Here is a 57671-nt window from a genome sequence, read left to right on the forward strand (position 1 = left end):
CGGATCACAAAGCGTATCAGTGACTGCAAACAGTACATGCGGTGCAATGCCCTGCGGTTATTGCACCCTACGGCAGGTTGTCGTGGCTGCGGTTGCGGTTCGTCGTTTTCGGCGTAATCGTTTTCGGATTTTTGAGCGGACCGGACAGACCGATCAATCGTAGGGTGCAATAACCGAAGGGCATTGCACCTGCTGCAAGGACGAGTGCCAAGAGCAGTTCATCGCGGATCACAAAGCGTATCAGTGACTGCAAACAGTACATGCGGTGCAATGCCCTGCGGTTATTGCACCCTACGGCAGGCTGTCGTGGCTGCGGTTGCGGTTCGTCGTTTTCGGCGTAATCGTTTTCGGATTCACGAGCGGACCGGACCGCCCGATCAATCGTAAGTTGTCGTGGCAGCGGCCTGCCTGCCGTTACAACTTCAAGCTCTGCGCCCAGATCAGCGCCGCCATATGCGCTTCATTGACCTGACTGGCGCTGATGAACAGCGCCTCGGCCAGCGGACCGGCCGACCCGTTATCTTTCTCGCAGGCCTCGGCCAACGCCAGAAAAGGTCCGAAGATCCCTTCGCGCGTCAACAGCGCCTGCGTGACTGCCTCGGAAAGCTGAATGCTATCGAGGACGTCCTCCATCGGGACACCGAGCAGCAGATCGAGCAACGAGAACATGCCGGCAACAAAGAGATTCTCAGCTTCGGCACGTGGCAGAAAACTCTGCCCGAGCAATTCGGCAAACCGGCCGCGCACGATGGCAGTCTGCATCAGGACCGGCGATTGGTTGCTGCTGCCAGCGGTCGCCAGCAACACGGACAGCCAGCGGTACAGCGGCGAATAACCCAGCATTGTCACTGCATGACGCAACGACTGGATTTCGGTGCCCAATCCGAAACCGGCCGAGTTAATGTAGCGCAGCAGTTTGTATGACAAGCCGGCGTCGCGCTTGAGCACGCCCTCAAGCAGGCGCACGTCGGCGTTCTTGCGCACCATGTCCATCAATTGCAGAATCATCGCCTGGGCAGGGTTGAGCTTGCCGACGATCGCACCGGGACGCGGACTCAAAAAGAGGTTGCCGACGAAAGCATCCATGCCCAGCGATGAGCTCGCCTGAAAATCCGGCCAGGTGCGAACGCCGCGCGCCACCATGTGGTTTGACGACTCTTTGAGCGACGCATACAGCCGTGTGTGTGCCAGAAAATCCGCGCTGTCAAAACAGATTTCAATATGGCTCGCTAACGGCAGCAAGGCCTTGTCCTGGCCACCCAGATCCGCATCGCACAACATGATGCCGAAGCCCGCGCTGCGCGCAAACTTGATGTCGTCGAGTGCCGACTCCTCATCAAGAAAAGCCCGGTCGATGGACAGCACGGTATTGTCTGGTGATAGCGACGCCAGCACACCGGAGCGCAAGGTCTCCGGTGTGGCAGTGAGGAACAACATCGAGCCCGCCATCAGATAACCGCGCTCCGGATGCGTGAATCGCTCACCGGCGAATGCCGCCAGCGCCTGCAGGTCCATCTCGCTTACCGGGAACGACGCGCCATCGGCTCCCTGCCAGCTCAATGCATAGCCAAGCACCTTGAGCGTCGGATCAAGCAATGGTTCACGAACGATGAAATTGACGTCTTGCATGGAGAGACTTTATACGAAAGGAATAAAAATCCGCTTCTTGCGGACCACCCGGACTACCCGGATCATCCGTCAGAAGCCCAGACTGTCGAGCAAATCATCGACCTGACTCTGGTCGGCGACGACATCGTTATTACCGACAGGGTTGATCTGCGGGCCATTGAGCAGGCTGTTGTCGATCTCGCGTTTGACCTCGGCCGGCGAATAATCCACCAGCAGTTGCACCAGTTGCTGTTCCAGTCCGTGCGCCAGTTCGGTCACTTTCTTGATCACCTGGCCAGTCAGATCCTGAAAATCCTGCGCCATCATGATCTCTAACAAGTGCGCATGCGTCGCAGCAGTGGCCAGCTGCGTGGTCGCCAGATACGCCATCGTGCGCGCGGCATCTTCGCGATAGCGCGCTTCGGAAAACGGCGCGTCGAGCGTGGCTTGCCACTGCGCGGTCAAGCCCTTTGCGCCGACACCAATCTGGTCCTGCAACGGATTGGCGGCATCGGTGGCGTTGAGCACTTTCTGGGCGGCCTGCTCGGTCATTTTTGCGACGTAGTCAAGCCGGTCGCGGGCATCCGGGATGTCATGCGTGGCGCGCTCCATCAGCTTGTCGAAGCCGAGTCCGCGCAGGCTGTCATGCAGGCTGCGCGTCATCTGGCCGACGCGCACCAGTACTTCATCGTGCTTGATGATGGTCGACGATTCCTCTGCCAAAGAGCTGGAGGTAGTCACTTCAGGCTCCGACTTTTTCAAGCTTTTCAAAAATTTTCTTTAACTTTTCATCGAGCGTGGCGGCAGTAAATGGCTTGACGACGTAACCGTTGGCACCCGCCTGCGCTGCGGCAATGATGTTTTCTTTTTTAGCTTCGGCCGTCACCATCAGGACAGGCAACTTCGCCAGCGCCGGGTCGGCACGTATGTGTTGCAGCATCGTCAGGCCATCCATGACTGGCATGTTCCAGTCGGAGACCACGAAATCGAACTGTCCGGCACGCAGCTTGGCCAATCCCATCGCGCCATCTTCGGCTTCGTCGACATTGGTATAGCCCAGTTCCTTGAGCAGGTTACGAACGATGCGACGCATCGTGGAAAAATCGTCAACGACGAGAAATCGGGTATTTGGACCGGCCATAAGTTACTCCATCAATTCTTGTTTATATTGGGATCCGAGTCTGACCCTAAGTTGCATTATGCACGGATCCATCTTGGCTTTCACCTGCGAACTGCGTATCAGACCCGTAATGCACGACTACTGTGGGCTGCAAGATAACCGAGTACTTTCCCCGGCAAGTCCAGCAACGGAGCAACTTCATCGGCAGCCCCGACAGCGATGGCTTCGCGTGGCATGCCGAAGACCACGCAACTGGCTTCGTCCTGCGCAAAATTGTACGCGCCTGCCTGTTTCATTTCGAGCATGCCAAGTGCGCCATCCTTGCCCATCCCGGTCAGGATCACCCCGACAGCGTTCTTGCCAGCATTAACGGCCACCGAGCGGAACAGCACATCGACCGATGGCCGATGGCGATTGACTGGCGGGCCCTGATCGAGCCTGGTCATGTAGTTGGCCCCACTGCGTGCCAGCGACAGATGCGAGTGACCCGGCGCGATGTACGCATGGCCCGGCAGGATGCGCTCGCCACCGGCCGATTCGACTACCGATATCTTGCACAGGCCATCAAGACGCTGCGCGAACGAGCGCGTAAATCCCTCGGGCATGTGCTGCGTGATCAGGATTCCGGGACAGTCAGAGGGCATGCGCAACAGGAATTCCTTGATCGCTTCGGTGCCGCCGGTGGAGGCACCGATGATGATCAGTTTTTCGCTACTGATGAAGGTATTGCCGACCTGCGGCAATGGTCGTCCGGCCTGCGCCACGGTACCGGGTGCCGGCAACACGCGCGCCTTGATGTGCGCCTTCGATGCGGTGCGGATCTTCTCGCTGATCATCTCGGTGTAATCGCGCATGCCGTCCAGAATCGCCAGCTTGGGCTTGGTGACAAAATCGATTGCACCCAATTCAAGTGCACGCATGGTAATTTCGGAACCGCGCTCGGTGAGCGACGACACCATCAGCACCGGCATCGGTCGCAGCCGCATCAACTTTTCCAGAAAGTCGAGGCCATCCATGCGCGGCATCTCGACGTCGAGCGTGAGCACGTCCGGATTGGTCTGCTTGATGAGCTCGCGCGCGACGATCGGGTCCGGTGCCACGCCGACGACTTCCATGTCCGGCTGGCTGTTGATGATCTCTTTCATCACGCTGCGGATCAACGCCGAATCATCGACGATCAGTACCTTGATTTTCATGTTGTTCCTTTCACCTAAAACAGATCGACGTCACCAGAGATAGGAGCCGATTGCAACCGGCTGGCATAGTCCTGCTCGCGATTGACCAAGGTATTGTTGTTGAGTTGCTTGAGTTTTTTGACCAGTACCTTGCCGCTGCGCGGAAAGTAGTAGACCTTGCGCGGATGGATGTCGTTGAGGTCTTCCGCGACGACGCGGATGCCTTCCATTTTCAGATACTCGCGCACGAATTGCGCATTGCGCTCGCCGACATTGATCGCAATGAAACCGCGCAGGACGTTGCCGCCACCGAACACCTTGGCTTCGAGATTTTCACGCCGTGCGCCAGCTTTCAGCAATTCATTGATCAGCACTTCCATCGCGTAGGTGCCGTACCGCATCGAGGCCGAGACCGGACTATCGATGTCGGTGCCGCCATAGGGCAGCATGAAATGATTCATGCCGCCGATGCCGCTGACCCGATCGCGAATGCAGGCCGACACGCACGAGCCGAGCACCGTGACGATCAGCATATCCTTGGGTGTAAAAAAATACTCACCCGGCAGAATCTTGGCCGCATCACAGTCGAAGGTGCGGTCGAAATAGACATTGGTCGCAAATTGCTCTTGATTGACTTTTTCCATGTTGGTCACGCGTGGCGCACTGCGCTGCGCCCTTTCAATCCGGGTTGGTCATCGAGTTCGTAGACAGTCTTTCCACGCAGCTTGAATGCATCCGACACATACAAAAAGTTCTCGGAATGGCCGGCAAACAGCAACCCATCGGGCTTCATCAGCGGGGCGAAACGCGTCAGTATTTTGCCTTGCGTCGGTTTGTCGAAATAGATCATCACGTTGCGGCAAAAAATCGCATCGAACGGACCCGGCAGCGGCCAGTCCGCTCCCAGCAAATTGAGCTTCTTGAAGGTCACCAGCTGCCGCAATTCCTGACGCACCCGCACCATGCCGTCCTGCTCGCCCTTGCCGCGCTGGAAAAAACGCCGGGCGCGTTCGGGCGACATCTTGTCGAGCCGGTCGGCGGTGTAGACACCGTTGGCGGCCGTGTTGAGGACATTCGTGTCGATATCGGTGGCGACGATGCGCACCGGCGGCGTGAGCGTATTGAACACTTCGCACGCCGTCATCGCCATCGAATACGGCTCCTCGCCGGTCGAACTGGCCGAGCACCACAGATCGATCTGGCCACTGCGCCCTTTCAGGTGATCGGCCAGGATCGGGAAGTGATGCGCTTCGCGGAAGAACGACGTCAGGTTGGTTGTCAGCGCGTTGGTGAAGGCTTCCCATTCGTCGGCATCACGACCGGCTTCGAGATCGTCGAGATAGGTGACAAACGACGTGATGCCGGTTGCGCGCAAGCGGCGCGCCAAACGGCTGTAGACCATTTCCTGCTTGCTCTCGGCCAGCGCAATGCCGGCCTTCTGATAGATCAGCGAGCGCACGCGCTCAAAATCACGTGTGGTGAAATCGAATTCCTTGCTGGAGTCTTGCCTGGTAGCCGGGATGGTTTTCAATTTTTCTTCCGGTAATTTTTAATGATTCTGGGCTGACCGGTAACCAATCCGGAAGCCCCCCCAATGCTTGCCACCGACGAGGATGGGTGCCGACAAGTCGTGCATGACTTCACCGGTGTCGCGCTTGTACGTCTGCAGCAGAAACGCACTGGTACTGCCACCGCAACGCTTGCCGGTGCGATCCGTAAAAATGCGTTTGGTACGGTTGTTGATCAGGTCAACGTCGTAATCACCGGTGAGCACCTGTGAAAATTTCTTGTTGTGGGTCGGAAAATAGCCATTGCTATCGACCGCCCCGGCGTAGGCCAGTTGCGGCATCGCTTGCAACAGCGCTTCCTGAATGGGCGGAAAAGCGCGGTCGGTATAGGCATCGAACTGACTGCTGTGCTTGGGCGGATTGGTGCGTGGAATGGCCACGTAATGGCGATCAAACAGCGCTTCGCGCGTAATCTGTCCCTGTGCAATGGCCTTGTCCATGAGCGCGCCGATCTCGCTGGCCGCAAGCTGTGCGGCAATGCGGATCGCATCATGTTGCGTCACCGCCTGCGATTGCGAGAGCGCGTCAAAAATGGTTTCACCCCGTTCCGACAAGCGCATCGCTGCCGTGATCGCCCCCGGCAAATCGGCCTCGGTTGAAATCATGCTGTCACGGATGTCAGCGATCGCGCTACTGACCTCACGACTGGTACCGACCTGTTCGCGCGACGCCGCTGCAATCTGGCGCACTTCCTCTTCGGCGCTGGTAGCCGCACGCTCGATATTGACCAGCGACAGATTGACCACCCCCACTTCGACGGCAGCACCGCTGACCCGCCGGTTCAGGGCCGTCATGCCGTTGGCTGCGAGCAGCGCCTGCTGGTTAATTTCGCGCACCATCGTGCCGATTTCACCGGTCGCCAGATGCGTGCGCTGCGCCAGTTGTCTTACCTCGCCGGCCACCACCGCGAAGCCACGTCCGTGTTCGCCGGCACGGGCGGCTTCGATGGCCGCATTGAGCGCCAGCAAATTGGTTTGTGCCGCAATCTGGTTAATCACTTCCGTGATGGTAGAAATCTGGCCGGATTTTTTTTGCAGGATGGCCATCAGTTCGGAGGCGGACAGCGCATCGGCTTCGGCCCGGTGGATTTCCAGCAGCACTTTTTCGGTTGCGGCGCGCGCGAGAACGCTTTCCTGGTGCACCTCGCCGGTCACTTCAAAAGCCCGCTCGGCATTGGCAGCAATCTGCTCGGTGGCACTGGCGCTTTGTCCGGCACTGACCGCAATCGCATCGGTGCTGGTGACATCGGCATCAATTTTTTTCTTGATGGATTCAATGAAAAACGCCGCCTCGGCAGCCCCGATCATGATGTGGTCGATCTCGTCGCCGATGCGCTGCGCAAAGACGGCACTGCCGTCGCGCCGCAGGTTAATGGCCGCTGCCACGCTCACGCCGGCAACCGAAGACAGGACGGCGATGAACACCGGCCCCAGCGCGGAACCGACCAGTTCTTGCAGCATCCAGGCTGACGCAAGAGCGACTCCCGCAGCAGCGGACAACCCTGTCAGGAAAGTGCGCACTGGCGCTCGGTTGGTCATCGTGATTCCTTGTAGGTGAATGACTGCTTCAAAACTGTTCCCATTCGTCAGCAGGTTGAACATTGCGTCGTGCTGGCTTCGCGGCGACGCTGACGAGGCGTGGCGACACGCGAGGTGAAACCCGAGGCGGCACCAGCGATGACACAGGCACTGCACCCTGTCGCAACTGGAACAACGCGACGGCCTGCATCAGTTCAACCGCCTGCTGCTGCATGCTTTCAGCGGCAGCCGAGGCCTGCTCGACCAGTGCCGAATTCTGCTGCGTCATTGCATCCATCTGGGTAATGGCCTGATTGACTTCAGCGATCCCCGCACTCTGTTCCTGGCTGGCCGCGGTGATCTCGCTCATGATGTCGGCGACCTGACGGACCGAGCCGACAATGTGCTGCATCGATTGACCGGCTTCATCGACCAGACGACTACCCGCCTCGACTTTATCGACCGAGTCGCCGATGAGGCTCTTGATTTCTTTTGCTGCGGCCGCCGAGCGTTGCGCCAGGCTGCGCACTTCCGAAGCCACCACGGCAAAACCACGCCCCTGTTCACCGGCACGGGCGGCTTCGACGGCGGCGTTCAGGGCGAGGATATTGGTCTGGAAGGCGATGCCGTCAATGACGCCGATGATGTCGACGATCTTGCGCGAGCTATCGGTTATCGATCCCATCGTCGCCACCACCTGACCCACCACCGCCCCGCCCTTGACCGCAAAGTCCGAGGCCGTCATCACGAGCTGGTTGGCCTGACGCGCGTTGTCGGCGTTTTGCCGTACCGTCGCAGTGAGCGTCTCCATGGAGGCCGCTGTCTGCTCAAGCGAACTGGCCTGTGACTCGGTGCGCGACGACAGGTCGGCATTGCCCGAGGCAATTTCACGCGACGCGGTCGTGATGGTATCGGTGCCCTGCTTGATGCGGCTGACGGTATCAATCAGGCGCGCTTGCATCGATCGCAGTGAATTGACCAGCTGGCCGGCTTCGTCGGGACCACCGACGTCGATATCGGCGCTCAGGTCGCCCGCCGCAATGGTGTCGGCGATCTGCGTGGCACGTTGCATGGGTTGCGTGATGCTGCGTGTAATCAGCAATGCGATCCCTACACCCAGCAACAACGTGACGATGCCGATGCCAAACATGCCCATTCGGGCACGGCTGTAATTATCCTGCGACGCGGCTATCGAATGACGCAGGTCAGCCTGTTCGGCCTCGACCAGCGTTGTCAACCCCGCATTCCATTTGGCATACAGCGGCATCAGGTCGGTTTTAAGTAGCGCTGATCCGTCGTAATAGTTTCCTTCGCCGATCAGTTTGCGGGCTCTGTCAATGAGCGGCAGGATCGGTGTTTTCAACAACGCGACCTGCTCTTGCGCTGCCTTGCTGACGGTACTGGAAGAGACTTCGGCAAGCACCTTTTCGGTGGCCGCATAGCGCGTCAGGATGTCGGTAGCGCGCTGGCTTTCGCGTTCGCCTTCGGCTCTGTCGGTCGGAGTTGCGACCTTGCGCAAGGCCAGTTCCAGACTGGCGCTGGCTTCACGCATGCCGATCGCGCTGGTCAGACTGACCACCTTGGTATCAACGAGCGCAACGGCTTCGGCACGCAGTTCGGTCATGCGCCACAAACCCAGCACCAGCAATGCCAGCGCTCCCAGTAAAACCAGTCCGAATCCCAGCGCCAGCCGGGTCCCTATCCGCACATTCGACAGGACTACCATCCGTTGTTTCCCCTTTTCGTGATCTTCAAAATTCTTCCCATTCACCGCCGCCAGCAGCCGCCTTGCGCACTGGCACAGAACGCGCCGCAGCAGGTAATGCCTTGCGCAGCGCGGGCGCGACGGCAACCGCGCGGGCCTGACCAGGTTGATCGAGCTTGAATAACGCGACGGCCTGCATCAGCACAACCGCTTGCTGCTGCAGGCTTTCGGCAGCTGCCGAGGCTTGTTCGACCAATGCCGAATTCTGCTGCGTCATTTCGTCCATCTGCGTAATGACCTGATTGACTTCGGCAATGCCCGCACTCTGTTCCTGACTCGCCGCCGTGATCTCGCTCATGATGCTGGCGACGTGCTGCACCGAGCTGACTATTTCCTGCATGGTCCGGCCGGCTTCTTCGGCCAGACGGCTGCCAGTGTCAACTTTGCCGACCGAGTCGCCGATGAGACTCTTGATTTCTTTTGCAGCAGCCGCCGAACGCTGCGCAAGGCTGCGTACTTCCGACGCCACCACGGCGAAACCACGCCCCTGCTCGCCGGCGCGTGCCGCCTCGACCGCCGCGTTCAAGGCGAGGATATTGGTCTGGAACGCAATGCCATCAATGACGCCGATGATGTCGACGATCTTGCGCGAGCTGTCGGTAATCGAACTCATCGTACTGACCACTTGTCCGACCACCGTACCGCCACGCAGCGCCACGCTCGCCGCCGAGATCACCAGCTGATTGGCCTGCTGCGCATTGCCGGCATTCTGGCGCACGGTTTCGGTCAGTTCTTCCATCGACGAGGCGGTCTGTTCCAGCGAACTGGCCTGCGACTCGGTGCGCGACGACAGATCGGCATTGCCGGACGCGATTTCACGCGAGGCGACTTCGATGGTTTCGGTACCGCTGCGCACCTGCGTGACGATGCGCAGCAAGTTGCCGCTCATTGCCTGCAATGCCTTGAGCAGATCAGTGATTTCGTCACGTCCGGTGACGTCGGCAGTGTGGGAATCGAGCTCGCCATCAGCGACCCGGCGGGCAATTGTGACGGCCTGCTGCAACGGCGTGGTGATGCTGCGTGTGATGACCCATGCCAGCAGTGCACCGATGGCTAATGCCACGACACCACTGAACAACTGCCATTGCATCAGACGCAGATCACCCGCGGAGGCCTCTGCCATGACCTGATGCGTCGCGCTTTGCTGAAGCTCGACGAGCTTGTTGATCTCGACGAGTGTCTTGCGATTCATCGGATCGATACTGCCGTTGATGATCTTGATCGCTTCTTCGCTATTGAACGCCATGGCCTGCCGCAAGACGTTTTTCAGCGGTGCGGCGAGTTCGTCATCGATGCGCGCGATGTCGGCGACGAGTTTCTTTTCGACGTCCGTCAGACCCAGCGCAGTCAATCCGTCACGTGCCTGCGCATACCGCTGGCGTTCGGCTTTGACGGTCTGATCATCTTTTTGCATCGCCGCCAGGTCGGACTGCAAACCGATATCGCGCATCGCGATGCCGCCCTCAAGCAGCGCATTTTTCATTGCGCCGGCCAGTTCGAGTTTGTGGTTGGCGGTCGCCAGACCGTCAACCAGTTGTCGCTTGTTACTCGCGTTGAAGACACTGCCCAACACGAGGGCGAGCACTAGAATGACCAGAATACTGCCGAAGCCAAGGGCTAACCGGCTTCCGATCCGCACGTTGCGCAAGTTCATTTCACGACTCCGGTTTAAAGGCACGACGCGGCAACGGGACCGCCGCAATACTCCGGCAGGGACTTGCTCAGGCAGCGATTTTCTCGATCAGGCCCATTTCAGACGACGACATCAGCTTGTCGATATCGATCAGGATCAGCATCCGTTCATCGAGCGTGCCAAGACCAATCAGGTAGTCGGTATTGAACGCCGTGCCCATCTCGGGAGCCGGTTTGATCTGCTCGGCCGACAAGGTGATCACATCGGACACGCTGTCAACTACCATGCCCATGACCCGGCCACCGATATTGAGAATGATGACGACGGTGAACTGGTCGTAGGTCGGCTCGCCAAGATTGAACTTGATGCGCATGTCGACGATCGGCACGATGATGCCGCGCAGGTTGACGACACCCTTGACGAATTCAGGTGCGTTGGCGATGCGGGTGACGGCTTCGTAGCCGCGGATTTCCTGCACTTTCAGGATGTCGATGCCGTACTCTTCCTTGCCCAGCGTGAAGGCGAGAAATTCGTTACCGGCGATGTCGGCGGTGGATTTTGCACCCAGGATCTGGGCGTTGATTTGTGCGGATTCTGACATGATGTTGTCCTTTAAGAAAAGATGGGTTCGTCGGTGTTATGACGACTGGAACGTAACAGGGCGGCGACATCAACGATCAGCGAAACACCGCCGTCGCCCAGGATGGTGGCACCAGAAATACCGGCCACCTTGCGGTAATTCGATTCGAGATTCTTGACCACGACTTGTTGCTGACCGACCAGGTCGTCGACAAACAGGCCAGCCTTGCGTCCTTCCGATTCGAGGATGACGACAATCCCTTCGGACGGATTGGTATAACGCGGTGCAATGCCGAACATCTGGTGCAACGGGATGAGTGGCAAGTATTCGCCACGCACCTTGATGACCTGGCCCTGTCCGCTGATTTCCTTGACGTCAACCGCACGCGGTTGCAACGATTCGACCACATAGCCGAGCGGCAGAATGTAGACCTCGTCGCCGACACGGATCGACATGCCATCGAGGATGGCCAGTGTCAGCGGCAGCGCGATCGAAATCGTCGTCCCAAAACCCTTGGCCGAACGGATGTCGACGACACCGCCCATCGCGGTGATGTTGCGCTTGACGACATCCATGCCGACACCGCGACCCGATACATCGGTGACGATGTCGGCCGTTGAAAACCCGGGTGCAAAAATCAGTTGCCAGACTTCCGGATCGGTCATGTCATCGGACACGGGCAGACCGTTTTCGGCCGCCTTCCGGAGAATGCGTTCACGGTTGAGTCCGCCGCCATCATCGCTGACTTCGATGACGATATTGCCGCCCTGGTGACCTGCCGATAACGACAGGCGACCGGTCTCGCTTTTGCCACCAGCGAGCCGGATCGCAGGCGTTTCGATGCCGTGGTCAATGCTGTTGCGAACCAGGTGCGTCAGCGGATCGACAATGCGTTCGATCAGGCCCTTGTCCAGTTCGGTGGCCGCGCCGACGGTGACGAAGTCGACCTTCTTGCCCAGCTTGGTGGCGAGGTCGCGCACCATGCGCGGAAAGCGCGCGAAGACGTAGTCCATCTGCATCATGCGAATCGACATCACGGCTTCTTGCAGGTCGCGGGTATTGCGGGTCAATTGCGACACGCTGTCGAGCAGACGTTCATGTTTCATCGGGTCGAGCGTGTCGGTACGCTGCTCGATCATGGCCTGGGTAATGACCAGCTCTCCCACCAGGTTGATCAGCTGATCGACCTTTTCGATACTCACGCGTATCGAGCTGGCTTCGGCCGAGGCCGTCTTTTCATTTTCGCGCCGCTGATGGGCGCGTTTGTCGGAGTCGCCCGTGCTCTGACCGGCCAGCGCATCGTGCTGCGATTCGGTCAATGCCAACGGTGCGGGCTCATGCTCGATGGCGGCTTCCGCCGGCGCGTCGGTTTTGCCCTGCGGTACAAACGGCGCAAAGAAACCGTAGCCCTGCCTGGCTTCCTGTTCCTGCAGTGTGCTGGGCACAGCGGGTATCAAGTTACCAAAACGGCTGTCGATCGGCTCGAAAAAACCATAGCCGAGTTCGGCATCGCTGGCACTGGCTGGTGCCGGCAGCAAGGTGATTTTCAAGGCATCGGGATCGAGCACGAACGAGCACAGCGCAATGATGTCGTCAACTGATTCGTTGGTTGCCAGTTCGAAGACGGCGCGCTGATCGGGCAAGTGCGAACGCACGATGAAACCGAGCAAACCGAGTTCGGCAGCCAGCGCGTCGGTGTCACGTTCGCTGATGACAGGCAGCTCGATATGAAAGCGATGAGCGTAGTCACCGTCCGGCTTGACGGCTATGGCGAGTGGCACCACCTGAACGGGTATCGGCCTATGCACTTCCGATAGCGACTGCAACAGCATGCGGATATCGCCGACTGCCTCGAGATCGACAACCGAACCGAGCCGGTGCCCGTCGAGCTGCATCTTGAGGATGTCCTTGGCGGCCAGAAAGGCTTCGACATGCTCTGCTGTCAGCAAGGTTTCGCCTTTGCGGATACGGTCCAGCAGCGTTTCGAGTACGTGCGTGACTTCACCGAGATCGGTGATGCCGAATGTCGAGGCACCGCCCTTGATCGAATGCGCTGCCCGAAAAATCGCGTTCAAGTCTTCCGGATCAGGATTGCTGACGTCGACCGCGAGCAGCAGTTTTTCCATTTCCGCTAGCAGTTCTTCCGTTTCTTCGAAGAACACCTGAAAAAATTGCCCCATGTCGATCGTCATTGCAGCGCTCCGTAAAACCGTGATGTTTGCGCGAGCGAGGCAACTGCACTCCCGCGCCACTGTGAAGGAAACGGCATGGTCAGCCAATCACCTTCTTGACCACTTCGGTGAGACGCTGCGGATCGAACGGCTTGACCAACCAGCCGTTGGCACCCGCTGCCCGGCCCTTGGCCTTCATTTCGTCGCTAGCTTCGGTCGTCAGCATCAGGATGGGAACGCGCTGATAACTCGGCAGTGCACGCAACGAGCGAATCAGCGTCAGGCCATCCATACGCGGCATGTTCTGATCGGTCAGCACCAGATCGAAGGCCTGCGTGCGGGCCTTGTCGAGCCCATCCTGGCCATCGACGGCCTCGGTCACCAGATATCCGGCGGCCTTAAGACTGAACACCACCATTTGCCTGAGTGAACCTGAGTCGTCCACTGCGAGTATCGATTTTGCCATTTGTGCTCCGCTATGCTGTTGCTGCGTTCGTTGTGAGGAATGTCGCGGCACCACCGTTACCCGGTGGATCGCCACGCTTTAAAATAATTCGATATCGCCTGATTCCATGTGGGTCTGTCTGACCGCCTTGCGCAATTGCGCATCCTCCAGCAAAACGCGGCAAGTGGCCACCTCATTGCTGGCGATGGTCAGTTGCGTGGTCACCTCATCGGCAGACGCGTCCGGGCCAATCGCCGTAGCCGTCTCGCCAAGCACGTCGATCATGCCCCGCAAGCTGCTCACATGGCCGAGTGTGCGTTGAAGCAGCTGGCTGGTCATGTCCTGAAACTGCAATCCGGTGACAGCGGCATTGACGTGCCGGTCAATCTCGTTCTGCAGCCCTTGCAGATGTTCCCGTTGCTCGTAACCAATCGCCCCGTGATGCACCAGGTGCACAATGGCATCCTGCTGAACGCTGATGACAGCATGAATAGACATGAAACTCGCGCCCAGTTTGTCGATCGCCTCGGTCAGCAACAATGCGGTTTGCGCCAGATCGGTCTCGACTTCAGCAAGGTGACCGGCGCCTTGACGGGACACCGCATCGAGCAATTGTCGGATCTGCTGCCCCAACGGACTATCCTGCCTCATCACGATGTTCTCCCGGGACTCAAACTGACTCATCGCGGCACAGTTGCAGCGGGGGATGGCGCACGGGCCGGTGCCGGAGCCGGGGAACCCGTTAGATCAGACGGACCGGTTGTTACTTCGGCACCGTCTTCGTCGCCACTGACCACATTGACCGCACGCGCACCTTCACGCGAAGCGGCATCTTCTGCCTTCTTGTTCATGACGATAATGCTGATGCGGCGATTGATCGGGTTGAATGGATTTTCCTTGTCGTACAACACTGCGGAGGAAAGCCCAACCACCCGCAGCACCTTGCTTTCGTTCATGCCACCAAAGATCAACTCTTTGCGTGAAGCATTGGCGCGGTCTGCCGACAGCTCCCAATTGCTGTAGCCCTTTTCACCACTCGAATAAGTCGATGCGTCAGTGTGGCCTGACAGGCTGATCCTGTTGGGTACGTCATTGAGCGCGAAACCGATTTCGTGCAGGATTTCTTTCGTATAGGGCTGCAATTCAGCCTTGGCGGAAGCAAACATCGGCCTGTTCTGTTCATCGATAATCTGGATGCGCAGACCTTCACTGGTGATGTCGAGTAGCAGTTGATTCTTGAATTTGTTGAGCATCGGGTTCGACTCGATCAAGGCTTCTATTTTTACTTTCAAGGCTTTTAGCTGACCGGCTTCGGCTTTCTCCAGCGCTTTTTCGAGATCTGACTGAGAAGCCTTGATGTTGTAGGTTTTTTTCGGGGCGACGGTTTCGCCCCGCTTGACCTGACCATCCTTGCGCGTCAGGTCCTGGCCACCACCTTGAATAACGCTGGAACTGTCTCCCGAACCCGAACCGCCACCCATTGCCACCGTCAGAGGCGTCTGGAAATACTGGGCAATACCACTCAAGCTACCTTTGGCGGTCGATCCAAGCAGCCACATCAACAGGAAAAACGCCATCATCGCTGTGACGAAGTCCGCATAAGCAATTTTCCACGCGCCACCGTGATGCCCGCCAGCAACTTTCTTGATGCGTTTGACGATGATGGGTCGCGTACCTTCGTCAGCCATGATGTGCCTCGCCGCGTGATGTCATTACTCGCCCGATTACTTGGATTTCGATTGCTTGATGTGCTCTTCTAGCTCACCGAAGGTTGGCCGCTCAGTCGAAAACAAGACTTTGCGTCCGAACTCGATAGCCAGGGCCGGTGCATAACCGTTAAGACTTGCCAGCAATGTCACTTTGATGCACTGATAAATTTTGGTGGACTCGTCCAGCTTTTGCTCAAGCAAACTGGCCAGCGGACCAACGAAACCATATGCGAGCAAGATACCGAGAAACGTTCCGACCAACGCATGGGCAATCAGCATGCCAAGTTCGGCCGGCGGCAAGCTGACTGATTCCATTGTGTGCACTACGCCCATCACCGCAGCAACAATACCGAACGCCGGCAGACCGTCACCGAGTTTGGCAATGCAGTGCGCAGGCACGGCACCTTCGTGATGATGCGTTTCGATTTCGTTATCCATCAGATTCTCGATCTGGAATGCATCCATGTTGCCAGACACCATGAGGCGCAAATAATCGGTGATGAATTCGACCACGTGATGGTCATGCAAGATGCTCGGATACTTGCTGAAAATTGGACTTTCTTCCGGTTTCTCGACATCACCTTCAATCGACATCAAACCTTCTTTACGTACTTTTGTCAGTATCTCGAACATCAGCGACATCAAATCCATATACAAGGATTTGGTGAACTTCGATCCTTTAAAAAGGGTCGGCAGTGCTTGCGCTGTCGCTTTCATGGCCTTGACATTATTGCCCACAAAAAAGGCACCGAGCGCACCGCCGCCAATCATCAATAGCTCCAGCGGTTGCCACAATGCGGCAAGATGACCGCCGGCCAAGGCGAACCCGCCAAACACCGACAGCATGACAACGACATATCCAATGATAACTAACAAGCAGTTACTCCAGTCGACACCGACGACGACATCCGTCCGGCTGTTTAAAATTCATGTTTTGAAATCGACGCTACCAGTGACAGCGACAGAAAATCAAAAAAAATGATCGGGAATTAGCGCCTTTTACTAAAACCAAAACTACGAGTCAAACTCGCTGAGAATTTATCACAGGTAACAGTTCAACTGAGAGAAGCTGCACGATTTTAAGGTCAAAAGAGCAGAAACAAAATGGAACGTTAATGGAATGTTATTTAAGTGGGGTTATCAAGACACAATTTATGCTGTCTTTCCCACAACAAAATCACTGCTTGCGCCAGACATACAAATAAGGTCCATCTTTGATCGGTTGATACATCTCGTCTGCGGTCTGACCCTCGATCGCAAATTCGTAACTAATTAGCAATGAACCGACTGGCATTTCTGCCTGGAACTTAAGCCATAGCGGCGACATCGCTACAGGCGACAGGTAAGCAAACACAACATCGAAGCGTGATAAGTCAAGTAATTGATAGTCGCCGCGCAAGAAGTGTGCAGGATTGCTGCGCAGGCGCGCGCGCAGCAGGCTAAGTAACCACGGAAGAGGTGCCAGTTCGATGCCATAAAATTCACTCTCCGGGTGACGCTTGGCGAGGTTAAGCACCAGTCCGCCAAGCCCGCTACCGATATCGATGCCGCGTAGCGGACGTGCCGGCAGCAACTCACTCACCGCTTTCCAGACGCGCGGGCCTGACAGATACAAAGGGACTTGCGTGCGATAGGTGCTCCAGTAAAGGCTCAACATGAGTAAGAAAGCCAGCAAAAAAATCCATGGAGGCAATTGCCATCCAAGAACGATCACGAGCGCCGGCGCAAACAGCAACTGTATAAGCAACCACCATGACGCCAGATCACACCGGCGTGACAACAACGCTGCAACCAATCCTTGCAATATCGCCAGTAGCAATATGGGCAGCACCCACCCGATCGTTTTCCAAAGAATGGTCGCACCGAAAACGATGATGAAGAAAGAAAGAAATTGCAGACAAAGCGCCTGGACTGCAGGCGCCTTCAACGAGAGGGAGAGAGAATGAGACCTGAGTGGCAACACGAGTGTTCTTCGACGAGAAATACAGACCTGATCATCATGCCCACTAGGTTATACCGTGGCAACTGCGGCTTGCGCGGCTTCCTTGGCCTTGCGGGTTTTACCTGCCCGCGACGGCATGTGGCACAGCCCGCAGGTGTAGTCTGCGTTGAGATCGAGTTGGTGTACGACGAAGTGGCCACTACATTGGGTGCAGCACGCAGTGCTCAGCATTTTGCTGTCAAAAAAACGCACCAGCGTCCATGCACGGGTCAATGACAGTACTGGCTCCTCACCGCTTTCCGGGCCCATTTGCTCCAGGTACAGTTTGTACGCTTTGACGACGGCAACAATGCCCGTGATGTGGGCATGTTCTTGCAAAAATTTGTAGATATTGATGAACAACGACGAGTGAACGTTGGGTTGCCACGTAATAAACCAGTCTGTCGAAAATGGCAGCATGCCTTTCGGTGGCGAAACGCCCTTGAGCTCTTTGTAAAGTTTCAGCAACCGCTCGCGTGATAACGAGGTTTCGGATTCCAGCAACTGCAAACGCGCTCCGAGTCTGATCAGCTCGATCGCCAATTGGATTTCATGGGATTCTGTAACAACGCTTTTTTTTGCCATGATTTCACCTCGACAGATTGCTTGTTTGACCGACTATCCGAACAACGCGTTGATATCGTCAGGCGATCTCTTCAACGCCCTGGCTGGCCATCAGGATTGCGGCATGCGATTGAGACAACGCACGGTCCTTGTTGTAATTAGTCAGCATGCCGAGGATGGCACCATCTTCAAATCGGAAACGCGCCAGCATCATACTGCTACCGGATAATTTGAGAATTTGGGCATTGTTGAGACCGGCGATCAGGTCAGCAATTTCGCTACTGACGCCAAGGCGGTAAATCGCTGCCGCCTTGTCGGCTCGGATCATTTGTTGCGCCAACATCAGATAACCAAGATTTGCATCACGAATTTCAGCCATCATCACGTTCGTATCCATTGTTTTGCCCCTCAGCATTTTGTCCGGAGAGCATTTTGCTCAATCGGTGACTGCATTCTGATCGGGCGAACAGAGGGGGGGAATAGGTAGTTGTCGGTATTTCTTGACGGAAACAAGGCAGGGGGAAGTGACAGATTTTGTCCTACAAGCACCAAGCGTGTATGGCACTCGCCACAGGGTGGCAGTGAGAAGTGGCTCTAGGCCTCATGTTTCCGTCAGTCACCACAATTTCCTGAGACCAACTTTTAAATACGATTGATGCTTTTTTTGATTATGTTGCTCAAGGTTATCCCTAAAAAAAAGAGACTATTTACATGAATAAAATCATGTTGTTGCTCAAGAACATCAGTTGCTTATTTTTAACGGCAACAAGTTCACAAACTTTAGGGCTGAGGAGCAAATTAGTTTGGAATTTATTGTCATTCTGATTTTTAGTTATCGGCCTCAGAGCGACCGACTTTAGGCTAGATGAAGAATTTATTTTTCATCGCCTAAAAAATTGTCCGCAATGAGGATCATGACTTTGAAAACAAGGCCGGAAACTCACGGAAATCGAACGGGGGAAAGTATGCAGAAAAGACCAACGTCGCAAGAATGAAAAATTGATTGATGCCTGATAAAAAGTTCGTGTGCTCCGACTTTTCACCTGCGCGCTGCGCGGACAAAACGGTCATCTCAGGGTGACGATGCTTCAAGCATTTTTCTCGAATACTGCCGGCGACGTGCTTCGACTGCTACCTTGATACGGAGTTGTGCCCGCGACAAGAGCAAAAACCAACTTGGCCGCTACCTTCAGCACCGGTCAAAACATGAATTGCAGAAATATCACCATATTGTTATCTTGACGCCCTGACTACCTAGGATCGACCATGGCCACTCTCATCGTGCATCACACCATCCACATTCTTACGCTGGCATCAGGAGAAACGATAACGGAACAAGGTAAGGAAAACGATATCGTGCTCCAGGAACTGGCAGATGGTTGGTGGGTACATTTCATCGGCGAAAGCGGGACGGTCGATAGTTACGACACGCCATTTTCCAGCTACGGCAGCGCGCTTGGCACAGCCAAGGCAGCGGCCGAATTTGCCTCTGAGTAGCCTGGTCAGGATTGCGCTTCGGACAAGCGTCTCTGCCGCTCTTCTTCTTCCTCGCGTGCAAGCGCTATTTCACGGATCACTGCGCCGACATCAGCCTCGTGCACAGGTGTGGCAACTACGCCAGTCAATGGTGTATCCGGCGTGAGCAATCCAGCCTTGTATAGGCTCCAAATTTCCTTACCGTACTGAGTAGTGAGCAGTTCAGGCACGACGATACCAAAAAAATTGGCAAGGTTGCTTACGTCACGATCAAGCATGTCGGCAGCAACACTACTGCCTGCGGCATCAATGGCTTGCGGCAGGTCGATGATGACCGGCCCTTGAGCATCGACAAGAATATTGTATTCAGACAGATCGCCATGGATCACACCAGCACACAGCATGAGCACGACCTGATGTAACAGGTCGGCATGATATGCCAATGCCAGTTCACGAGTCAGCTCTACATCGTTGAGGCGCGGCGCGGCATTCCCGTCGGCTGCAGTGATCAACTCCATCAACAGCACGCCCTCGAAACAGATATAGGGAACAGGTACCCGCACACCGGCAGCAGCGAGCTTGTAAAGCGCGTCAACTTCCGCGTTCTGCCAAACCTCTTCAGCCATTTTGCGACCGTATCGTGTGCCTTTTTCCATCGCGCGAGCTTGCCTGCTGTTTTTGACACGCCGACCTTCCTGATAAGCTACCGCCTGATGAAAGCTACGTTCATTGGCTTCCTTGTAGACCTTCGCACAGCGCACATCGTCGCCACAACGCACCACGTACACAGTGGCTTCCTTGCCACTCATGAGCTGACGCATCACTTCATCGATCAGGCCTTCTTCGATCAGGGGCTGGATTCTTTTTGGGGTTTTCATGGGTATTGCCGAATTGGGTATTGGTCCGCGCACGACTTCGCGCAGACAGAAAAATCGACTGACCGCGACGGCAAACAACGGTTACTGCGACACGACGAACAGGGGTGGTGTGCTGATCCGCTCTGCGCTTCGTCAAGCAACAATATGCCAAACGAAGGGCGAAGTGTAACCTGCCGACCCATGACAGCGGGCTTTTGGACAAGGAAATAGTACTGATGCTAAAACTCAGCGCCGTCCATGGTGCCCCCGATACCGCTACTCACCTCAAAAATCTTTCAAAGTGGCACCAGCTCGATTGACCCGCATCACAGCCAGCTTTCTCAGGACAGCCAGCTTGGCGAATTGGTCTGACGCCTCCTCGACCAGCGCTGAACTTTGTTGCGTCACACTATCAATATGGAAAGTGGCCTGGTTGATCTGCTCCATGACGACAATCTGCTCACGACTGAAAGCCATGATGTCAGTCGCATGCCGCGCGCTGCGGACAGCCTCATCCAACGTAGTCTCGGCCTCCCCGGCCAAACGTGGCCCGGCATCAACTTTTTCAGCCAAATCATTGATCAAGCCCTTGATCTCTTTTGCCGCTCCCGCCAAACGCTCCACCAGATTACGCACTTCAGTGGCCAGCACTGCAAAACCCCTTCCTTGTGCGTCAGCACTGGCGGCTCTCACCGTCGCGTTGAGCGCAAGAATCAGAAGAGATAAGTCATTCGCCAGACAGACTCACCCTCAATACAAAATCAACGCACAATCCATTACCATTTAACTTAAGAAATCAATGCATGCAAAGAACACGGCACGCAAAAAAAAGCCCTTGTTTCCAAGGGCTTTTTCTTTTCAATCTGGCGGAGACGGTGAGATTCGAACTCACGATACAGGTATAAGCCGTATGCATCCTTAGCAGGGATGTGCCTTCGGCCACTCGGCCACGTCTCCACGCGTCAACAGGTCGTTAAACTCATTTCCGCAAGCATCGAATCATAACTATTCAGGCCAGCTTGGTCAATCAAACATTTCAGGCGCTTTCCAGTTCAAAGGCCTTGTGCAGCGCACGCACGGCGAGCTCCATGTATTTTTCGTCGATCAGTACCGATATCTTGATTTCGGAAGTCGAGATCATCAGGATATTGATGCCCTCTTCCGACAAGGTCCGGAACATTTGCGAAGCAATGCCGACGTGGCTGCGCATGCCGACACCAACGACCGACACCTTCGAGACTTTGGCATCGCCAGCAATACTGCCAGCACCAATATGCTCCTTGACGCTGGCATTGAGCACCTCCATCGAACGCTGGTACTCGCCGCGCGCGACGGTGAATGTGAAGTCTGTCTTGCCGGCGACTGACTGGTTCTGGATGATCATGTCGACTTCAATGTTCGCGTCGGCAACCGGACCCAGAATCTGATAAGCGATACCCGGACGATCCGGCACGCCCAGCACGGTGATCTTGGCTTCGTCACGATTGAAGGCGATACCAGTGATGGCGGCTTGTTCCATATTTGTGTCTTCCTCAAACGAAATCAGGGTCCCGGAGCGGGCTTCTATTTCCAGCGGCAACATCGGGTCGGTCATCGAAGACAGCACCCGGGTTGGCATCTTGTAATTACCGGCGAACTCCACCGAGCGGATCTGCAATATTTTTGACCCGAGCGAAGCCATTTCCAGCATCTCTTCAAAGGTCACGGTATTGAGGCGACGAGCGTCGGTCACCACACGTGGATCGGTAGTGTAGACGCCGTCGACATCAGTGAAAATCAGGCACTCTTCGGCTTTCATTGCCACCGCGATCGCCACTGCGGAGGTGTCGGAACCACCGCGACCGAGCGTGGAGATATTACCGTCAGGATCAACACCTTGAAAACCGGTGATGATCACGATGCGACCGGCGTCGAGGTCATTGCGCACCTTGGCATCGTCGATCGATTGGATACGCGCTTTGGTGAAAGCAGAATCCGTCTTGATCGCCACCTGCCAGCCGGCATACGACACGGCATCCTTGCCGATTGCTTTTAACGCCATTGCCAGCAATGCCACCGAAACCTGCTCTCCGGTCGACGCCAGCATGTCCATTTCACGCGGATCGGGTTGCGACATCAGCTCTTTGGCCATGCCCAGCAAACGGTTGGTTTCACCGGACATTGCCGACGGCACCACCACGACCTGAAAACCAGCGTCATGCCACTTGGCAACTCGCAAGGCAACATTCTTGATACGCTCGGTCGAGCCCATCGATGTGCCACCATATTTGTGAACGATTAATGCCATAGGAGTGAGGGTAGATACTGCTTGCGTTAAAAAAGACATCAAAAAAAGAGTCGTCGACTGTACCCGCTGCGAGACGAAATGACAAGCACCCTGGCAATATCAATCCGCCGCAAAAACCCATCGCAGGGCAATACGCGGCTCGTCCACCGTGCTGAAATGATGGCAATCCATGCCTACGCCCGCAGCAAACAGCAGCTTCTTTCCGACCCGAACGACCGGCAATCGCTCACGCTCCCATGCCGGGACATTGCCTGCCTGATAGTGATATTTCAGGGCTCGGGTCGAACGGTTGGGCGCAGGCTTGAGACGTTCACCGCCGCTACGCAAACTGATTGCCAGCGCTTGCTCGTTCAACCAGCTCGCCGCAACACCCTGCTCCGCGCCTTCAAACAGAAGTGATCCATTCAAATCAGGAAAATCCAGCCGGGCTTCCCCACGCCAGTGAAAGTCGATGACCGGCAACTCCTCGGGATCAAACTCGATCCGGTGCGGCGTGATGAACACGTGGTCACGATGGCGGCGGATGTGGCAATCGACATGCGTGACGCAAAGTTGGGCGTCCGGCTTGGCCTCGAACAATTGCGTGCGCATTTCATGCAGCCATGATGTCGATGGCATACGTACGCCGCGTGAACCAAACCAGTAACGCAGCAGGTTATCCGCACGATCGGCGCTGAGTGTGCGCAAACAGCTAATGTCAAGTGCTTCGCCGACAGCGCATAACGCGAGGTCTTGCGTGGCCAGTTCGATCAGCAGACGCTGCGCCGCCTGGGCGTGACTGGCGGTGCGTGCAAGGCGATGCTGGAAGCCGGGAAAAAATCGCGCTAGCGCTGGCATGACTTCATGACGCAGTGCATTGCGGGCATAGCGTGTATCGAGGTTGGACGCATCATCGACATGGACAATCCCCTCCCTCGCGACAAATCCGGCCAACTGCTCGCGCGACAGCGACAACAACGGACGCGCCATCACCAATGTGGAATCGCCCAGCAGATCAGGCGCGCAATTGGCCGTGTCCATGCCTGACAATCCGGCCACGCCAGAACCACGCAACAGTTGCAGCAACACTGTTTCGGCCTGGTCATCCTGATGATGCGCGGTCAGCAGCAAGGGCACATTGTGGTCACGACACAGTGCACCAAGTGCCGCATAACGGCTGCAACGTGCAGCGGCCTCGATGCCACTGGCACCGGCATCGGCAAGCTGCACCCGCTGCGCAGCAAAAGTGATACCCAGCCGGGCGCACTCGGTGGCGCAATGCTGTACCCAGGCGTCGGCGTCCACACTGAGCCCGTGATGAACATGGAAGGCGAACAGTCGCGTGCCGCTTTTTTGAGCATGCCGATGCGCCAGATGCAGCAGCGCCGATGAATCGAGACCGCCGCTGTAAGCGATCGCCACGACGTCAGCGCGAGCCGGAGCAGAAAGGACAACGCGCGCCCGGATTATTGCGAGTGCGCGTTCAAAGACATCATCGATGCCAAGTATTTGCTGATTTTTCAAGACGAATTACCACCTCATTCCGGCGCAGCGATTTCCTTGAATTTGCCATAGCTCAGCAACTTCTCATGGCGTGCCGTAATCAAGTCCTTGGTCTTGATCCCGATAAACTGGCGCAAGGTATCGGCCAGTGCACGCTTGAGCATCGAGGCCATCAACTTCGGGTCGCGGTGCGCGCCACCGAGCGGTTCATTGACAATCTTGTCGATCAGGTTAATGGCTTTCAACCGATGCGCGGTCAACCCGAGTGCTTCGGCAGCATCCGATGCACGCTCTGCCGTCTTCCACAAAATCGATGCGCAACCTTCGGGGGAAATCACCGAGTAAGTCGCGTATTGCAGCATCAGCACCGCATCACCCACCGCAATGGCCAACGCACCACCGGAGCCGCCTTCGCCAATGATGGTCGCAATCAGCGGTACTTTCAGCTCTGCCATCGCATACAGGTTGTGACCGATCGCTTCGGATTGGCCACGCTCTTCGGCATCGATACCGGGAAATGCACCGGGCGTATCGACAAAGGTAAAGATTGGCAGGCCGAATTTTTCGGCGACTTTCATCAGGCGCAATGCCTTGCGATAACCTTCAGGCTTGGGCATGCCGAAGTTGCGCAACGCACGCTCCTTGGTGTCACGGCCTTTTTGATGTCCGATCACCATGCAGGCCTGACCATTGAAACGAGCCAGGCCACCGATGATCGACAGGTCGTCGGCGTAACTGCGATCGCCATGTAGCTCATGGAAATCGGAGAAGATTTCATTGACGTAATCCATCGTGTACGGTCGCTGCGGATGGCGCGCGATCTGCGACACTTGCCATGGCGTGAGCTTGGCATAGATATCCTTGGTCAACTGCTGGCTTTTCTTGGCCAGCCTGTCGATTTCTTCCGAAATATCAACAGCAGAATCATCCTGCACAAAACGCAATTCTTCGATCTTCGAATCCAGTTCGGCGATCGGCGTTTCAAATGACAGGAAAGTTGTTTTTGTCATCGTGTTCCCTTTTTGTTTCAACACATGGTGAGTCTGAAAACCCGGAAAAATCAATAAATGACCGGCACGGGTTCAAGGCTACGCCACAAATACCATGTTGCAACCGTGCGCCACGGCTCCCAATTGGCCGATACCTCACGGGCATCGCTACGTGACACCGGTTCGCCGGAAAAATAATTCAGGCTGATACCGTTGAGCAGACCAACGTCATCCAGGGGCAGGATATTGGGACGCAGCAGATTAAAGATCAAGAACATTTCGGCGGTCCATCGACCGATACCGCGAATCTGGATCAGTTCGGCGATGACCGCTTCATCATCCATGTCAACCCACTTGTCCGCATGCACGCGCTTGGCCTTGAAATGCTCTGCCAGATCAATAATGTAGTCGACCTTTCGCTTGGACAAACCGCAACCTGCCAGATCCGTAGCACCAGCCTTGACTACTTGACTCGGGGTCGACTTCGGACACACCAGCAGGAAACGCTGCCATGCAGCCTCGGCGGACTTCACCGAAATCTGCTGCCCGATAATCGACCGCGCCAGCGTGACGAATGGCTCCCCGCGCCCGGTCAGATGCACATCACCAAATTGCGGGATGAGCTTGCGCATGATGCGATCGCGCTTCATCAATTCGATCTTGGCATCGTCCCAGTAGGTCGGCGCGCCCAGTTGTCCGGCTGTTTCCATCAAATTTGCCATACCGCCTACGCCCTTCGCCATTCGGTCACGTTGCCCGGCTTGTCTTCCAGCAGGATGCCTGCCGCGACCAGTTCATCGCGCAGGCGGTCTGCGGTCGCATAGTCACGGGCGAGTTTGGCAGCAATACGGGCGGCAATTTTTTCTGCGATCTGCGCGTTGTCTTCTTCGCTGACCGTCTTACCGTGGCCACTTTGCAGAAATTCCTGCGGGCTGCGTTCGAGCAAACCCAGCACGGCCGCCAGATGACGCAATTGACCGGCCAGCGCCGCATCGCCGCTGCGATTGATTTCTGTCGTCAGGTCGAACAGCACGGCCAGCGCAAGCGGCGTATTGAAGTCGTCATCCATGGCTTCGGCAAAACGCCGGGGATACGGCAAGGTCCAGTCCAGCCCGTCGTGCGACGGCACGACATCATTGAGTGCCTTGTACAGCCGGGTCAGCGCCACCCGCGCATCGTCAAGATGCGTGTCCGAGTAATTTAACGGACTGCGGTAGTGCGCGCGCAAAATGAAGAAGCGCAGGACTTCGGCATCGTAGTTGGCCAGCACATCACGGATCAGGAAAAAATTGTCGAGCGACTTGGACATTTTTTCATTGTCGATGCGGACGTGTCCGTTATGCAGCCAGTAATTGGCAAACGGTTTGTCGTTGGCCCCTTCGGACTGGGCAATTTCGTTTTCGTGATGCGGGAACTGCAGGTCCGTACCACCGCCATGAATATCGAATTGTTCACCGAGCAGCGCGCACGCCATGGCTGAACATTCGATGTGCCAGCCAGGACGGCCAACGCCCCAAGGCGAAGACCATTTGGCATCCTCAGGCTCGCTCTCCTTGGCTGCTTTCCAGAGTACGAAATCGAGCGGATCGCGCTTGCCCGTGTTGACATCAACCCGTTCACCGGCGCGCAAATCGTCGAGCGACTTGCCAGATAACTTGCCGTAGCCGGGAAAATCACGCACTGAATAATTCACGTCGCCGTCATCGCCCTGATAAGCCAAACCCTTTGACTGGAGACGCGAAATCATGTCGAGCATCTGTGGCACATAGTGCGTGGCGCGTGGCGCATCGGTTGGCGGCAGAATGCCCAATGCGGCGGTATCGTCGGCCATCGCATCGATGAAACGGCTTGTCAGCGAAGCAATCGACTCACCATTTTCGACAGCACGGCGAATAATTTTGTCATCAATATCGGTAATGTTACGGACATAGGTAACGCTGTAGCCGGATGCACGCAGCCACCGGTACACGACATCGAATGCCAGCATCATCCGGCCATGGCCGATGTGGCAGTAATCATAGATTGTCATGCCGCAGACGTACATCCGTACCTGGCCCGGCACGAGCGGTAAAAATGGCTGTTTTTCACGCGCCAGCGTATTGTAAATTTTCAGGGAAGTCATAGGCAAATGCCGGCTTTGGAAGTGAGGGTTGCATGGCGAGCGTTGGTAACGATCTCGCAGCTGTTAAGTTGCTCGATAGGCACGAAAAGCGCACTCACCAAAACCCTTTTAGTTGGCTAATTTTGATAGTATGTTGCTTTCCGCAGAAGTATATCACCTAAAAAAACCATGCAACTCACGCCCCGACCGTCCTTTTCGCCATCCCTGAACTCAGGCTTCAGTAAATTTTTTGCAATTTCGATGCTCTCAGCAGCGCTGTTCACACCGCGCGCTTTCGCCGATAGTCTGACCGACATCAATGCCCTGGTCCGAGCCGGACAGTTCGGCGAGGCGATAACGAAAGTCGACTCGGCACTGCTACAGACACCACGCGACAAGCAATTACGCTTCCTGAAAGGCGTGATTCTGACGGAGCAGAATAAGCCCGCTGAGGCGATCGCCGTCTTTACCAAACTGACCGAAGATTTCCCGGAACTGCCGGAGCCATACAATAATCTTGCCGTGTTGTTCGCCGCAAGCGGCCAATATGACAAGGCTCGTGCCTCGCTGGAAATGGCGATTCGCACCAATCCTACTTACTCCACCGCGCATGAAAACCTGGGCGACGTCTATGCCAAGCTCGCCAGCCAGGCTTATGACAAAGCGCTGCAACTCGATTCTGCCAACACGACCGCCAAAACCAAGCTGACAATGATCCGTACGCTGGTCGGTAACAATACCGGCGGCACCAATCCGAAAACTGGCGCACCGGCACCCGTTGCCACGGCCCCGACCAAACCGGCACCGGAAGCAGCAAAAGCACCGCCACCCGTTGCCACGGCCACAGCCAAACCCGCACCGGAAGCAGCAAAAGCACCGCCACCAGTCGTGGTTGCCAGGATCGAACCTAAACCGGCGACCAAGGTTGAAGCAAAGCCAGAGCCAAAAGCCGACGCCCCTGGCGTACCCGTAGCCAAGGTCGAGCCGAAGGCAAAACCAGAACCGAAACCAGTAGCCAAAGCACCAGCAATCAACTCTGACCAGGAAGACATCACGAACGTAATCACCAGCTGGGCCAAGGCGTGGGCTGCCGAAGACGTCACGGCATACCTTGGTTACTATGCAAATGACTTCCAGCCTGCCAATGGCATGTCGCGCAAAGCGTGGGTCGATCAACGGCACGCGCGAATCAAAGGCAATGACAACATCACCATCAAGATCGGCACGCCGAAAGTCACCATTAACGGCAACACGGCAACAGCAAGATTTCAACAGGAATACGACTCCAAGCAAGTGCATTCGAATGCGCCAAAAACGATGGTCATGACCAGGCAAGGTAATAAATGGTTGATTCAGCAGGAACGCACAGGTAGCTAATGGTCGGTTTGATAACATCTCTGAGGGCAGCGAAAAAGCTGGCCGATCGTTTTTTGATACCAGCACTGATGGCCACGTCATTTCTGGCGGCAGGGCCGGTCGCGGTGGTAGCGGCGGCAGCGGCGGGACGCATGCCGCTCCTGCCGCAACAGGCAAGCAACCCTGACACTGATCCTGACTCGCAACTGATCGCCATCTACAAAGACCTCGCTGCCAACAACTTGCGCCGGGCGCAATCGCGGGTTGACGCACTGGTCGCCGCCTATCCTAATTTCCTGCTTGCGCAACTGGTCCGTGGCGACTTGCTGATGATGCATACCAGCCCTGTCACTGGCCTCGGAACGTCGTCGAAAGGCGATCGGGACAAGCTCAACGACTTGCGAGAAGAAGCGATGGTACGGCTCAATTCGCTACGCGAAAGACCCGATCCGGATCTGGTGCCCCGTGCGCTGCTGAAACTGCGCGATGACCAGCGCTTTGCCTTCGTCGTCGACACTAGGCGTTCCCGACTCTACGTGTACCAGAACGCGCACGGGCAGATCAAGCTGATGAACGACTACTACATCACGCAGGGCAAACTGGGCAGTAACAAACTCAAGGAAGGCGACCAGAAAACACCGGTCGGCGTCTATTACATCACCGGTCGACTGGGTCGCAACCGGCTGCCGGATTTTTATGGTGCCGGTGCACTACCCATCAACTATCCGAACGAATGGGATCGCGTGAACGGACGCAGTGGCTCGGGTATCTGGCTGCATGGCACGCCATCCAATAGCTACAGCCGGCCACCACTGGCTTCGGATGGCTGCGTGGTGCTGACTAATCCTGACCTTCTCAAGCTGTTTCGTACCGTTGATCCGGGCAAGACGCCGGTGGTCATCAGCGAACAGGTAGAATTCGTCTCCAGGAAAGCACTGACAATAGAACGCGATGCCGCCGATGGACTGCTTGAAGAATGGAAACGCGACCTCGAAAGCCTGAGTACCCCGCGTTTCATGAACAATTACTCGACACAATTCAAATCGGCACTGGGTGAAGACCTGGCAACCTGGTCTGGCAAGCACGTGCAAATGATGGCGGGCATCACGGCGATAAGCATCAAGCTGGAAGACGTGACGATGTTCTCTTATCCGGGTCAGAAGGGTTTGATCGTCAGCACGTTCACGCAGGCCTCCGCTTTGGGCAAAAAGCATACGTCGCAACGCAAACGCCAGTACTGGGCCAAAGAGGGCCGGAACTGGAAAATCGTTTATGAAGGCCTACTTTAAGGAGATCCAGATGCACAACAAACGCCGACATTTCACCGCTCTGATCGCTGCACTGGCACTGTCTGCCAGCGCATTTGTCGCCCATGCCGCAGAAGCGACCAAGGTTTTGCTCAAGACCAGCATGGGCGATATCGTGCTGGAACTTAATCCGGAAAAAGCCCCGGTCTCCGTTGACAACTTTCTTAAATACGTCAAAAGCGGCTACTACAAAGGCACCATCTTCCATCGCGTCATCGACGGCTTCATGATTCAAGGTGGCGGCTTCGACAAGAACCTGAACCAGAAGCAAGCCAGCGCGCCGATCAAGAACGAAGGCAGCAACGGCTTGAAAAATGACGCGTACACGGTTGCCATGGCACGCACTGGCGATCCGGATTCGGCAACGTCGCAATTTTTTATCAATGTCAATAACAATGGCATGCTCGATTACCCGGGCCGTGACGGTTACGGCTATGCGGTATTCGGCAAGGTCGTTGCAGGACAGGACGTGATCGACAAGATCCGTCGCATGCCAACCAAAGACGCGGCGATGTACCAGAACGTACCGCAAACACCCATCGTGATCGAAAGTGCGACGCTGACCAAATAAGCGCACTGATCTCCACCCACCCTTTCAGACCACAAAGAGGTAATTCATGGCAGTCATCATCACCACCAACCACGGCGACATCAAGCTCGAACTCGATGCAGAAAAAGCACCGAAGACCGTTGAAAACTTCCTTGCCTATGTCAACGCAGGCCATTATTCGAACACGATTTTTCATCGCGTCATTGATGGCTTCATGATTCAGGGCGGCGGTTTCGAGCCTGGCATGAAACAGAAAGCCACCAACGCACCGGTCGAAAACGAAGCCAAGAACGGCCTGAAAAATGTCGAGTACAGTGTCGCCATGGCGCGCACATCGGACCCGCATTCTGCATCGGCGCAATTTTTCATCAACATCAAGAACAACAGCTTCCTCGACTATCCCGGTCAAGACGGCTGGGGTTACTGCGTGTTCGGCAAAGTGGTCGAAGGCGCGGATGTCGTCGACAAGATCAAGGCTGTCAAGACCAGCCGCTCGGGCATGTCGGCCGATGTGCCAGTCGTCGATGTCGTGATCGAAAAAGTCACCGTCGTCTGATGCTTCTTTGCAAAGCATGACCAGCACTGACACAGTGAACGAAGCGCAACCGGAAATGGTTGCGCTTTTTGTTTCCGACATCCATTTGAAAGAGTCGATGCCGGCCACGATTGCGGCGTTCATCGACTTCCTGCAGCGCCATGGGTCGCGGTCCAGACAACTCTATCTGTTAGGCGATCTGTTCGAATATTGGGCGGGCGATGATGACATCGACCCACCGCTGCATCGCCACATCATCAGCGAACTGCGCGCACTGAGTGATGGTGGCACCGCGTTATTCTGGATGGCGGGCAACCGCGACTTTCTGGTCGGTTCCGAATTCGCTCGCGCCACGGGCATCACCATGCTGCCTGACGGCACGGTCATCGAGGTGGCCGGTCGGCAAATCGTCCTTGTCCATGGCGATGCCCAATGTACCGATGACATCGGGTACATGGCGTTCCGCAATGAAGTCCGGCAAACGCAGTGGCAACAGGATTTCCTGGCGATGCCGCTGGCGCGCCGCAAGGCGATCATCGCCGGCATGCGCACGCAGAGCCGTGATGCACAGACCACGAAAGCCGCCGACATCATGGATGTCAATCCTGACGCCATTGATGCCTTGTTCAACGCGACGGGTACAACGTTGATGATTCACGGGCACACCCACCGCCCTGCCACGCATCACGATGCAGCCGGACGCACGAGGGTTGTTCTTCCGGATTGGGATTGTGAAGTTACGCCGCCACGCGGCGGCTGGATCGGGCTGGATGCAGCGGGACAACTACGCCGTCTTGACGTCACCGGGAAGCCGGTCGAGCTTTAATCGAACTGCCGCTTGAAGAGAGCAAACTGCGCCGACAAGTCATCCAATCCGGTCTGTAACCGTGTGACTTCGGCCTCCAGTTGCGACAACCGATCCGTCGCGCCCTGCACGTTGACCTTGCCTGAAAATACGCTGGCGATCTCCTGTTGCTCGATGAAGGACTCACCCGCCAACAACGAGACATAGCGACCGCGCGCGAGCTTTGCCACCAGCGGCGGATACTTGTCGATCAAAAATTGCAGGCACGCTTCGACCTGCTCGATGGTCTCGAACGCGTGCAGGCGTTCGCAGCGTGCACGAATTTCACCGGCAGTTTGACTGCCACGCAGCATCAGTACCGTGAGCACTGCCAGCTTGTCCGGTTCCAGCGACCACTTGATGCGCATCCGGTGCTCGAACTTGGCAACACGCGCCCCGGCCTGACTCACTTCGACGACCAGTTTGCGTTGCATCAATCGCTGCAACACATCGTGGACGGCGGCGTCGCTGAGCGTCATCACCGGATCGCGACTCGACAATTGATTGCAGCCATTCGTCAGTGCGTTGAGTGACAGCGGATACGCATCGGGTGTCGTTGCTTCCTTTTCCGAAAGCACGGCAAGCACACGGATTTCGAGTTGATCGAAAATGGTGTGCTGATCTTCTGATGTCATGATGCCCTCCTTATTCGACCATGCGGTTCAATGATGCGGGATCGAACTTGTCGAGCCCGGCCATCGTCTCGCATCCGATGCCGGCACATTTGAGCGCGGCGAGGATCTTGCTGATCTGAAGCTCCTGCGCGGCGGCGTTATCAATGAGACCGTGCAGGGCTTTCGACAGCGGATCGTCACCGTCAGGTGAGACCCCGTAGGCCGCAAACAGGCGTGCGGCATTTTCCTGCGCAGTGTGTGTCTGCTTGAGAACAATGCGCGCCGGATTGCCAACTGCTGTCGCGCCGGGCGGCACTTCCTTGACCACGACCGCGTTCGAGCCGATCTTGGCAGCGGCTCCGACTGTGAAACCGCCGAGCACCTGCGCACCGGCACCGATAATCACGCCGGCACCCAGCGTCGGATGACGCTTGGCACCCTTGCTCAGGGACGTGCCGCCCAGCGTCACTCCCTGATAGATCGTGCAATCGTCACCCACATCCGCCGTCTCGCCGATGACAACACCGAAACCGTGGTCAATGAAAACGCGTCGGCCGATGGTCGCGCCAGGGTGAATTTCAATACCAGTGAGTATGCGAGTCAGATAAGCGATAAAGCGGCCAAACCACTTCAGTTGATGCCGCCAGCACCAGCCGGCAGCCCGATGCAAGATAATCGCGTGCAGACCCGGATAACAGGTCAGCACTTCCCACGCATTGCGCGCGGCAGGGTCGCGTTCGATGATACTGGCGATGTCTTCACGGAGGCGACTGAACATGGATGGCTTGTATTTTTGAAAGAAAGGCTATGGTAACTGCTCCCGCCAGTTTCCGTGATGGCACCTGAAATACCGGCAAGGCTGCACGCACATACCGAGCCAGGGCAACACATCGCCGGACGAACGGCGAGCAGCGATATGTGCAGTTGGCGTGCGAGGGCCACACAGAGTGCGTCCCTGCGCGCAAAGAATTATCCCTTGACCAGACGCTGGCGTCGCGCTTCAAACAAACACACGCCCGATGCAACCGACACGTTGAGGCTTTCGACCGCCCCGAACATCGGGATGTGCACGAGGAAGTCACAGGTCTCGGTCGTCAGGCGGCGCATGCCCTCTCCTTCCGAGCCCATGATCAGCGCGGTCGGTCCGGTGAAGTCACCCTGATACAGCGTCTGTTCGGCGTCTTCGGTCGTACCGATGAGCCAGATGCCACGATCTTTCAGATCACGCAGCGTCCGCGCCAGATTAGTCACCGTGATGTACGGAACACTCTCGGCCGCACCACTGGCGACCTTGGCAGCGGTCGCATTGAGACCCACTGCACGGTCCTTCGGCGCAATTACCGCATGCGCTCCGGCCCCATCGGCAACACGCAGGCAGGCGCCGAGGTTATGCGGATCGGTGATGCCATCGAGGACCAGCAACAGCGGCGGCCCATCGATTGCGTCGAGCAATTCATCGAGGTTACGAGCCAGAGAAACTTCACCAGCTTTGGCCACCACACCCTGATGCCGGCGTGTGCCAACCATGTTCGACAGACGCTGATCGTCCGCCTGGATGACACGGACCTTGACGGCAGCCGCCGCCTTGAGCATATCTTTCATGCGTTGATCATGCCGGGCTGTATCGACATAAATCTCTTCGACCGTCGACGCTTCGTGGCGCAAGCGCGCGGTCACGGCATGGAAGCCGAATATCATTTTACTCATGGTTCTTATCGCTTCTTCTTGCCTGCTTTCGGATACGCTTTCGGCGCACGCGAACGGTCTGCTGGTGAGGTGGAGGTATGACGGCGACCGGATGGATCGCTTTCCTGATGTTCTTCTTCGGCGCGTCGCGACTCGTTTTTAAGGACGGTCTTGATGCCCGGTTCGGTGACGAGTTTCAGATCGATTTTGCGCGCATCGAGATCGACACGGGCGACCTGTACCGTGACCCGGTCAGTCAACTGGTAACGGATGCCGCTGCGCTCGCCGCGCAATTCATGACGGGCTTCATCGAACTGGAAGTAATCAGCACCCAGGTCGGTGACATGCACCAGTCCTTCGATGAACAGGGAGTCGAGCTGAACGAAAATACCGAACGTGGCGACGCCACAAATGGTGCCGGTAAATTCTTCGCCGAGCTTGTCACGAATGAAGTAGCACTTGAGCCAGGCCTCGACATCGCGCGAGGCTTCATCGGCACGCCGTTCGTTGGCCGAGCAGTGCACGCCGAGGGCATCCCAGATCGTCAGATCAGCGGCATTCTTTTGTTTGCCTTCGGCCTTGTCTTTCACGGCTTGCTTGCGCGCCGCATTCGACACCGTTGTGTTGAGCACCGTCGTGTCGATACCCTTCGGTTCATAGCGCTTACCGAGCAGTATCGCCTTGATCGCACGATGCGTCAGCAAATCCGGATATCGGCGGATCGGGCTGGTGAAGTGGGCATAGGCTTCGTAAGACAAACCAAAGTGGCCGATGTTCTCCGGGCTGTAGACCGCTTGCTGCATCGAGCGCAACAACATGGTCTGCAACAACGTCGCGTCGGGCCGCGCCTTAATTTTAGGCATCAGCTCGGCGTAATCGGAGGCCGATGGCTTGTCACCACCGCCAAGATTCAAACCGACCTGCTTGAGGAAGGTACGCACCTGGTTGAGCTTTTCCTTGGTCGGCGTCGCATGGATGCGGTACAGGCCAGGCTGCTTGTGGCGCTCGAGAATATCGGCGGCACACACATTGGCGGCCAGCATGCACTCTTCGATCAACTTGTGGGCATCGTTGCGGGTGCGCGGCAGAATCGATTCGATCTTGCCGTTGGCATTGGAGACGATGTAGGTTTCGGTGGTCTCGAAATCAATGGCACCGCGCAGATGGCGTGCCTTGAGCAAGGCGTGATACACCGCATGCAGATTCAACAAATGCGGCACAAGCGCGGGCCGTTTGGCAGCATCCGATCCCTTGGTGTTGGCGAGGATGACCGCGACTTCATCGTAGGTCAGTCGCGCCGCAGAATGGATCACGGCAGGATAAAACTGATACGCCTTGATCTCGCCTTTGGCAGTGATCACGGCGTCACACACCAGTGTCAGCCGATCGACACCCGGGTTCAGTGAACACAAGCCATTGGAGAGTTTTTCCGGCAGCATCGGGATGACCCGACGCGGAAAATAAACCGACGTACTGCGTTCGAGCGCATCCACATCCAGCGCCTCGTTTGGCTTGACGTAATGACTGACATCGGCAATCGCCACGATCAGACGGAAGCCATCAGCGCGACCAATCTTGATCGGTTCGCAATAGACCGCATCATCAAAGTCGCGGGCATCGGCACCATCAATGGTGACCAATGGCACATCACGTAAATCGACGCGATCAGCCAGGTCGCTTTCGCGCACTTCACTCGGCAATTTTGCTGCGGCTTTTTGGGCCGCATCTGAAAAGATATGTGGCACGCCGAACTTGCGCACGGCAATTTCGATTTCCATGCCGGGGTCATCGATCTCGCCGAGCACTTCGACGATGCGACCAACCGGTTGCTTGAAACGCGAAGGCTGCTCGGTCAGTTCGACACTGACGACCTGGCCAGTCTTGGCCTGACCGGGCGAGCCCGAGAGGGCAATATCCTGACCGATACGCTGGTCTTCGGGAGCCACCAGCCAGACACCGTTTTCATTGAGCAAGCGGCCAATGACATGGGTGTTGGCACGCGACACGACTTCGACGATGGTGCCTTCCGGCCGACCGCGTCGATCGGTGCCGATGATGCGTGCCTTGACGCGATCACCATGCAACACCTTCTGCATTTCCTTTTCAGACAGGAACAGATCATCGCCGCCATCATCGGGCACCAGAAAACCGAAGCCTTCACGGTGACTGCTCACGCGGCCATCAATGAAGCCGGCATTACTGGAAAGTTGATAGGTGCCGTTGCTGTCGGGCTTGATCTGGCCGTCGCGCTCCATCGCATTCAGACGGCGCATCAGGACATCAATTTCGTCGCCCAGGACGTTGAGAGCAGCGGCAATCGCCTCTGCGTTAAGCGCGTCGGATGACGTACGCAGGATGCCGAGAATTTCCTCGCGGCTGGGAATAGTGTATTGGCTCAAATGTTGGGTCAGTTAGTTGTTATTGGTAAAAATTCGGAAAATACGGAAAACATCCAGGCGCATTTGCGGCGAGTTGATCAGCGCGCCACCATGGGGTCGACTTGCTTCGGACTCGGCGCGTTCTGAAACAGCAACTTCGCGAAACGCGCGCCCGCGTAGTGTAACGGACTGCGCGAGTTTAACCTATCACACCAGTTATTTGCAGACCAGCATGAAAGGCACTTTGACAGGACAGGGATTTCCTTTATACTTCGGTTTCTTTGGAAGGCCCACGTGGCGGAATTGGTAGACGCGCATGGTTCAGGTCCATGTGTCTTCGGATGTGGGGGTTCGAGTCCCTCCGTGGGCACCAAGCCTTTCATTTAAAAAACCCGTTGTTTCGACAGCGGGTTTTTTTTCGCCTCCAGATTTGCGACCGAACCTGGCGGCAAAAAAAAGACCATGCGAACATGGTCTAGTGGAGGTCTTCTTACTGCTGCTCGCCCTTCTTCAGCCACGCATGCAACTGATGCGCGCGCAATCCGTCGTACTCTTCAAACGGTTGATGAATCCACGGGTTCGACTCCAGATAATCCAGATAAAAATCCGGCCGTATCGACGAGCACGCCTTGCACCAGATCACGGCTGATTTGACTTCTATTACTGCAGGAAAATTGGTCTTCAGGTGATGCTGGACTTTTTCCAGCGTGACACCCGAATCAACGAGGTCATCAAGCAGCAGCACACGGCCGCCGAGCGAACCACGCGTCATCGTGATGAACTTGCCGATATCGAGGTCGCCACGTTTGGTGCCGGTTTCTTCGCGATACGAACTGGTCGACAGAATCGCCAGCGGCACGTCGAAAATGCGCGAGAACACATCGCCCGGACGCAGGCCGCCGCGTGCCAGGCACAGCACCTGGTCAAACTTCCAGCCTGAATCGTGCACCATCATTGCCAGGCGCTCGATGGCCCGGTGGTAGTCATCCCAGGAAACCCAGAGATCCTTCTCATTCGACACAGGTAACGACATGATGATCGCGCTCCTTACTTGAATGGATGGCGCAGCACGATGGTTTCTTCGCGGTCGGGACCGGTCGACACCATGTCGATCGGCACGCCGACCAGCTCTTCGATACGCTTGATGTAAGCACGGGCGTTGGCCGGCAGTGCCTCCATCGACTTGGCACCGACGGTGGTGTCGATCCAGCCTGGCATCTCTTCGTAGACTGGCTCGCAAAGACCGGCATCTTCGGCACCGACCGGAAAAATATCGACATGCTTGCCATCAATCAGATAGCCCGTGCAGATCTTCAACGACGTCAATCCATCGAGCACGTCAAGCTTGGTCAGGCACATGCCGGAGACACCGTTGATCTGGACCGAGCGACGCAGCAGCGCGGCATCGAACCAGCCGCAACGACGCGGACGGCCGGTGACCGTGCCGAACTCGTGACCCACGCTCGACAGATGCATGCCCACGCCGGCATCAGTGGGCAATTCGGACGGGAACGGACCGCTGCCAACGCGTGTCGTGTACGCCTTCGTAATCCCCAAAATGTAGTGCAGCATGTTCGGACCAACGCCACTGCCGGCGGCGGCGTTGCCAGCCACGCAGTTGCTGGAAGTGACGAACGGATAAGTACCGTGATCGACGTCCAGCAAGCTACCTTGTGCGCCTTCAAACAACAGGCTCGCCCCACCCTTGTAAGCGGCGTACAGCGCGCTCGACACGTCTGCTGCCATCGGTGCAAGGCGTGGCACATCGGCCAGCGCGTCATCGAACGTCTTCTGAAAATCGACAGCCGGTGCTTTCAGGTATGCAGTCAGCACGAAGTTATGGAAATCGAGATTCTCGCGCAGCTTCTCGCCGAACCGTTTTTCGTTGAGCAGGTCAGCGACACGGATGGCGCGACGGGCCACTTTGTCCTCATACGCCGGACCGATGCCCTTGCCAGTCGTACCAATCTTGGCCGCGCCACGCGCCGCTTCACGCGCACCGTCGAGAGCCGTGTGATACGGCAAGATGATCGGACAGGCTTCGGATACTTTCAACCGCGATTCCACCTCGACCCCGACAGCTTGCAGCTTGTCGATTTCACGCAGCAAGTCCGGCACCGACAGGACCACGCCATTGCCGATGTAGCAGGCTACGCCGGCGCGCATGATGCCCGACGGGATCAGTTGCAATGCGGTTTTTTTCCCGCCAATGACCAGGGTGTGACCGGCATTGTGCCCTCCCTGAAAACGCACGACGCCTTGCGCATGATCGGTCAGCCAATCGACGATCTTGCCCTTGCCCTCATCGCCCCATTGGGTGCCGATGACCACTACATTTTTCACCACGTTTGTCTGAGTCATCACTTAACCTAAATTTTTGAGAAGCCAATTGCCGTTGTCGAGAACCAGTGCGCGATCGCAATCGAACTCTTCCTGATCGTTTTCGTGGCCAGGCAGATTTTGAATTACCACCTCGCCAGCATGTCGCAGTGCAGCGATCTTTTCACGCAGTGCGCTGTCGGTGCCCCACGGAGCACGAATTGCACTGACACGTTGCGCGCCAGGCAGCAGACGCGCCAGTTCGCGCAGGTCCATCGAAAAGCCGGTCGCCGGACGGGCGCGGCCGAATGCTTCGCCGACATGATCGTAGCGACCACCACGGGCGACCGGATTCGGCAGCCCCGATACGTAGGCCGCAAACGTTGCACCGCTTTCGTAGTGGTAACCACGCAGGTCGGCCAGATCGATCGTCATCTGTGCGGCACCGGCCAATTGCACCAGCGCCTCCAGATCATCGAGCGCGGCAACGATCCCGGGCAAGGCCGGCAGCACCGCGCGAGCGCGCTGCAGCGTCGAGGCATCACCGTAAAGTTCAGGCAGCGCCAGGATTGCGTCGCGAGCAACCGTACCAAATGATGCCGTCAGTTGTCGCAAGCCGGGTGCATCCTTAGCTTTGAGCAGCGCGAACAATGCCGCTTCGTTAGCGCGCGCCGCGGCGTCCTGCGCCATGATGGCCCGCACAATCCCGACATGACACAAGTCCAGTCGCACCGTTTTTATACCAGCCAGCGCGAGCGATGCGAGCACCAGTTGCTGGATTTCGGCATCGGCTTCGAGACCTGCATGACCGTATATCTCGGCACCGATCTGCAGCGGTTCCCGCGTGGCATGCAAGCCAGACGGACGGGTATGCAGCACGCTGCCGGCGTAGCAAAGACGCGTGACCGACGCGCGGTTCAGCAAGTGCGCATCGATCCGCGCGACTTGCGTCGTCATGTCGGAACGCACGCCCATGGTCCGACCCGATAACTGGTCTACCAGCTTGAACGTGCGCAAGTCGGTATCGGTGCCAGCGCCCGTGAGCAACGACTCGAGATATTCGAGCATGGGCGGCATCACCAATTCAAAGCCGTAATGACGGAATTGATCCAGCAGTTGACGGCGCAGTTCTTCTATCTTGCGTGCCTCGGAAGGCAGCACATCAGCAATATTTTCAGGGAGTAGCCAGTTGGGCATGACAGGAACAGTATGGATAAAAAAAATCGAACAAGTCGCGGCGTGACCGCACGCAACTGAGCGCCGCAGCAGCTATTCCGGTTGAACCAACCAACTCGGCAACAGCAGGCTCGGCGCCTTCATGGGGAAGAGCGTGGACCGGACGCAGAATACGCTGCAACCGGCCTCGCCCGCAATGTTATTTCTTCGAACTGGCAGCAGCAGAGGCACCCGGGTTCTTGAAATACCTGAAGAACTCAGAACTCGGATCGAGCACCATCAAGTCGTTACGGGTCTTGAAGCTGGCGCGGTAAGCCTCGAGGCTACGATAAAACTTGTAGAACTCAGGACTCTTGCCAAATGCGTCCGCGTAGACCTGCGATGCTTTCGCGTCACCTTGACCACGCATGGTTTCTGCATCCCGATAAGCATCCGCCAGCAAGACGGTGACCTGACGGTCTGCATCGGCACGAATCTTTTCCGACTCGGCAGCACCGGTCGAACGCAATTCATTGGCAACGCGGGTGCGCTCTGCTTTCATCCGCTGGAAGACCGACAGGTTGATCTGTTCAACGTAGTCCACCCGCTTCAGACGGACATCGACGATTTCAACACCGATCTCCTTGGCTTCCTCCGCCACTTTTTTCTGGATCGCATCCATCACGCTGCCACGTTGGCCGGAGATGACTTCACGCACCGTGCGCTTTGTAATTTCTTCGTTCAGCGCTGCCTTGACGATTTGCGCCATGCGATCAAGTGCACGCCGCTCGTCGCCACCAAAGCTGACGAAGTACAAGGTCGGCGCAACGATCCGCCATTTCACGAATGCATCGACGAGAATATTTTTCTTCTCGGCCGTAATGAAACGATCCGCATCAGGCGTATCGAGAGTCAGAATGCGCTTGTCGAGGAACAGTACGTTTTGAAACGGTTGCGGCATCTTGAAATGCAAGCCGGGCTCGCTGATGACCTGCTTGACCTCACCGAGGGCAAACACAATCGCATATTGCCGCTGATTGACGACAAACACCGAGGAGGTCAGCAAGTACAGGGCAATCAGCACCAGTACGCCGGCGGAAACTAGGCGGTTCATTAGCGTGCCTCCCGATTACGATTGTCACGACTGCGAGAATCTTGCACTCGTTGCGGGTCAACAGTCTCGACAGCCGTTGCAGGCGCAGCAGCCGCAGCAGGGACGGTTACTTTTCCAGCCGCATCGGTCGCAACCGATTGCGAAATCAACTTATCAAGTGGCAAGTACAACAGGTTATTACCCGCCTTTGAGTCGATCATCACTTTGGATGTGTTCGTAAATATTTGTTGCATGGTTTCCAAATAAATTCGATCGCGGGTAACCGCAGGGGCTTTTTCGTATTCGACGAGCACTTGCTTGAAGCGTGAGGCATCGCCTTCCGACGTGGACACGACGCGCGACTTGTAGCCTTCGGCTTCCTGCAACAAGCGCGATACCGCACCGCGTGCTTTTGGAATCACGTCATTGGCATAAGCCTGTCCTTCATTCTTCGCACGTTCGCGGTCCTGACCGGCCTTGACTGCATCGTCAAACGCGGCCTGTACTTGCTCTGGTGGTTGCACACCCTGCATGGTCACATTGGCGACCTGCACACCGGACTTGTACAGATCAAGAATTTTCTGCATCAGCGTACCGACATCGAGCGCCACTTTTTCACGACCTTCGTAGAGCACAAAGTCCATTTTGCTGTGACCGACGACTTCACGAATCGCGCTCTCGGCAACCTGCTTGATCAACTCTTCCTGGTCGCGATTATTGAACAGCCAGTCCGCTGCGTTCTTGAGGCGGTACTGCACAGCAAACTGAATGTCGATGATGTTTTCATCTTCGGTCAGCATCAGCGACTCTTCCAGCTGCTTGTTCTTGGCACTACCGCGATAACCAATTTCAACCGTACGCACTGACGAGACATTGACGATCTCGTGCGATTGAATCGGCGTTGGCCAGCGCCAGTTAAAACCGGCCGGCGTCATGTGACTGACTTTACCGAAGGTCATGACTACCGCCGTCTGGCCTTCCTGAACAATAAAAAATCCGCTGATCAGCCAAAGGAACGCAGCAATCGCGGCAATCACTCCGGCGCCGAGGCCCGCACCGCGCATGTCGGGATTAAACCCGCCGCCGCCATTGCCGCCGGAATCCGATCCACCGCCATTTTTTTTCTTGCCGCCGATCAGACGGTTGAGGCGGACATTAAAGTCACGCCACAACTGCTCAAGATCAGGAGGCCCATCTGGTGGGCGCCGATTATCCTGATTGCTATTCTGGTTTTGTTTGTCGTCCTGCGAACCTCGACCCCAACGCGGGTCATTCAGCGAAAACTTCAAACCATATTTTTTTAAAAGAGAAACGAACATTCGGTCGCAATCTGGCTTAAGTGATGGTTATAGGGAGTGTTGACACTGCATACATGCCGTCAAACCGGCGCGTCACAAGACAGGATTTCGGGGCTTTCGCCGGACATCGCCGCCTTGCTTGATTTTGCAAATTCACCGATTGCGCTACGAAGCAGATCGACACCAACGCCGCTTTTCGCGCTCACAAAAACGCGGTGAATCTTATCATATTCGTCGCGTTCCACAGCGGGCTCCAGGCCAGCGGCGTCGATCTTGTTCCAGACCAGTATCTGGGGAATCTGGTCTGCACCAATTTCCTTGAGAACGCTATTGACTTGCTCGATCTGCTCCAACCGGTTTGGACTGGCCGCATCCACCACATGGAGCAACAGATCAGCGTGAATCGTTTCTTCGAGCGTGGCACGAAATGAGGCCACCAGTTGATGCGGCAATTCACGAATGAAGCCGACCGTATCCGACAGCACGACGTTACCCGCATCACCCATGTAGACACGACGTGACGTCGTGTCCAGCGTCGCAAACAATTGATCCGCCGCATACACGCGCGCTTTGCATATCGTGTTGAACAACGTCGATTTGCCAGCGTTGGTGTACCCCACCAGCGACACGGAAAAGACTTGTCCCCGGCCGCGCGCACGACGCTGCGTCGCATGCTGTTGCTGCAGTTTTTCGAGCTTGGCACGCAGCGCCTTGACCCGCTCACCGAGCAAACGGCGATCGGTTTCAAGTTGTGTTTCACCGGGACCACGCAAACCAATCCCGCCTTTTTGTCGTTCAAGGTGAGTCCAGCCGCGAATCAGGCGTGTTGCCAGATGCTGCAATTGCGCCAGTTCGACCTGAACCTTACCCACATGGCTTTGTGCCCGCTGGGCAAAGATATCGAGGATGAGACTGGTACGGTCGATGACACGGACTTTCATGTGCCGCTCGAGATTGCGTTGCTGGGCTGGTGTCAGCGCGTGATTGAAGATGACCAGCTCAAGCTCGTTGTCGACCACCGCCTCACCGATTTCGCTGGCCTTACCCGAGCCAACGAAAAACGCCGCATCGGGGCTGCTTCGTTTGCAGGTGATGGACGTGACGGGAATCGCACCCGCCGACTTCGCCAGCAACGACAATTCTTCCAGACTGGCCGCGAAATCGCCCTTGCCGAAATCAACGCCGACTAACGCGGCGCGCATGCTAATTGCGCCCCATCAGCGCTGGAATCAACATGCCGTCAGTCTGCTTCAGGTTCGAGATTGAGGGTGACTGCGCGTGCTGGCACGACGGTGGAGATCGCATGCTTGTACACCATCTGCGTCACGGTGTTGCGCAGCAGGACAACGTACTGATCGAAAGACTCGATATGTCCTTGCAGCTTGATGCCATTGACCAGATAAATGGAAACGGGAACGTGCTCTTTACGTAAGGCGTTAAGGAATGGGTCTTGTAACATTTGCCCTTTGTTGCTCATGAAAACTCCGATGTGTTGTTGTGATGTATTGGTCTGTTAAGGAGTTGGTGCCAGCTTGCAGTCTTTTCAAGGGCTATGCCGCCCCTTTTGAAAATGTAATTGATTTCGCGTGTTGTCGCCAGATGATGCACAGACAAAATAATCAACCGGTGCCATCAGGCAGCCGGTCTGCCCTGCTTTATTTTTCGTGTCGCGAGAACGGATTTTTGCCCGACCGGAACTCGATACGCAATGGCGTACCCACCAAGGCAAACGTCTCGCGGAAGTGTTTTTCGAGGAAGCGCTTGTAATTGTCGTCGATCGCATCGAGCGAATTACCATGGATCACGACGATAGGCGGGTTCATGCCACCCTGGTGGGCATAGCGCAGTTTCGGGCGAATCGAGCCCTTGCGACGTGGCTGCTGATGCTCGACGGCTTCGATCAGTGCCCGGGTCAGCTTTGGTGTCGACAGGTCGCTCATCGCCGCCGCGTAGGCCGAATTGATGGACTTCATCAATTGATCGACCCCGGTGGCCTTGAGTGCCGAGATGTAATGAAACTTGGCGAACGACAGAAAGTCGAGCTTGCGGTCGAGATCAATCTTGATCTCGTCGCGCCGGCTGCTGGTGAGACCATCCCACTTGTTGACACCCACCACCAGCGCACGGCCTGACTCAAGAATAAAGCCGGCGATATGCGCATCCTGCTCGGAGATATCCTGCTGCGCATCGAGCAGCAGCAAGACCACGTTGGCCTCCGAAATCGATTGCAGGGTTTTGACAACCGAGAATTTTTCAATCGCTTCAAAGACCTTGCCACGCCGGCGAATACCCGCCGTATCGATCAGCGTGTATTGCTGGTCATTGCGTTCAAACGGGATCTCGATCGAGTCACGCGTAGTGCCGGGCATGTCGAATGCGATGACGCGCTCTTCGCCCAGCAAGGTGTTGACCATGGTCGACTTGCCGACATTGGGACGACCCACAATGGCGATACGGATTGCTTTACCCAGATCAACCGCAGGTTCGTCCTCGACCGGCTTTTGCGCAAACGCCAGGTTCAGTGCTTCCTCGACCAGGTCCATCACGCCATCGCCATGCGCGGCTGAAATCACATACGGATCGCCCATGCCGAGTTCGTAGAAATCGGCCGTGACGGCGCTGTAGCGCATGCCTTCAGCCTTGTTCACAACCAGCATGACCTGACGACCGGACCTGCGCAGGAAATCGGTGATGATCTTGTCGTGCGGCGTCATACCCTGACGCCCGTCAACAATGAAAATCACCATGTCGGCTTCAGCGACTGCCTGACGGGTCTGCTTGGCCATTTCAAACATGATGCCGTCTTTGGCAACAGGCTCGAACCCGCCCGTGTCGATGACCAGAAAAGGCCGTTCCCCCATGCGACCTTCACCATAGTGGCGGTCGCGGGTCAGGCCCGGCATGTCGGCGACGATGGCATCCCGCGAACGGGTCAGTCGGTTGAATAAAGTGGATTTGCCGACGTTTGGTCGGCCCACGAGTGCAATTACCGGCTTCATTAAATAGTTTTACTCGGTCGCCAGCGCGACCAATGCCCCTGCTTGAGTTTGAAAGATCACGCGATCAGCAACCACCACCGGCGTTGCCAGAATCGGGCTACCGTCAGTGGCGACACGGGCCAGAAAAGCGCCGTCATCGCGTGCAAGAAAATGGATAAAACCCTGGCCATCACCAATGGCTACCGAGCGACCAAAAGACGCCGGTGCCGACAGCCGGCGATACCCGAGCTTGTCGTTGCGCCAGACATTGGTGCCGGTGTCGCGGGCAAATGCCGACACTGCGCCAGCATCGTTGGCGGCAAAGAGATACCGCTGGTCGACAGAAACGCCGACGTCGCTAGACCAGTCTTTCGACCAGCGCACTGCGCCACCGGCAAGGTCAAAGCAACCGACCCTACCCTGATAAGCGACCGCGCAGATTTCGCGACCAACGATGACCGGGTTTCCTGATGTATCCGAAACCCGTTCGAGTTCGGTCGCACCGCGCGGGTCACCCACGGCCACTTCCCAGAGTGGCGCGCCGTTGTTAAGTGTCATTGCAAGCAGGCGACCACCGGGCATCGCGGCATAGGCCGCCGTGTCATTGGTGATGATGCCTGGCGACGACCGCAATGTGAGCGCCGGTGTCGTGCGCTGCAAGAACCAGCGACGGGTGCCGGTGGCAACATCAAAAGCAGCAATGCGGTTATCGACGCTGCGGACGATCACCAGATCAGCGGTGACGGCGGGTGCCGACAGCACTTCGCTGGACGTCTGCGCTTTCCAGCGCAACTTGCCGTCGCCATCGAACGCAAAAATCACACCTTTTTCACCGGCCACGGCAACCGTGTTGCCATCGGTGCCAACGCCTGCGGTCAGCGGTGCACCGGCATTGATGCGCCAGATCACGTTGCCGTTGACTGCATCAAAACGGGCAACGGCACCGTCAGCTGACGCGGCGAAAATACTGGTGCCGGCGACGGCCGGCGACAAGGCGTAACCGTTCGACTTGCCGATCGACCCTGTCCACATGGCACGCACTGCCATGGTCGGTTTGAATTCCACCAGCGCGACGGGAGGATTGCGGGCCGGCGGCTTGCTAAACGGATTCAATGACGCACATCCTGCCAGCGTCACCAGAATCATTGCCCCTGCCAATTTGACTGCACTATGCATTTTTTTCCTTTAACCGGAGAAGACTGAACGGCCTGTTCAAGTCGGCTGATTTTATGCTGCGGCCTTGGCTGCAACGCCACCAATGGCATCGAGTTTCAATTGAATGAGCTGACGACCGGGATTTTTTTGCTCGGCCTTGTCAAGTGCCAGCTGATAGGCCGTGCGTGCTTCGGCCAGCTTGTTTTGCGCAACCAGCAAGTCACCCTTGCGATCGGCGACGTTGACAGCAAACTCGGCCGGAAAATCCGCTGCCAGCAAAGCGAGGCCTGCGTCATATGCTTTTTCATCGAGCAAGATACCGGCCAGACGAATCCGGGCAATAGCCTTGTATTCGGCATCGGCACCTTTGTCGATTACCCATTGCAACTGGGTCTTGGCCAGCGGCAGGTCATTCGCATCGACCGCTGATTTGGCCGCGACCAGTGCGCTCATCTGGGCATAGGCAGTTCGCACGTAGCGGTCCTGCAGATCGGTGGCGGCGCGCTGGATTTTAGCCTGGTCCTTGGCCTTGACTGCATTTTGCAATTCGTTGTAAAGCATCGAAGCCTCGGTCGATTGCGTGCGCTGGTAGTAATTCCACCCAGTCCATGCAGCGTAGCCGGCCAGCACAATCGTCAGTGCCCAGGTCAGCAGATTGCCGTACTGGTTCCACCAGTTCTTGAGGCTGGCCATTTGCTCTTGTTCTTCGTGATCGTATGCCATATCAACTTTGTCGTCGTCGTAAATTGTTAATCGTGAATGGGGCCTGCGCAGTGCGGGGAGAATTAATGATGCGTGTGATCATGCCCGGCATGATCGTGGCCTTCATGATCGCCGCCACCGATGATCTGGTCCACCAGATAATCGGCCACGCTATCAAACGGCACCAGAGCCTGGTTGTGCTGATGCGTTTCACCCTCGGAGGCACGCAAGGGTTTGACGGTCGCCATGTCACCGGCGACTTCCTCTTCGCCGAGGATGACCGCAAATGCAGCACCACTGGCATCGGCCCGTTTCATCTGCGCCTTGACGCTGCTACTCGAAGCCGACGCGCAATGTAGCACAACGTCGAGGCCGGCATCGCGTAATCGTTCTGCGACCACCGATGCTTTCAGTTGCGCGGCATCGCCCTGATGCACGACGTAGACGTCGCACTGGTTGCCAGCATACTGTTCGCCGGCCGCGCGCATCAACTCCAGCAAGCGTTCGATCCCCATTGCGAAACCACACGACGGGGTTGGTTTGCCACCGAACATTTCAAACAGGGTGTCGTAGCGACCACCGGCGCAGACCGTGCCTTGCGAACCGAGTTCATCGGTCACCCATTCAAAGACGGTGCGATTGTAATAGTCCATCCCACGTACCAATCGCGGATTGATCGTGAACGGAACATTGTTGTGACGCAGGATGTTTTGCACGCCGTCAAAATGCGCTTGCGATTCCTCGCCAAGGTAGGCCAGCAATTGCGGCGCAGCGTTGACCATCTCCTGCATCGCCGGGTTCTTGGTATCGAGCAGTCGCAGCGGATTGCTGTGCAAGCGCCGCTTGGCTTCTTCGTCCATCACATCAAAATGCTGCTCGAAATAAGCGATCAGGTCGATCCGGTGACGCAGTCGCTCTTCGGCATTGCCGATCGAATTGAGTTCGAGCCGGATGTTGTCCAGACCCAGGTCATCCCACAGGCGCTGGCACAACATCATCAGTTCGGCATCAATGTCCGGACCGGAAAAACCGACGGCTTCCGCACCGACCTGATGGAACTGGCGATAGCGGCCACGTTGTGGTCGCTCATGCCGGAACATCGGACCGGTGTACCACAAGCGCTTCGGTCCTTCGTAGGTCAGGTTGTGTTCAATGGCAGCACGCACAACGCCGGCCGTGGCTTCCGGACGCAAGGTCAGCAAGTCGCCATTCATCGAATCGGCAAACGAATACATTTCTTTTTCGACGATGTCGGTGACCGCACCGAGACCGCGTGCAAACAGCGAGGTCGACTCGACGATCGGCGTACGAATCTGCTGAAAACCGTAGCTCTTGAGCACAGTCTGCACCGTGTTGTCGAACAATTCCCAGAGTCCGGCATCGGCCGGCAGGATATCGTTCATGCCTTTGACGCCGGTAATCTTGTCGGCTTTTTTCGGGGCTATTTTTTTATCTGACATGGGATCTGGTTTCACAATCAATTCAGGCCACTGGCGTGGTCTTGCCGTAGTGGCTTTGTACATAGTCCAGCACGATGGCCTGGAATTCTTCCGAGATACGCTCGCCGCGCAGCGTGACGGTTTTTTCGCCATCCACAAACACCGGTGCCGATGGCGTCTCGCCGGTGCCGGGCAGGCTGATGCCGATATTGGCATGACGCGACTCACCGGGACCGTTGACGATACAACCCATGACCGCAACATTCATCGCTTCGACACCGGGGTACTCATTTTTCCAGACCGGCATCTGATCCCGCAAATAGGTTTGAATGCTGTCGGCCAGTGACTGGAACGTGGTCGATGTCGTGCGTCCGCAACCCGGACAGGCGATGACCATCGGCGTGAATTTGCGCAAGCCCATGGTCTGCAGGATTTCCTGACCGACAATGACTTCGCGGGTCCGGTCGCCGCCCGGCTCCGGCGTGAGCGAAATACGGATCGTGTCGCCGATACCCTCTTGCAGCAGCACCGACAACGCGGCGGTCGAGGCCACAATGCCCTTGCTACCCATGCCTGCCTCAGTCAGCCCAAGGTGCAACGGATAGTCGCAGCGGTTCGCCAGTTCGCGATAAACGGCGATCAGGTCCTGTACGCCAGAGACCTTGCAGGAAAGGATGATCTTGTCTCGTGCCAGGCCAAGTTCTTCGGCCCGCAAAGCGTTTTCGACGGCCGAAGTCACCAGTGCTTCATACATCACCGCTTGCGCCGCCCAGGGCACAGGGCGCTTGGCATTTTCGTCCATGATGCGCGCCAGCAGTGCCTGGTCCAGGCTGCCCCAGTTGACGCCGATACGGACCGGCTTGTCGTATTTGCAGGCAGCTTCGATCATCTGCGCAAACTGGGTGTCTCGCTTGGCACCCTGCCCGACATTGCCGGGATTGATACGATACTTCGACAAGGCTCGGGCGCAGTCCGGATAGTCATTGAGCAGCGTGTGACCGTTGTAATGAAAATCACCCACCAGCGGCACGTTGATTCCCATGCGATCAAGCTGTTCGCGGATTGCCGGCACCGCCGCAGCGGCTTCGGCATTGTTGACAGTAATGCGTACCAGCTCGGAACCGGCACGCGCCAGTTCCTTGATCTGGATGGCGGTACCAATCGCGTCAGCGGTATCGGTATTGGTCATCGATTGCACGACAATCGGCGCATCACCGCCGACCAGAATAACGTGATCGCCATGACGAATGGCGACCTGGCGCACCAGTCGGCGCAGCGAAGGACCGGACGGAATCGGCAGGCAGGAAGGCAGATCGGCAGAAAGCAGGCTCATGGTCTATTTCAGGTTAATACGGGCGACATTATTGTTCGAAGCAGAAGGCAGCGGCAGCGGCGCGCCACGCAACGTGGCATCAACTCCGGCTGCATTGCCGACCACCAGCGTGACCGGCTCGAGGATATCGAACGTGCTAGTGCTACCGGCGCGATACAGTTTCGAGGTCACGGCACTGCTGCCGTTACCGCGGATTTCAATCCAGGAGTCACTGCGTACAGTGAGTACCAACTGGTTGTTGGTCGCTGCCACGGGTGCCGGCACCAGCGCGAGATCCACAGGTGGTATCGCTGCAGTGGCAGTAGTTGCCTGACCCGCCGCCGCAACAGGGGCTTCAACCGGCGCGTCGGTAACCACTGGCGCAACTACCGGTGCCACCACCCCGATCGGCATATCAGGCGTGATTTCGACATGCCCGGGTGATGGCTCCGGACCCGTTGCAACCGTTTGCACGGGCTCACCGCGTAGCGCGTTCAGGCCATTGGAGACATTGACCGAAGCGTCGTCGAGATTTTTTGGTAACCAGCCATAGTGCTGTGCCAGCGAACCTGCGGCAATCACGACCACGACTATCAGCAGAGCGGTATACCACTTCGAAGAAGCCCGATGGCTGCCGGAAGAACCCAGCCGGTTATCAGAAAAATTGGCAGGCGCGATGGAACGGCGGGCCGGAACCGGCGCATCGCTAAAGTCTTCGACTGGCAGGACCAACCCGACCATGAGCGGAGCCGCATCGATGCGCAACAATTTTGCGTAAGCGCGCAGGAAACCGCGTGTCACGGCGATGCCGGGCAAGGCGGCATGGTTGTCGTCTTCCATCGCCTGAACCTGACGCGGTGCCAGATTCAGATGCGAGGCCACCTCCGAAATACTCCAGCCGAGCGCGACGCGCTGACGTGCCAGTTGTGCACCCGGAGACAGATTCGGCTGGACTGGTGTTGCTGGTTCAAATGGCACTGTATTGGATCCGTCTTCACTCATCAAAAGCCCCGCGTTGGTAGGCTGCGAATTCTTTCGACGCCGGAAAGCGTCGTCGCAGTTGGATGGCCAGACTGTTTTCTGCAGCCAGGTTACCCAGTTTGTGTTCGGTCCTGAGCGCCAACCACAGCGCCTCGACGCTGAAGACATCGTCCTTCAGCAATCGCCCTGTGTAAAACCGGGCCTGCTCGTATTCGCGCCGTTGGTAATGGATCGTTGCCAGACTCAACGTGGCTGAGGCATTGGTCGGATCGAACTGGAAAGCTTGCTTGAAGTACCGCTCGGCGGCGACATCGTTTTTCAGTTTCAGACTACACAGGCCGGCATTGTTGAGTGCCTTCGATGGCTGCTGGTAGGTCCGGCTCTTGAGCGTTTCTTCAAAGTACGCGATTGATTCCGCGGCGCGTCCGTTCTGGCACAAGAACCATCCGTAGTTACTCGTCAGCTCAGGATTATTCGGCGCAAGCCTGATGGCCGTCCTGAAATTCTCATCGGCCAGATTGGTCTCGTTCATGTTCATGTAAATCAGCGCCCGCACACCGTAGGCATCGGCCAGATTCGGATCGGACTGCAATGCATTTTTGAGCTCGTCGAGCGCAACCGGTAGCTGGCCTTCGCGGTAATAATTGATCGCCAGTTCCAGCCGGATCTGCGCACGACGCTGGTTGTCGGTCAGATCCGATGCGGTCGGCAATTCGGCTTGCCCGCTGCGGCCCGGCGCACCCGGGCCGGTCGCTGCACAACCGGCCAGCGCGACCAGCAGTGTTGCCAGCAGCGTCGTCAACAACCAGCTAACAGTGTTTTTCAAGAAGTCACCTCGACCAGCCGACCAAAATCCTTGCCGAATTTTTGTTGATACTCGGCCATTTTTTGCATCCGCTCCTGCACCTTGGTGCGGTCCTGCACTTCACCTGCAAGCTGGCCGCACGCCGCGTCGATATCGTCGCCGCGGGTCTTGCGTATCGTCGTCACGATGCCGGCATCCATCAGCACCTGCGCAAACAGCTTGATCTGCGGATTGTTCGAGCGCGTCAGACCGGACTCGGGAAAAGGATTGAATGGAATCAGGTTGAACTTGCACGGCACCAGCACCGCACCATGGCGCACCAATGCCACCAGTTCACGCGCATGCTGTTCAGTATCGTTGACGCCATCAAGCATGCAGTATTCAAACGTCACGAAATCGCGCGGTGCGAACTCCAGATAGCGCACACACGCAGCCATCAATTCCTTGAGCGGATATTTCTTGTTGAGTGGCACCAGACTGTCACGCAACGCATCGTTGGAGGCATGCAGCGAGACGGCCAGCGCCACCGGACAGTCCTGACCGAGCTTGTCGATATTGGGCACCACGCCGCTAGTCGACAACGTGACGCGCCGGCGCGACAAGCCGTAGGCGTTATCGTCAAGCATCAGCTTGAGGGCCGTGACGGTCGGCTCGTAATTCAGGAGTGGCTCGCCCATGCCCATCATCACCACGTTGGTGATCTGGCGCTCGCCTTTCGGGCCGGGCTCGATGCCCTTGGTCTTGCGTAATTCAAATTCGGCCATCCACAACTGGCCGATGATTTCACCGACTGTCAGGTTGCGGTTGAATCCCTGCTTGCCGGTCGAACAGAACCGGCAATTGACCGCACAGCCCGCTTGCGTCGAAATGCATAGCGTGCCGCGATTTTCTTCCGGAATGAACACGGCTTCGACTGCATTGCCCTGCCCCACATCGAGCAGCCACTTGCGCGTCCCGTCGGTTGAGGTGTGATCGCTGATCACTGCGGGCGACTGCACCACTGCGCGCGTTGCAAGCTTGTCGCGCAGTGATTTGGCCAGATCCGTCATTGCCGTAAAGTCGCTGGCACCGAACTGATGGATCCAGCGTTGCAATTGCTTGGCACGAAACGGCTTCTCACCCAACTCGCTGCAATAAGCAACGAGTTGCGCGGGATCGAGGTCCAGCAAGTTGGTGAGAGCCATGATGTCCTAACAATGTGGCCGCAATATTGCTGCGGCCTGATTTAAATTAACGGGAATAGATATTGAGCGCAGGGAAGAAATACGCGATTTCGACCTGGGCTGTTTCGACTGCATCCGAACCATGGACTGCGTTGGCATCGATCGAATCAGCGAAATCAGCACGAATGGTACCCTTGTCGGCTTTCTTCGGATCGGTAGCACCGAGCAGGTCGCGATGCTTTGCAATGGCGTTTTCGCCTTCCAGCGCCTGAACAACGACAGGACCGGAAATCATGAAATCAACCAGATCCTTGAAGAACGGACGGGCTGCGTGTACGGCATAGAAGCCTTCGGCTTCGGACCGTGACAGATGCATCATGCGCGAGGCGATGATTTTCAAACCAGCGTTTTCAAAACGGGTGTAAATTTGGCCAATGACATTTTTTGCAACGGCGTCTGGCTTGATAATTGACAGGGTGCGTTCGATAGACATCTGTAAAAACTCCAATGAAATTAAAGGGTTAAGGGGTGAATTTGAACCACCGGCAAGAGCAGGATTTTAGCATGAAAGCCCTTCGATTAAACCAAAGCAGTGACGATAGCCGGCCCACAGCCTCATATTTTACTTACACGGAGCTCGCATGAACCAGCACTACGATCAGACTTACTCTTCCCCGGCGACGACCCGCAGCGCCGGTCACCGCGTGATGCGCAACACCTATTGGCTGCTGGCGCTGTCGATGATTCCATCGGTACTCGGTGCCTGGCTGGGCGTCGCCATGAATTTTTCGCTGTTTGCCGGCAGCCCGTTTCTGGGCTTCATGGCCTTCATGGCGATTGCTTACGGCTTCTTTTATGCCATCGAAAAAACCAAGGAAACCGGCATGGGCGTGGTTGTCCTGCTGGGCTTTACCTTCTTCATGGGCATCATGTTGTCGCGACTGATTGCCCATACGCTGGGTTACGCCAATGGCAGCACGCTGGTGATGACCGCCTTCGGCGGCACAGCCACCATCATGGGCGTAATGGCCACCATCGCCACCGTCTCGAAACGCGATTTTTCAGGGATGGGACGCTGGCTGTTCGTTGGCATGCTGGTCATCCTGGTGGCCGCCGTGGCGAATATTTTTCTGCAAATGCCAGCGCTGTACCTTGTTGTGTCGGTACTGGCGATCGGTATTTTTTCGGCGTACATCCTGCATGACGTGCAGCAAGTGATCAATGGAGGCGAGACCAACTACATCACTGCAACGCTGCATATTTACCTCGATGTCTACAATATTTTTGCCAACCTGCTGGCGTTGCTGGGGATTTTTGGCGGGCAGCGGGACTGAAGTTTTTTTGCGCGGGGCCGTGAGGTTGGGCGGAATTGTGGGGTGCAATAACCGCAGGGCATTGCACCGCAAACCACGGAAATTTGCTGCATCAGTAAAAAAGCCAACCCGCAAGTTGGCTTTTTTTACGCCGGTACCAACATCAGGCCAGGTCAAATACCGCCATCGATTCCACATGCGCCGTGTGCGGGAACATGTTGACCACACCTGCCTGGGACAGCACGTAGCCGCCCGCCACCAGCAACTGCGCATCGCGTGCCAGCGTGGCCGGATTACATGATACGTAGACGATGCGACGCGGCTTGTGCGCCGGCTCCAGCTCGGCCAGGGCTTCGCACAAGGCCATCGCGCCGTCACGCGGCGGATCGATCAACAGGCGATCGAAGTAACCGAGCGCGATGACATCCGCGCTGGTGATGTCGAACAGGTTACGGCATGCGAAGCTGGTCTTGTCCTGCAAACCATTGACGCGCGCATTATCCATCGCCCGCTGCGTGAGCGCCGTACTGCCTTCGATCCCCACGACGGCCCGCGCCTGCGTGGCGATGGGGAGCGTGAAATTTCCCAGCCCGCAAAACAGATCGGCGATCCGTTCATCCGGCTGTACATCGAGCAGACGAAGCGCGCGTGCCACCAGCACCCGGTTGATCTGGTGATTGACTTGCGTGAAATCAGTCGGCTTGAATGGCATCGTGATACCGAACTCCGGCAGCGAATAATGCAGCGACTGATTGAGCGGGTAGTACGGTACGGCGCTTTCAGGACCGGCGCTTTGCAGCCACCAGATGATCTGGTGCAGGTCGGCAAATGCCTTGAGCAACACTTCGTCTGCGCGACTCAGCGCTGCCATGATGCGCAGTACCAGCACGGTGACCACGCCGTCATTGCCCTCGCCCACCGCCAGTTCGATCTGCGGCACCTGTTCGACGATCGACAAGGCAGCGATCAGTTCGCGCAGCGGCACCAGCAATCCGGACACCTTGGGTGGCAGTATTTCGCAACTGGTCATGTCGGTCAGATACGATGATTTCTTTTCGATAAAGCCAACCAGCACGCCACCCTTGCGCGGCACGTTACGCACCGACAATCGGGCGCGATAGCGATAGCCCCAGGTCGGACCATAAATCGGCCGCAGCAATTGGCGCGGACGCATCTTGCCGATATGCCAGAGGTTGTCTTCCAGAACCCGTTGCTTGATCGCGACCTGGGCGGCGGCGTCCAGGTGCTGCATCGCGCAGCCGCCGCACGTGCCGAAGTACACGCATTGCGGCGTGACACGCATCGCCGATTCGCGCAGCAGACCAGTCATCCGGGCGGCTTCCCACTTGGATTTTTTACGGAATGACAGGAAATGCACCCGTTCGCCGGGCAGCGCGCCTTCGACAAAAATGACTTTGCCGTGACTGCCATCGTCGTTGACAAGATTGCCGACACCACGGGCTTCCATGTCGAGGGAGCGGATTTCCAGAATAGTTTGCGGCATAGATGACCAGAAGCTGACGGCATGACCGTCGAAGTGAAATAAAAGAAGGATTACAGCAAGGCGTCGCGGTTGACACCGCGTGACTCCAGCGCACGCTTGAGCTTGATCAGCGCTTCCTGCTGAATCTGGCGTACCCGCTCGCGCGTCACACCCAGTTCGGCAGCCAGCGCTTCAAGCGTGACAGGATCATCGTCGTCGAGCCCGAAGCGACGCTGGATAATCAGCCGCTGCCGGTCGGTCAGCCGCGCCAGCCAGTCACGTACCAGCAAGGACGTTTCATGCTGCGCGGCACGCGCTTCCGGCCCGTCGGCCAACTCACCGGGCAACATGTCCATCAGACTACCTTGCGGATCAGCATCGAGCGGCGCATCCAGCGAGACCGGATGTTCGGCCAGGGCGAGGATGTCCTGCACGTCTTCCGCAGTCCGCCCCGTCAGGTGAGCCACGTCCTCGACCGACGCATCTTTGCCGTCGTGATGCAAGGCTTCGAGGTGGTACTTGGCGCGCAGAACCTGATTGAGCTCGCGCACCACGTGTACCGGCAAGCGCACGGTACGCGCCTGATTCATGATGGCGCGCTCGATACTCTGGCGTATCCACCAGGTCGCGTAAGTAGAAAAACGAAACCCACGCTCCGGTTCAAATTTGTCAATGGCCCGCATCAGGCCGAGGTTGCCTTCCTCGATAAGGTCGAGCAAGACGACACCACGATTAATGTAGTGCTTGGCAATCGACACCACCAGCCGCAAGTTGTGCTCGATCATGACCTGACGGGCCGGGAAGTCCCCTGCCTTGGCCAGCGTTGCATAGTGACCTTCTTGCGCTGCCGTCAGCAATGCACGCGCGCCGATCTGGTTCAGGTACAACTGGGTCGTGTCGGTTGACAGTTCCGATGTCAGGACTTTGCGAATTTCATCGATCGAATCGACCAGCACAATGCCGTTGACCGTGCCGGGTTCGCACTCGTCATCCAGCCCGCTCTCATCGAGCGGATCACTGCCAGTCCCTTCATCGTCGACAGCGTCATCGTCGCCGGGACGCGCATCATGCACATTGCTCATTTATCGGCCAGGAAGAAACTTCGCAGGATCGACAGGCTTGCCTTGCTGGCGAATTTCAAAATGCAGCTTGACGCTGTCGGAATCGGAATTACCCATCTCGGCAATTTTTTCGCCGCGCGTGACCGTCTGGCCTTCCTTGACCAGAATCGTCTTGTTGTGGGCATAGGCTGACAGCAAATTGCTGGTGTGCTTGACGATGACAAGGTTGCCGTAGCCGCGGATGCCGCTGCCGGCATACATGACCTTGCCAGCTCCGGACGCAATCACTGCCTGGCCACTTTTGCCGGCGATGTCGATCCCTTTTTTGCCGGCGTCGAAAGAAGCCGTTACACGGCCTTCTGTCGGCCAGATAAAGCCCACATTCTCTTCTTCGGGCGGCGAAGCATCAGTTGGTTTGTTGACAGCCTTCGGCGCTTCGACGCGCGCTGGCGGTGCGGCGGTGACTGTCGCACCCTCCGGCTTTTGCAAGTCGGCCAGTGCCGCTTCGGAATACGACAGCTTGTCGCCACGCGGACCCGTTTTGGCAGAACCTGTCCCGGCACCGTTGAGTGGTCGCACGTCGACGCCGGAACCGGTAGCAACGCTGCCCGTCTGGGCCGTACCGGCCGGAGGCAAGACACGCAAGACCTGGTCGACCTGGATATCGTTCGGATTGGGCAGGTTGTTCCAGATCACGATGTCACGGACATTCTGACCAAACTCCGACGCTATGCGGTTGAGCCTGTCGCCTTTTTTAACCGTATAGAACCCGGGAGCATCCGGTGCACGGACGCCACTGACTGGCGTTGCCATGTCGACCACCGGCGCGGGGCTGCGCGGTGTTGCGCAACCAGCCAGGACAGCGGTGATCAAAAGGAGAATAGCGAGAGGGTGTTTTTTCATTCTGGTCGATGTGTTTTGTGTTGTTGCTGCCGAAGCTGTCACACGGTACCGGCATGCAATGGCACGAAATGACAATCTTCCAGCGTTGTGTGGGTCCAGTCGAATTTACCGACACGTACGATCAGTTGCAGCACCTGATGACGGGTACCGACTGGAGCTACCAGTCTGCCGCCTATCGTCATCTGATCCAGCAACGCCTGCGGAACTTCCAGC

Annotated in this window: 56 protein-coding genes and 2 tRNA genes (1 of these 58 running past the window's edge); 8 read left to right on the top strand and 50 right to left on the bottom strand. The window is 56.8% G+C overall.

Translation table 11 applies throughout. The features are described from left to right. Positions 1 to 414 precede the first annotated feature (414 nt). The 18 genes from QN370_RS05630 to flhD all read right to left on the bottom strand — a co-directional run bounded on the left by QN370_RS05630 (position 415) and on the right by flhD (position 18233). Positions 415 to 1629 (bottom strand): EAL and HDOD domain-containing protein, encoded by a 1215-nt coding sequence (locus QN370_RS05630; RefSeq protein WP_322128022.1) that lies wholly within the window; start codon positions 1627 to 1629, stop codon positions 415 to 417. 69 nt (positions 1630 to 1698) lie between these two features. Then, positions 1699 to 2349 carry a protein phosphatase CheZ gene (gene cheZ / locus QN370_RS05635; protein ID WP_322128023.1) on the bottom strand — a complete coding sequence of 217 codons (651 nt, stop codon included), beginning with the start codon at positions 2347 to 2349 and terminating at the stop codon, positions 1699 to 1701. A 1-nt stretch (position 2350) separates the two neighbouring features. Then, positions 2351 to 2749 carry a chemotaxis response regulator CheY gene (gene cheY, locus QN370_RS05640; RefSeq protein ID WP_322128024.1) on the bottom strand — a complete coding sequence of 133 codons (399 nt, stop codon included), beginning with the start codon at positions 2747 to 2749 and terminating at the stop codon, positions 2351 to 2353. Between the two features lie 98 nt (positions 2750 to 2847). Continuing rightward, a complete protein-coding gene (locus QN370_RS05645; protein WP_322128025.1) occupies positions 2848 to 3924 on the bottom strand; it encodes a chemotaxis response regulator protein-glutamate methylesterase in 1077 nt (358 codons plus the stop codon). 14 nt (positions 3925 to 3938) lie between these two features. Beyond that, positions 3939 to 4547, bottom strand: coding sequence for a chemoreceptor glutamine deamidase CheD (cheD, locus tag QN370_RS05650; RefSeq protein ID WP_322128026.1), 609 nt, complete (start codon positions 4545 to 4547; stop codon positions 3939 to 3941). A 5-nt stretch (positions 4548 to 4552) separates the two neighbouring features. After that, complete coding sequence (locus QN370_RS05655) at positions 4553 to 5434, bottom strand: CheR family methyltransferase (RefSeq protein WP_416172153.1); 882 nt, start codon at positions 5432 to 5434, stop codon at positions 4553 to 4555. Positions 5435 to 5452: 18 nt separating this feature from the next. Beyond that, on the bottom strand, positions 5453 to 7009 hold the full coding sequence (locus tag QN370_RS05660) for a methyl-accepting chemotaxis protein (RefSeq protein ID WP_322128027.1): 1557 nt from the start codon (positions 7007 to 7009) through the stop codon (positions 5453 to 5455). 28 nt (positions 7010 to 7037) lie between these two features. Next, positions 7038 to 8714, bottom strand: a complete 1677-nt coding sequence (locus tag QN370_RS05665; RefSeq protein ID WP_322128028.1) for a methyl-accepting chemotaxis protein — start codon at positions 8712 to 8714, stop codon at positions 7038 to 7040. Between the two features lie 25 nt (positions 8715 to 8739). Beyond that, positions 8740 to 10407: a methyl-accepting chemotaxis protein gene (locus QN370_RS05670; protein ID WP_322128029.1), complete on the bottom strand. Its 1668-nt coding sequence runs from the start codon at positions 10405 to 10407 to the stop codon at positions 8740 to 8742. A gap of 67 nt (positions 10408 to 10474) precedes the next feature. Continuing rightward, a complete protein-coding gene (locus tag QN370_RS05675) occupies positions 10475 to 10987 on the bottom strand; it encodes a chemotaxis protein CheW (protein WP_322128030.1) in 513 nt (170 codons plus the stop codon). A gap of 11 nt (positions 10988 to 10998) precedes the next feature. Beyond that, positions 10999 to 13158, bottom strand: a complete 2160-nt coding sequence (gene cheA, locus QN370_RS05680; RefSeq protein ID WP_322128031.1) for a chemotaxis protein CheA — start codon at positions 13156 to 13158, stop codon at positions 10999 to 11001. 79 nt (positions 13159 to 13237) lie between these two features. Further along, entirely contained in the window at positions 13238 to 13603 is a 366-nt protein-coding gene (locus QN370_RS05685) for a response regulator (protein WP_322128032.1), read from the bottom strand. A 78-nt stretch (positions 13604 to 13681) separates the two neighbouring features. Next, entirely contained in the window at positions 13682 to 14233 is a 552-nt protein-coding gene (locus QN370_RS05690) for a chemotaxis protein (protein ID WP_416172178.1), read from the bottom strand. A 29-nt stretch (positions 14234 to 14262) separates the two neighbouring features. Next, a complete protein-coding gene (gene motB / locus QN370_RS05695; protein WP_322128034.1) occupies positions 14263 to 15270 on the bottom strand; it encodes a flagellar motor protein MotB in 1008 nt (335 codons plus the stop codon). A 36-nt stretch (positions 15271 to 15306) separates the two neighbouring features. Beyond that, positions 15307 to 16167 carry a flagellar motor stator protein MotA gene (gene motA, locus QN370_RS05700; RefSeq protein WP_322128035.1) on the bottom strand — a complete coding sequence of 287 codons (861 nt, stop codon included), beginning with the start codon at positions 16165 to 16167 and terminating at the stop codon, positions 15307 to 15309. Between the two features lie 301 nt (positions 16168 to 16468). Next, positions 16469 to 17254: a class I SAM-dependent methyltransferase gene (locus QN370_RS05705; RefSeq protein WP_322128036.1), complete on the bottom strand. Its 786-nt coding sequence runs from the start codon at positions 17252 to 17254 to the stop codon at positions 16469 to 16471. Positions 17255 to 17302: 48 nt separating this feature from the next. Further along, positions 17303 to 17857 carry a flagellar transcriptional regulator FlhC gene (gene flhC / locus QN370_RS05710; protein ID WP_322128037.1) on the bottom strand — a complete coding sequence of 185 codons (555 nt, stop codon included), beginning with the start codon at positions 17855 to 17857 and terminating at the stop codon, positions 17303 to 17305. Between the two features lie 58 nt (positions 17858 to 17915). Beyond that, positions 17916 to 18233: a flagellar transcriptional regulator FlhD gene (gene flhD, locus QN370_RS05715; RefSeq protein ID WP_322129162.1), complete on the bottom strand. Its 318-nt coding sequence runs from the start codon at positions 18231 to 18233 to the stop codon at positions 17916 to 17918. Between the two features lie 869 nt (positions 18234 to 19102). On the opposite strand from flhD, the gene QN370_RS05720 reads away from it, so the two are divergent. Further along, entirely contained in the window at positions 19103 to 19333 is a 231-nt protein-coding gene (locus tag QN370_RS05720; RefSeq protein WP_322128038.1) for a hypothetical protein, read from the top strand. A 5-nt stretch (positions 19334 to 19338) separates the two neighbouring features. Here QN370_RS05720 and QN370_RS05725 read toward each other — a convergent pair whose 3' ends face one another. From QN370_RS05725 to cysS, 8 genes are all read right to left on the bottom strand, one after another. Further along, positions 19339 to 20190, bottom strand: coding sequence for a PA4780 family RIO1-like protein kinase (locus QN370_RS05725; protein ID WP_322128039.1), 852 nt, complete (start codon positions 20188 to 20190; stop codon positions 19339 to 19341). 264 nt (positions 20191 to 20454) lie between these two features. Next, complete coding sequence (locus QN370_RS05730) at positions 20455 to 20907, bottom strand: methyl-accepting chemotaxis protein (RefSeq protein ID WP_322129163.1); 453 nt, start codon at positions 20905 to 20907, stop codon at positions 20455 to 20457. 126 nt (positions 20908 to 21033) lie between these two features. Further along, positions 21034 to 21126 (bottom strand) — tRNA-Ser (locus QN370_RS05735). Positions 21127 to 21205: 79 nt separating this feature from the next. Then, on the bottom strand, positions 21206 to 22456 hold the full coding sequence (locus QN370_RS05740) for an aspartate kinase (RefSeq protein WP_322128040.1): 1251 nt from the start codon (positions 22454 to 22456) through the stop codon (positions 21206 to 21208). Between the two features lie 99 nt (positions 22457 to 22555). Beyond that, entirely contained in the window at positions 22556 to 23959 is a 1404-nt protein-coding gene (gene tilS / locus QN370_RS05745; protein ID WP_322128041.1) for a tRNA lysidine(34) synthetase TilS, read from the bottom strand. Between the two features lie 14 nt (positions 23960 to 23973). After that, entirely contained in the window at positions 23974 to 24948 is a 975-nt protein-coding gene (locus tag QN370_RS05750) for an acetyl-CoA carboxylase carboxyltransferase subunit alpha (protein WP_322128042.1), read from the bottom strand. A 50-nt stretch (positions 24949 to 24998) separates the two neighbouring features. After that, complete coding sequence (locus QN370_RS05755) at positions 24999 to 25649, bottom strand: DNA-3-methyladenine glycosylase (RefSeq protein WP_322128043.1); 651 nt, start codon at positions 25647 to 25649, stop codon at positions 24999 to 25001. Positions 25650 to 25654: 5 nt separating this feature from the next. After that, positions 25655 to 27049 (bottom strand): cysteine--tRNA ligase, encoded by a 1395-nt coding sequence (cysS, locus tag QN370_RS05760; RefSeq protein ID WP_322128044.1) that lies wholly within the window; start codon positions 27047 to 27049, stop codon positions 25655 to 25657. Positions 27050 to 27289: 240 nt separating this feature from the next. On the opposite strand from cysS, the gene QN370_RS05765 reads away from it, so the two are divergent. The 5 genes from QN370_RS05765 (at position 27290) to QN370_RS05785 (ending at position 31602) form a co-directional block, all read left to right on the top strand. Next, positions 27290 to 28405: a tetratricopeptide repeat protein gene (locus QN370_RS05765; protein ID WP_322128045.1), complete on the top strand. Its 1116-nt coding sequence runs from the start codon at positions 27290 to 27292 to the stop codon at positions 28403 to 28405. A 68-nt stretch (positions 28406 to 28473) separates the two neighbouring features. Next, positions 28474 to 29673: a L,D-transpeptidase family protein gene (locus tag QN370_RS05770; protein WP_322128046.1), complete on the top strand. Its 1200-nt coding sequence runs from the start codon at positions 28474 to 28476 to the stop codon at positions 29671 to 29673. A gap of 10 nt (positions 29674 to 29683) precedes the next feature. After that, positions 29684 to 30262, top strand: a complete 579-nt coding sequence (locus QN370_RS05775) for a peptidylprolyl isomerase (protein WP_322128047.1) — start codon at positions 29684 to 29686, stop codon at positions 30260 to 30262. A 46-nt stretch (positions 30263 to 30308) separates the two neighbouring features. After that, positions 30309 to 30797, top strand: a complete 489-nt coding sequence (locus tag QN370_RS05780; RefSeq protein ID WP_322128048.1) for a peptidylprolyl isomerase — start codon at positions 30309 to 30311, stop codon at positions 30795 to 30797. A 16-nt stretch (positions 30798 to 30813) separates the two neighbouring features. Then, positions 30814 to 31602, top strand: a complete 789-nt coding sequence (locus QN370_RS05785) for a UDP-2,3-diacylglucosamine diphosphatase (protein ID WP_322128049.1) — start codon at positions 30814 to 30816, stop codon at positions 31600 to 31602. On the opposite strand, the gene QN370_RS05790 is transcribed toward QN370_RS05785, so the two are convergent. The 4 genes from QN370_RS05790 to rnr form a co-directional block, all read right to left on the bottom strand. Further along, positions 31599 to 32255 (bottom strand): YceH family protein, encoded by a 657-nt coding sequence (locus tag QN370_RS05790; RefSeq protein WP_322128050.1) that lies wholly within the window; start codon positions 32253 to 32255, stop codon positions 31599 to 31601. The two genes, QN370_RS05785 and QN370_RS05790, sit on opposite strands and share 4 nt — an antisense overlap. A 10-nt stretch (positions 32256 to 32265) precedes the next feature. Beyond that, entirely contained in the window at positions 32266 to 33012 is a 747-nt protein-coding gene (gene cysE, locus QN370_RS05795) for a serine O-acetyltransferase (RefSeq protein ID WP_322128051.1), read from the bottom strand. 191 nt (positions 33013 to 33203) lie between these two features. Continuing rightward, the gene (rlmB, locus tag QN370_RS05800; protein WP_009667889.1) at positions 33204 to 33932 is read right to left on the bottom strand and encodes a 23S rRNA (guanosine(2251)-2'-O)-methyltransferase RlmB; all 729 of its coding nucleotides are present in this window, start codon (positions 33930 to 33932) and stop codon (positions 33204 to 33206) included. A 14-nt stretch (positions 33933 to 33946) separates the two neighbouring features. After that, positions 33947 to 36319, bottom strand: a complete 2373-nt coding sequence (gene rnr / locus QN370_RS05805; RefSeq protein WP_322128052.1) for a ribonuclease R — start codon at positions 36317 to 36319, stop codon at positions 33947 to 33949. 267 nt (positions 36320 to 36586) lie between these two features. Between rnr and QN370_RS05810 the strand changes: the two genes are divergently transcribed. Further along, a tRNA-Leu gene (locus tag QN370_RS05810) sits at positions 36587 to 36671 on the top strand. A gap of 117 nt (positions 36672 to 36788) precedes the next feature. On the opposite strand, the gene QN370_RS05815 is transcribed toward QN370_RS05810, so the two are convergent. From QN370_RS05815 to ndk, 16 genes are all read right to left on the bottom strand, one after another. Beyond that, a complete protein-coding gene (locus QN370_RS05815; protein WP_322128053.1) occupies positions 36789 to 37331 on the bottom strand; it encodes a phosphoribosyltransferase in 543 nt (180 codons plus the stop codon). Positions 37332 to 37345: 14 nt separating this feature from the next. Further along, positions 37346 to 38659 carry an adenylosuccinate synthase gene (locus tag QN370_RS05820; RefSeq protein ID WP_322128054.1) on the bottom strand — a complete coding sequence of 438 codons (1314 nt, stop codon included), beginning with the start codon at positions 38657 to 38659 and terminating at the stop codon, positions 37346 to 37348. 3 nt (positions 38660 to 38662) lie between these two features. After that, positions 38663 to 39814: an ATP phosphoribosyltransferase regulatory subunit gene (locus tag QN370_RS05825; RefSeq protein ID WP_322128055.1), complete on the bottom strand. Its 1152-nt coding sequence runs from the start codon at positions 39812 to 39814 to the stop codon at positions 38663 to 38665. 178 nt (positions 39815 to 39992) lie between these two features. After that, entirely contained in the window at positions 39993 to 40886 is an 894-nt protein-coding gene (hflC, locus tag QN370_RS05830) for a protease modulator HflC (RefSeq protein ID WP_322128056.1), read from the bottom strand. Next, entirely contained in the window at positions 40886 to 42184 is a 1299-nt protein-coding gene (hflK, locus tag QN370_RS05835; RefSeq protein ID WP_322128057.1) for an FtsH protease activity modulator HflK, read from the bottom strand. The genes hflC and hflK overlap by 1 nt, the downstream gene beginning before the upstream one ends. A gap of 59 nt (positions 42185 to 42243) precedes the next feature. Then, on the bottom strand, positions 42244 to 43365 hold the full coding sequence (hflX, locus tag QN370_RS05840; RefSeq protein ID WP_322128058.1) for a GTPase HflX: 1122 nt from the start codon (positions 43363 to 43365) through the stop codon (positions 42244 to 42246). A gap of 38 nt (positions 43366 to 43403) precedes the next feature. Further along, positions 43404 to 43640 (bottom strand): RNA chaperone Hfq, encoded by a 237-nt coding sequence (hfq, locus tag QN370_RS05845; RefSeq protein WP_009665448.1) that lies wholly within the window; start codon positions 43638 to 43640, stop codon positions 43404 to 43406. Positions 43641 to 43818: 178 nt separating this feature from the next. Then, complete coding sequence (gene der, locus QN370_RS05850) at positions 43819 to 45162, bottom strand: ribosome biogenesis GTPase Der (RefSeq protein ID WP_322128059.1); 1344 nt, start codon at positions 45160 to 45162, stop codon at positions 43819 to 43821. A gap of 9 nt (positions 45163 to 45171) precedes the next feature. Next, a complete protein-coding gene (gene bamB / locus QN370_RS05855; protein ID WP_322128060.1) occupies positions 45172 to 46317 on the bottom strand; it encodes an outer membrane protein assembly factor BamB in 1146 nt (381 codons plus the stop codon). A gap of 51 nt (positions 46318 to 46368) precedes the next feature. Further along, entirely contained in the window at positions 46369 to 47019 is a 651-nt protein-coding gene (locus QN370_RS05860; protein WP_322128061.1) for a tetratricopeptide repeat protein, read from the bottom strand. Between the two features lie 62 nt (positions 47020 to 47081). Continuing rightward, positions 47082 to 48458 (bottom strand): histidine--tRNA ligase, encoded by a 1377-nt coding sequence (gene hisS / locus QN370_RS05865; protein ID WP_322128062.1) that lies wholly within the window; start codon positions 48456 to 48458, stop codon positions 47082 to 47084. Between the two features lie 22 nt (positions 48459 to 48480). Further along, complete coding sequence (ispG, locus tag QN370_RS05870) at positions 48481 to 49770, bottom strand: flavodoxin-dependent (E)-4-hydroxy-3-methylbut-2-enyl-diphosphate synthase (protein WP_322128063.1); 1290 nt, start codon at positions 49768 to 49770, stop codon at positions 48481 to 48483. 3 nt (positions 49771 to 49773) lie between these two features. Further along, a complete protein-coding gene (locus tag QN370_RS05875; protein WP_322128064.1) occupies positions 49774 to 50727 on the bottom strand; it encodes a RodZ domain-containing protein in 954 nt (317 codons plus the stop codon). A gap of 16 nt (positions 50728 to 50743) precedes the next feature. After that, entirely contained in the window at positions 50744 to 51556 is an 813-nt protein-coding gene (gene pilW, locus QN370_RS05880; protein ID WP_322128065.1) for a type IV pilus biogenesis/stability protein PilW, read from the bottom strand. Beyond that, a complete protein-coding gene (gene rlmN, locus QN370_RS05885) occupies positions 51553 to 52719 on the bottom strand; it encodes a 23S rRNA (adenine(2503)-C(2))-methyltransferase RlmN (RefSeq protein WP_322128066.1) in 1167 nt (388 codons plus the stop codon). The genes pilW and rlmN overlap by 4 nt, the downstream gene beginning before the upstream one ends. 46 nt (positions 52720 to 52765) lie before the next feature. Beyond that, on the bottom strand, positions 52766 to 53191 hold the full coding sequence (gene ndk, locus QN370_RS05890) for a nucleoside-diphosphate kinase (protein ID WP_322128067.1): 426 nt from the start codon (positions 53189 to 53191) through the stop codon (positions 52766 to 52768). 148 nt (positions 53192 to 53339) lie between these two features. Here ndk and QN370_RS05895 point away from each other — a divergent pair, with 148 nt between their 5' ends. Continuing rightward, entirely contained in the window at positions 53340 to 54032 is a 693-nt protein-coding gene (locus tag QN370_RS05895; protein WP_322128068.1) for a Bax inhibitor-1/YccA family protein, read from the top strand. 142 nt (positions 54033 to 54174) lie between these two features. Here QN370_RS05895 and rlmD read toward each other — a convergent pair whose 3' ends face one another. The 4 genes in view from rlmD to QN370_RS05915 are tightly spaced (at most 50 nt apart) and all read right to left on the bottom strand, a layout consistent with a single transcriptional unit that may run on beyond the window. Further along, the gene (gene rlmD / locus QN370_RS05900) at positions 54175 to 55515 is read right to left on the bottom strand and encodes a 23S rRNA (uracil(1939)-C(5))-methyltransferase RlmD (RefSeq protein ID WP_322128069.1); all 1341 of its coding nucleotides are present in this window, start codon (positions 55513 to 55515) and stop codon (positions 54175 to 54177) included. A 50-nt stretch (positions 55516 to 55565) separates the two neighbouring features. Beyond that, positions 55566 to 56576 carry an RNA polymerase sigma factor RpoS gene (rpoS, locus tag QN370_RS05905; RefSeq protein ID WP_322128070.1) on the bottom strand — a complete coding sequence of 337 codons (1011 nt, stop codon included), beginning with the start codon at positions 56574 to 56576 and terminating at the stop codon, positions 55566 to 55568. After that, positions 56577 to 57458 carry a peptidoglycan DD-metalloendopeptidase family protein gene (locus QN370_RS05910; RefSeq protein WP_322128071.1) on the bottom strand — a complete coding sequence of 294 codons (882 nt, stop codon included), beginning with the start codon at positions 57456 to 57458 and terminating at the stop codon, positions 56577 to 56579. Positions 57459 to 57496: 38 nt separating this feature from the next. Next, a protein-coding gene (locus QN370_RS05915) for a protein-L-isoaspartate(D-aspartate) O-methyltransferase (protein WP_322128072.1) crosses the window boundary here: on the bottom strand, positions 57497 to 57671 show its 3' end. 671 nt of this gene lie beyond the right edge of the window; only the last 175 of its 846 coding nucleotides appear in the window; its start codon lies beyond the right edge, outside the window; it ends in the stop codon at positions 57497 to 57499.

It is taken from the genome of Actimicrobium sp. CCI2.3 (genome assembly GCF_035019065.1).
Taxonomy (GTDB): domain Bacteria; phylum Pseudomonadota; class Gammaproteobacteria; order Burkholderiales; family Burkholderiaceae_D; genus Actimicrobium.

Excerpts from the sequence above, each read along its gene's own strand:
- QN370_RS05630 (WP_322128022.1), bottom strand. The coding sequence starts at position 1,629 with ATGCAAGACGTCAATTTCATCGTTCGTGAACCATTGCTTGATCCGACG.
- cheY (WP_322128024.1), bottom strand. The coding sequence starts at position 2,749 with ATGGCCGGTCCAAATACCCGATTTCTCGTCGTTGACGATTTTTCCACG.
- QN370_RS05645 (WP_322128025.1), bottom strand. The coding sequence starts at position 3,924 with ATGAAAATCAAGGTACTGATCGTCGATGATTCGGCGTTGATCCGCAGC.
- cheD (WP_322128026.1), bottom strand. The coding sequence starts at position 4,547 with ATGGAAAAAGTCAATCAAGAGCAATTTGCGACCAATGTCTATTTCGAC.
- QN370_RS05660 (WP_322128027.1), bottom strand. The coding sequence starts at position 7,009 with ATGACCAACCGAGCGCCAGTGCGCACTTTCCTGACAGGGTTGTCCGCT.
- QN370_RS05665 (WP_322128028.1), bottom strand. The coding sequence starts at position 8,714 with ATGGTAGTCCTGTCGAATGTGCGGATAGGGACCCGGCTGGCGCTGGGA.
- QN370_RS05670 (WP_322128029.1), bottom strand. The coding sequence starts at position 10,407 with ATGAACTTGCGCAACGTGCGGATCGGAAGCCGGTTAGCCCTTGGCTTC.
- QN370_RS05675 (WP_322128030.1), bottom strand. The coding sequence starts at position 10,987 with ATGTCAGAATCCGCACAAATCAACGCCCAGATCCTGGGTGCAAAATCC.
- cheA (WP_322128031.1), bottom strand. The coding sequence starts at position 13,158 with ATGACGATCGACATGGGGCAATTTTTTCAGGTGTTCTTCGAAGAAACG.
- QN370_RS05685 (WP_322128032.1), bottom strand. The coding sequence starts at position 13,603 with ATGGCAAAATCGATACTCGCAGTGGACGACTCAGGTTCACTCAGGCAA.
- QN370_RS05690 (WP_416172178.1), bottom strand. The coding sequence starts at position 14,233 with ATGAGGCAGGATAGTCCGTTGGGGCAGCAGATCCGACAATTGCTCGAT.
- motB (WP_322128034.1), bottom strand. The coding sequence starts at position 15,270 with ATGGCTGACGAAGGTACGCGACCCATCATCGTCAAACGCATCAAGAAA.
- flhC (WP_322128037.1), bottom strand. The coding sequence starts at position 17,857 with ATGGCAAAAAAAAGCGTTGTTACAGAATCCCATGAAATCCAATTGGCG.
- flhD (WP_322129162.1), bottom strand. The coding sequence starts at position 18,233 with ATGGATACGAACGTGATGATGGCTGAAATTCGTGATGCAAATCTTGGT.
- QN370_RS05720 (WP_322128038.1), top strand. The coding sequence starts at position 19,103 with ATGGCCACTCTCATCGTGCATCACACCATCCACATTCTTACGCTGGCA.
- QN370_RS05725 (WP_322128039.1), bottom strand. The coding sequence starts at position 20,190 with ATGAAAACCCCAAAAAGAATCCAGCCCCTGATCGAAGAAGGCCTGATC.
- QN370_RS05740 (WP_322128040.1), bottom strand. The coding sequence starts at position 22,456 with ATGGCATTAATCGTTCACAAATATGGTGGCACATCGATGGGCTCGACC.
- QN370_RS05750 (WP_322128042.1), bottom strand. The coding sequence starts at position 24,948 with ATGACAAAAACAACTTTCCTGTCATTTGAAACGCCGATCGCCGAACTG.
- QN370_RS05755 (WP_322128043.1), bottom strand. The coding sequence starts at position 25,649 with ATGGCAAATTTGATGGAAACAGCCGGACAACTGGGCGCGCCGACCTAC.
- cysS (WP_322128044.1), bottom strand. The coding sequence starts at position 27,049 with ATGACTTCCCTGAAAATTTACAATACGCTGGCGCGTGAAAAACAGCCA.
- QN370_RS05765 (WP_322128045.1), top strand. The coding sequence starts at position 27,290 with ATGCTCTCAGCAGCGCTGTTCACACCGCGCGCTTTCGCCGATAGTCTG.
- QN370_RS05770 (WP_322128046.1), top strand. The coding sequence starts at position 28,474 with ATGGCCACGTCATTTCTGGCGGCAGGGCCGGTCGCGGTGGTAGCGGCG.
- QN370_RS05775 (WP_322128047.1), top strand. The coding sequence starts at position 29,684 with ATGCACAACAAACGCCGACATTTCACCGCTCTGATCGCTGCACTGGCA.
- QN370_RS05780 (WP_322128048.1), top strand. The coding sequence starts at position 30,309 with ATGGCAGTCATCATCACCACCAACCACGGCGACATCAAGCTCGAACTC.
- QN370_RS05785 (WP_322128049.1), top strand. The coding sequence starts at position 30,814 with ATGACCAGCACTGACACAGTGAACGAAGCGCAACCGGAAATGGTTGCG.
- QN370_RS05790 (WP_322128050.1), bottom strand. The coding sequence starts at position 32,255 with ATGACATCAGAAGATCAGCACACCATTTTCGATCAACTCGAAATCCGT.
- cysE (WP_322128051.1), bottom strand. The coding sequence starts at position 33,012 with ATGTTCAGTCGCCTCCGTGAAGACATCGCCAGTATCATCGAACGCGAC.
- rlmB (WP_009667889.1), bottom strand. The coding sequence starts at position 33,932 with ATGATATTCGGCTTCCATGCCGTGACCGCGCGCTTGCGCCACGAAGCG.
- QN370_RS05815 (WP_322128053.1), bottom strand. The coding sequence starts at position 37,331 with ATGTCGTTACCTGTGTCGAATGAGAAGGATCTCTGGGTTTCCTGGGAT.
- QN370_RS05820 (WP_322128054.1), bottom strand. The coding sequence starts at position 38,659 with ATGACTCAGACAAACGTGGTGAAAAATGTAGTGGTCATCGGCACCCAA.
- QN370_RS05825 (WP_322128055.1), bottom strand. The coding sequence starts at position 39,814 with ATGCCCAACTGGCTACTCCCTGAAAATATTGCTGATGTGCTGCCTTCC.
- hflC (WP_322128056.1), bottom strand. The coding sequence starts at position 40,886 with ATGAACCGCCTAGTTTCCGCCGGCGTACTGGTGCTGATTGCCCTGTAC.
- hflK (WP_322128057.1), bottom strand. The coding sequence starts at position 42,184 with ATGTTCGTTTCTCTTTTAAAAAAATATGGTTTGAAGTTTTCGCTGAAT.
- hflX (WP_322128058.1), bottom strand. The coding sequence starts at position 43,365 with ATGCGCGCCGCGTTAGTCGGCGTTGATTTCGGCAAGGGCGATTTCGCG.
- hfq (WP_009665448.1), bottom strand. The coding sequence starts at position 43,640 with ATGAGCAACAAAGGGCAAATGTTACAAGACCCATTCCTTAACGCCTTA.
- der (WP_322128059.1), bottom strand. The coding sequence starts at position 45,162 with ATGAAGCCGGTAATTGCACTCGTGGGCCGACCAAACGTCGGCAAATCC.
- bamB (WP_322128060.1), bottom strand. The coding sequence starts at position 46,317 with ATGCATAGTGCAGTCAAATTGGCAGGGGCAATGATTCTGGTGACGCTG.
- QN370_RS05860 (WP_322128061.1), bottom strand. The coding sequence starts at position 47,019 with ATGGCATACGATCACGAAGAACAAGAGCAAATGGCCAGCCTCAAGAAC.
- hisS (WP_322128062.1), bottom strand. The coding sequence starts at position 48,458 with ATGTCAGATAAAAAAATAGCCCCGAAAAAAGCCGACAAGATTACCGGC.
- ispG (WP_322128063.1), bottom strand. The coding sequence starts at position 49,770 with ATGAGCCTGCTTTCTGCCGATCTGCCTTCCTGCCTGCCGATTCCGTCC.
- rlmN (WP_322128066.1), bottom strand. The coding sequence starts at position 52,719 with ATGGCTCTCACCAACTTGCTGGACCTCGATCCCGCGCAACTCGTTGCT.
- ndk (WP_322128067.1), bottom strand. The coding sequence starts at position 53,191 with ATGTCTATCGAACGCACCCTGTCAATTATCAAGCCAGACGCCGTTGCA.
- QN370_RS05895 (WP_322128068.1), top strand. The coding sequence starts at position 53,340 with ATGAACCAGCACTACGATCAGACTTACTCTTCCCCGGCGACGACCCGC.
- rlmD (WP_322128069.1), bottom strand. The coding sequence starts at position 55,515 with ATGCCGCAAACTATTCTGGAAATCCGCTCCCTCGACATGGAAGCCCGT.
- rpoS (WP_322128070.1), bottom strand. The coding sequence starts at position 56,576 with ATGAGCAATGTGCATGATGCGCGTCCCGGCGACGATGACGCTGTCGAC.
- QN370_RS05910 (WP_322128071.1), bottom strand. The coding sequence starts at position 57,458 with ATGAAAAAACACCCTCTCGCTATTCTCCTTTTGATCACCGCTGTCCTG.